We start from the raw sequence: 45,032 nt of genomic DNA, 5'->3' as shown, positions 1-45,032 counted from the left end.
GACGGCCTCCCGCCCACTGAGGGTCCAGGCAGGCCAGCCCGATCTCGTTGAAACGGTGGATCACATCGCGCACGGTGTCCTCATCGGCCTGCACCAGTCGGGCGATGACCGGCACGGTGTTGCCGCCGGCCGAGGCCAGCAGGATCATCGCCCGCCGGTAGCGCACCGTGCTGGTCGTGCCGCGCCGCACGATGCGCTGTAGTTTCTGCCCTTCCGGTTCTGTGAGCCTGCGGACCCTGACCGGTTGCGTCACCTGACCTCCCGAGCGCCGATCGAACGTGATCAGCACCCATCCAACCGGCAGAAGCGTCCTACGCGCCAACACCGTGATCGTTTCCGGTCACAGCACTAGAGGGTCAGGAAAGAATGGCAGTGATGGGCGAGGAACGCCGCCACGCCGGGCGCCGCCGCCAACGTGGCGGGACCGCCGAGGAGAGCTGTGACGGCCAGGCGTCCGGCGATACGCTCTCGGCGGCCGAGCGGCGCCTGCGGGTGCAGCATCCGGCGGACGCGGGTCAGCGCCGTCTCGCCGCCCGCGCCCAGCGCGAAGGCCGGCACCTTGCCCGTAGCCAGACCGACCAGGGCCGCCGCAAGGTGGATGCGCTGGTGGCGGCGGGCCGCGACGTCATCGGCCAGCAGTTCGATCAGGCGCGCGACTTCCACACGAGCCTGGTCGAAGAGGGGCAGGCGGGGAAAGGCGCGTGCCAGGGCCTCGGCGGTGGCGAGGACCAAGTGGTGACGTCCCCGCAGATGCGCCTGTTCGTGGGCGAGCACGGCGGCGACCTGCTCGGGGGCGAGCGAGCGCAGCGCACCGGTCGTGATGACCGTGTGCCCCTTCCGGCCGGGCAGGCAGTATGCCAGGCGCTCGTCGTAATCGACCACGAGTGCGTCGAGGTCGAGGTCGTGTCTGCCCAGGAGGGCAAGGGCCTCGGCGTGCCGGCGCCGCTCATGGCGGGCACGTAGCAGAACCGCCGCGCTCACGTAAGTCACTCGCGTCAGGATGAGGCCGCCGACCACGAGAGCCACACGGGTGCTGGTCGAGTTCAGGCTCGCCTCGTCGCCGAGCAGGGCCGCGCAGGCCTCGAACAGCCCGGCCAGGCCATGTCCCACCACGGAGGCGGGCACGGCGGCGGCGAATGCCGCCAAGAGCGCCGAGGCGATCACCGACGCGCCCGCCGCCTGCCACATGGCGATGGCCAGCCGTGGCGCTCGGTCAGCCCAGGCGGCTCGCCTCAGTAGCCTCGGCAGCGCCAGGGCTGTGAGGACGCCGTACAGGGCGAGGACGACCGCCATGGTCATGAGCGGCGTTCCCCTGGTGGGTAGACCTGCAGGGCCGCTTCCAGCGCACTGGCCTCCTCGGGACCGAGCCGCTCGAGGAAGTGCACCAGCGTGGCCGCCCTGTTACCGCTCTTGGCCAGGGACTCACGCATCACCTCGGCGGTGTAGGCCTCCTTCGACGACACAGCCTCGTAGATGTACGCTCGCCCGACGGGCTGCCGCTTGAGCAGGCCCTTGGTGTGCAGCTTGTCCATCACGGTCATGACCGTCGTGTAGGCGATCGCGCGGTCCTTCTGGAGATGCTCCAGGACGTCCCGCACCGAGGCCGGCTGCCTGATCGCCCACATGCGGTCCATGATCGTGGTCTCCAGTCCTCCCAGGCCACGCATCATTTGACAGTCTCCTCCGGCGCCGATCCACTTATCCTACCGGGGATCGTAGATGCGGACCAAGAACGCCTTTTTCAGGACAGTGAGTCCAGGCGGTCACCTGCCACGATCGCGCGCTTGACGCGGATGAGATCTTTGGGCGCGTTCACCGCGACCGCACCCACCAGGGTGCCGTCCTTGGCGAAGGCGACGGCAAAGTGTCCTTCTCCGGGGTCTCCGGCCACGACACGGGTCTCGTCGGCCAGGTGCGGCAGGCCGGCGGTCTGGATGCGAGCGCCGTGCACGTGGGTGGCGAAGGAGGGCAGGTCGGCGAACGGTTTGGCGTTCTCCGGACCGGCCAGCAGGTTGAGTGCCGCGACGGCGCCCTGGTCGTTGGCGTTCGACCAGTGCTCGACACGTACGAGGGCGCCGTCGTATCGGCTGTGCGGCCAGCGTACGACGTCGCCGGCGGCGACGACGTCCTCCCTGCCCACGGCGAACAGGCGCTCGTCGCAGACCACCCCGTCGCTGAGCGTCAGCCCGCTGCCCTCCAGCCAGTCGGTGTTCGGCACGACGCCCATGCCCGCGACGACCAGGCCGGCGGGCAGCGTCCGGCCGTCGCTCACGCGTACGCCCGTCACCCTGCCGTTCGCGTCGACGTCGAATCCGGTCGCACGGGCTTGGCTGACGAGTTCCACGCCATGGTCGCGGTGATGGCCGGCGAGCCAGCGGGCCGTCTCGGTGCCCAGGGCGTTCCGCATCGGGTGCGGGGACGCGTCCACGAGCGTGACGCCGAGTCCGAGAGAGCGGGCGGTCGAGGCGACCTCGCCTCCGATGAAGCCGCCGCCGATGACCACCACGTTGTCGTGTCCCGCGGCCAGTTCACCGCGCAGCGCCAGGGAGTCCTCGATGGTGCGTAGCGTGTGAACGCCTTCGGGGGTGTCGGGCAGGTGTCGTGGGCGGGCTCCGGTGGCGATGACCAGCCCGTCATAGTGGATCTCTGAGCCGTCGTCCAGGATGAGCCGCCGGTCCGCGGTGTCCAGGCGTACGGCCTGGCGGCCTTTCAGCCAGTGGTCGCCGAGTTCTTCGGCGCCAGGGAGGGTGACCTCGTCGTCGCCCTTCAGCATGCTCTTGGACAGGGGCGGACGGTTGTAGGGCAGGTACTTCTCCGCTCCGACGAGGGTGATCGTGCCGTCGAATTCGGCCCGTCGCAGGGCCTGGAATGCGCGCAGGCCAGCCAGTGACGCGCCGACGATGGCGATGGTGCCGAGCTTTCTCATGAGCCAGACCATACCCTCTAGGGGTATTGGAATCAGAGTGACTTACCTCTCATATACCTATAGGGGGTTACGGTTGCGATCGCGGCTTTGCTGGCATATGTTCCAGATGCCCTTATACCTCCAAGGGGTATCGATTGAGGGGAGTCATGATGAGTAGCGAGACCTACACCGTGAGCGGGATGACCTGCGGCCACTGCGTGGGCACGGTGAAGACCGAAGTGGGCAAGATCTCCGGTGTCACGGCCGTTGACGTCGACCTGGCCACCGGCAAGGTCACCGTGACGGCGAACGAGCCCGTCGAGGAGGCTCGTGTGCGTGATGCCGTGGAAGAGGCGGGCTACGAATTGACCTCCGCCTGACCGAAGCCGCGCAAGAGTTCCTGTCGCTCTCCTGGTGAACGCCTGGGAACCGGGTGCCGTACACCATCATGTGGCGGCACCCGGTCGGCTTGTCGCCGGTTCTACGAGCTGCGTTAGTACGCTGACAAGCGTGTGACGTGCCGATAGCCAAGGGAGGGCGGTGGAATTATTCGGCGATTCCGTGTAGCTCGCGCTGTCCTGCTCGTGGCCCTCGCCCTAGGCGTGTGCGGCATGCATACCTTGGGGCATCTGGATGGCCGACACGGTGGGTTCGCCGCCGGGAGCGAGCAGCAGCAGCGCGCCCGCCGCGCCCAGCGCCAGCGCCCAGCCCTCGGCGACCTTCAACGACGCGGACGTCATGTTCGCGCAGATGATGATCCCGCACCACGAGCAGGCGGTCGAGATGGCCGACCTCGCGGCGACGCGCGCGAGCGATCCCGAGGTCAAGGAGCTCGCCACGAAGATCAAGGCGGCTCAGGACCCCGAGATCCAGACCATGAAGGGCTGGCTGACCGGACACCGGCGCCACCGCCTTCGCGACGGCGGCCGCCGCGCTCCTGGCGGTCGTCGCCAACCGGTCCACCTCGCCCTCCCCCAAAGTCGACCACACGGCTGACAACTGAGATGGTCCTCAGTGCGGTACGACGCCCTCGGCCAGCACTCGCCGGTAGTTCGTCACCCGATCTTCGACCGTGTCCAGGCAGCAACTGGAGCACTTCACCTGCTCGGCGGAGGTGTAGTAGAGGCAGCAGGTGTTACGCAGGTAGAACAGGCCCTCACGGTCGTCCTCCCGGAGCCGGATGACGGTGCCCAGGCGGTCGAGGTCGCCGGTGGCGGCGGTCAGGAAGGCATGGTAGGCGTTCTCCAACTGGTCGACGTCGCCGCCGCGGCGGCTGGCGATGCAGAATGCCGCCGCGCAGCCATGAGCCACGCCGCCGTTGAGCTGCCGCAACCCCGCGCGGGTACGTATCCGCATCGCCCGTGCGAGCGGCAGCAGATGATCATCCAGCACCCACGAGACCAGCGTCTCCACCGGTGCCTCGGTCACAGTGGGTTCACGCAGGCCGACGGCCTCGAAGCCGTGGTGTGGAGAGAGCCGGATGGCGACGTTCCGCGGGCGCATGTCGATCACCTTGCCGTCTATGGCCCAGGCGAGCAGGGCGGAGGCGGTTACGGTGCCCGCGTACACCGCCATCACCGTCAGCGCGGTCGCGTGGTCGGAGACCTGGCCGCTCGCGTGCCGCTCGGCGTCGAGCACCCGGCCCAGCTCGTCGGACGAGGGATCCAGCAGCCGGTCACACCCGATCCAGTCCTGACCGGGCGCGAGCCCGCGCTCCAGCCGGAACCGGTCGCCGAAGGATTCCAGGCGTGCGAAGACGTCCGTCAACTCTGTTCGTCCTTTCATGCGGTACGAGCCGCGTCGATCAGTTGTGCCGTGTAGACGTGGGCGGGCGCGTCGGCCAGGTCCGCGGAGAGTCCCTGCTCGACGACCGTGCCGTCGCGCAGCACCACGATCCGGTCGCATGACTGCACCGCCTCGCCCAGGTCGTGGGTGACGAACAGCACGGCCAGCGCGCGATCGGTGGCCAGGGCGCGCAGCGTGGTGGCGATGCCGGCGCGGGTGGAGACGTCCAGCATCGAGGTGGCCTCGTCGGCGACCAGGAGGAGGGGGTCGGCCGCGAGCGCCCTGGCGATGGACACGCGCTGCCGCTGCCCGCCGGACAACTGGCCGGGGAAGCGCCGCAGGAACTCGTCCGTCGTCGGCAGCCCGGCGGCGCCCACCGCGGCACGCATCCGGTCGGCTCGCTGGTCTCGCGGTGTGCCGGTCGTGGTGAGGGGTTCGGTGACCAGGGCGGCGACGCGCATTCCTGGGTGAAGCGCATCGTAGGGATCCTGGTGCACGAACCCGATCTGTTGCTGGAGGCGGCGCAGCGCCCGGCCGCGCCGCGCGGTCAACTCCTCGCCCGCGATCTCGACCCGGCCGCCAGACGGGCGGAGCAGGCCCAAGATGACCCTGGCCAGGGTGCTCTTGCCGGAACCGCTCTCGCCCACGAGGCCGACGATCTCTCCTGCGTGGATGTCGAGATCCACGCCGCGCAATGCGTCCACGGTCCTGGAACGCGCCCGGTAGCGGTGCTGAACACCGGTGACACGGACGACTGGCGTTCCGGGGGAGTGGACGCTTCGTGGCACCACCGGGTAGGTCGGCTTGGCGCGGTGGTGGCAGGCCACCTGTGCGGTGCCGTGCGTGCGCAAGAGTGGTTCCTCCGCCGAGCACATGCTGGTGGCCAGGGGACAGCGTGGGGCGAACCGGCATCCGTCCGGCAGCAGTTCCAGGGCGGGCGCGGAGCCGGGGATGCTGCCCCATGGCACCTGCCGGTCCGCGACAGGGGTGGCGGTGAGCAGGCCGGCCGTGTAGGGGTGGGTGTGTTCGGCGGTGAGCGTTCGCGCCGGGCGTACTTCGGCGAGGCGGCCCGCGTACATGACCGCGACCCGGTCCGCGTACGGCATCAGCCCGGCGAGGTCGTGTGAGACGACCAGCATGGTGGTGCCGAGTCCGGCGAGCAGGCCGAGGACCTGACGCTGGGTGAGTACGTCCAGCCCGGTGGTGGGCTCGTCGGCGATCAGCAGTCGCGGCTCGCCCGCCAGCGCCAGGGCGATCGCGACCCGCTGACGCTGCCCACCGGACAACTCATGCGGGTAACACCGCAGCATGGCCGACTGGAGCCCGACGCGTTCGAGCAGCTCGCCGGGGTCCGCGCCACCGCCGTGCAGGGTGAGCATCTCGGTGATCTGGCCGCCGATCCGGTGCACCGGGCTGAGGCCGCTCATCGCGCCCTGCGGCACGATGGCGACCTGGCGGCCGCGCACGTTCTTCCAGTCGGTACGGCCGGCCAGCTCGTCCTCGCCGAGCCTGGCGGACCCGGTCACGGTCGCGGTGGCCGGGAGCAGGCCGAGCAGGGCGCGGGCGAGCGAGGTCTTGCCGCAGCCGCTCTCGCCCACGAGCGCCACGACCTCGCCTTCCGCGACGTCGAGGGTGATGCGGTCCACCGCCGTCAGCCCGCCGTAGGCGATCGTGAGGTCGCGCAGTGACAGTGTCATCGGGTGGCCTCCCTGAGCGCGGGGTTGAGGCGTTCCTCGACGGCGATGCCGATGAGGGCCAAGGCGAGCACGGTGAGCGTGATGGCCGCGCCGGGCGGGAGCGCCCACCAAAGCCACGCGTCCGACAGGAACACGCCGTTGGTCTGCACCCAGAACAGCGTGGTGCCCCAGCTTGGCGCCGTCGGGTCGCCCAGGCCGAGGAAGGACAGGGTCGCGTCGTAGATGACGGCACGCATGGCCGTACGGACGAAGACCGGGATGAGCAGCGGGCCGATCAGGTACGAGCCGTGTCGCAGGAGCAGCCACCAGCGCGGCGCGCCCATCGCGCGCGCCACCTCCAGATGGCCGCGCGACCAGGCGGTCAGGACGGCGGCCCGCAGCACCCGGGCCGGGACCGGCCACAGGATCAGGGCCAAAATCGTCACCCGGATCCCGAACGACTGCCCGAGGAAGGCCGCCGCCAGGATGTAGAGGATCAGCTCGGGCAGCACCAGCATGACGTCGGTGCCGCGCATCAGCATGGCCGACAGCCAGCGCGGCCCGATCCCGGCCGCCCCACCGACCAGCGCCGCGAGCACGGTGGTGGCCACGGCGACGATGAACGCCAGGCCGAGCGAGGTACCGGCACCGACGATGAGCTGGTCCAGCAGGTCCCTGCCGAGATCGTCGGCGCCGAGCGGAAGCCCATCGCCCGGAGAGGCGTAGGGCTCCGCCACCCGGGCGCGGCCCGCGTCGTCGGGCAGTGCCGTGCCGTACAGGGCGACGCCGACGACCACGGTGAGGATCCCGGCACCAATGAGCCCCTGGGTGCCTAGGAGGTCACGGCGGGGCGCGCGCAGGAACATCATCGGCCGCCTCCGGTTCTGGCGCGGGGATCGAGCAGCGGATAGGTGGCGTCGGCCAGCGCGTTCATCAGCACGACCATCAGCGTCAGCACCAGGAACGCGCCCTGCATCAGCGGATAGTCGCGGGCCGTGATCGCGTCGAAGGTCAGGCGGCCGAGCCCCGGATAGGCGAAGACGGTCTCGACCACGATCGAACCGGCGGCGAGGAAGCCGATCTCCATCATGAGGATCGTGTGCACCGGCAGCAGCGCCGGCCGTAGCGCGTGCCGCCGGACGAGCCGCCCATACGGGACGCCCCGGGCGTGCGCGTGCTGGATCGGCTCGCTGGTCAGCACGGTCAGCAGCGACGAGCGGGTGTAGAGGAACAGGTACCCCATTCCCGTCAGCGTCAGGGTGCTCACCGGCAGGGTCAGGTGTACCAGCACCCCGGTGACCGTCACGCCCTCGACACCGGATACGCCGAACGTCGGCAGCACCTGGAGTTGCACGCCGAACAGCACGATGAGCAGCATCCCGAGCCAGAACTGCGGGAACGAGTCGAGCACGATGGCCGTGCCGAGCAGTCCTGAGCCCTTGCCCTTGCGTCTGCGGAGCGCGCCCACCACACCGAACGTCACCCCGACCAGCGCGGTGGCCACGATGCTGGTGCCGACGAGCAGCAACGTCCACGGCAGTGCCTCGCCGAGCGCCTCGGTGACCGGGCGGCCGTCGGACAGGGATGTGCCGAGGTTCAGGGTGAACACGCCGCCGAGGTAGTCGAGGAATTGTTCGGGCAGTGGCTTGCCGAAGCCGTACTGGGTGGCGATCTGGGCTCGTTCGTCCGTGGTGAGCCTGGCCAGCGCCTCCGGGCTGCCGAACAACTTCAGGGGGCCGCCGGGCAGCGCGCGGGGGAGTGCGAAGTTCAGCGTGAGCGCCACCGCGAGGACGGCGGCGTACTCGGCCAGGCGGCCCGCCGCGTATCGCCAGGTCATTGGAGCTTGAAGTCGGCGAGCGAGAACTTGTTGAGCACGGCCGAGCCGTCCTGCCAGGTCCAGCCGCTGTAGACGTCCTTGCGGAAGGCGTAGGCGCCGTTGCGGTAGTAGAGCGTCAGGAACGGCAGCTGCTCCGCGATCTGGGCTTGGAGCTGCTTGGCCGCCGCCGTCTTGGCCTCCATGGTGGGGGCCGAGATGAGGGTCTTGACGGTGGCGTCGACATGGTCGTTCTTGAAGCCGACGATGTTCAGCGAGCCGTCGTCCGGGTCGGAGGCCACGAGCTGGGCGATGGTGCCGCTGCTCAGCATGACGGGGGCCGACCAGCCCCACATGGACATGTCGTAGTTGCGGCCCTTGCGCACGTCGTAGTCGGGCCACACCTTCGCGTCCAGCGAGTCGGAGTCGAGCGAGGCGATCTTCACGGCCACGCCGACCGTCTTGAGCATGTCCCGGATGAGCTCGGCGCTGCGCAGCCGGTCGGTGGACGTGCTCTGCACCAGCAGCTCGTACGACATCGGCTTGCCGTCGAGCACCCGGATCCCGTCGGCCCCGGGCTTGGCGCCGAGGGCGTCGAGTTCGCGCTTGGCCGCTTCGACGTCGTGGACGGGGGCCAACGGGCCGGGCTTGATGGGGGAGCCGGCATGGATGAAGCCGGGGTTGCCGGGTGTGCCCTGGCCGAGCAGCGCGGTCTTCACCAGGTCGGTCACGTCGATCGCCTTGGCCAGGGCGCGCCGGACCTCGGGCTTGTCGAACGGGGCGCGGGTCGTGTTGAAGGCCAGCAGCGTGGAGGCGAACTCGGTGCCCTTGACAACGCCGATGTTCGGTTGCCTTTCGAGCGCCTGGAGCTGCTGCGGGGGCACGGTGCGGGCGGACAGGTGGATCTCGCCCGTGCGCAGGGCGGCGAACTGGGTGGACTCCTCGGGGATGACCACGACCTTCACGGTGTCGACCTTCGGCTTGCCCAGGGCGTAGGAGGCGTTGGCGGTCAGCGTGTAGCCGCGCGCATTGTCGTACCGGGTGAGCTTGTACGGTCCTGAGCCGATCGCCTTGTCCGTCCCCGCCTCGCTGACCTTCTCCACCGACGACCACAAATGTTTGGGCAGGATCGCCATGTCGGCCAGGATGCGCCGGGGGAACTCGGGGTCGGGCACCTTGAGCGTGAGGGTCACGGTGTCGCCGCTCGCGGTGACGCTCTCCACCGGGCGGACGTCGATGGAGGAGTCGCCCTCCATGTTCTTCTTGTAGAACTCGACGCTGAACACCACGTCGCCGGCGGTCAGCGGTTTGCCGTCATGCCAGGTGACACCCGTCCTGAGAGGCAAGGTGAAGACCTTGTTGTCCGTGGTCTTGATCTGTTTGGCCAGCAACGGCGTGACCGAGTCGCCCTGGACGATCACCAGCGTGTCGAAGATCAGCTTCACCAGGTTGTTGCCCGGGTAGCCGGTCTGGTTGGTGAACGGGGTCAGCGTGCCCTCATCGGAGGAGATCGCGATCGTGACGCTCTTCGCGGCGGTCTTCCCAGCCTGCGGAGGTTCTGTACCTGTTCCACATGCGGTCAGAGCTAACCAGAGCGCGACCGCCGCCGCGAAGAACTTCCTCGATTGCCGGATCACGGAACCTCCCGGGGGTATAAGAGGTCGAGACCACTGCCACGCGGGCGAGCGGTGTTTCATGCGACTCTATAGAGGTTTTCCGTAGATACAAGAGCTCAATATGTAAACTCCGAAATTCCGCCTCCTCGTATGCAGGGAGCCGGTGAGCTGCTGATATGTGGTGGACGAGTCCTGGACCGGCGGTTCGGCGGAAGCGTCCCGGCGTGTCCGTAACCGTGACGAAGTCCGAACCACTAAGAGCAGTCGTAGATCAAGTGATCCGTTACGTCTGCGGGGTGACGCGGTCGATCAAAGCCGTCGCCGTTCTGCGCATGCGGTCGCGCAGGTCGGTGGCGTGCGGGCCGCGGGTGAGCAGGAGTTGGTGCGCGGCGCCCACCAAGGCAAGAGCGAGCGCCTCGGCGTCCGCGTCGGCCACGATGCGGCCGTGTTCTTGTTCCGCCCGTAGGTAGGCGGCGAAGGCGCGCTCGCCGGCGTCCATTTCCAGGGTGCCGTCGGCGAGCGCTTCGCCCAGATGGCTGATGATGCTCGGTCTGGCCATGGCGAGTCCGGCGAGTGCGAGCAGGTTGCCCGCGAACAGTACCTCGATGCCGTCCATGAGGTTATCGACCACATCGCCGGTGCCCGCCCGCCCCGGCAGGCGCGCCATCCCCGTTCCGGCGCGGCCGGCCCGGTCGAGGAGCAGCGCGGCCAGGAAGGTGTCCAGATCGGCGAAGTGGTTGTAGAGCAGGCCGGTCGCGCAGCCGGCCTCCTTGGTGATGGCGCGCCCGGTCAGGCCGGCGGGGCCCTTCTCCTGGAGCACGCGTTCGGCCGCGTTGAAGAGCTGTTGCCGTAGGTCCGGGATCGCAACGCCGCGCGGTGACATGAGCAGCAAATCTACCTGATTGCCAAGAATGAGCATGTGCTCATACAGTATGAGCAGATGCTCATTCTCGGCCGGAGGAGGCTTATGGAGACGCGGCAGTTCGTCTGGACCCCCCGGGCATGTGTGGGCCCTTGGGGTTCTGTGCCTGGCCCAGTGCTGGACACCATGGACGTCACCATCGTCAACGTCGTCGTCATCATCGCTCTCACCGTGCTCAGAAAGGAAAGATCATGACCAGAAGAGCCGTCATCGTGGGCGCCGGGATCGCCGGACTGGCCGCCGCGCTGAAACTGCATCAGCAGGGCTGGGAGCCGGTGGTGATCGAGCGGGCTCCGGCCCGCCGCAGCGGCGGATACGTCGTCGTGTTCCACGGGCGCGGCTACGGCGCCGCCGAACGCATGGGCATCCTGCCCGCCTTGCGCGAGCGCCACGTCGGCGCCGTGGACATGGTCTACCGGAAGGCCGACGGCCGGCGCCGCTTCTCGGTGTCGGGTGACGCGATCGGCGCCCTGCTCGGAGAGCGCGGGCTGACGCTGATGCGCGGCGACATCGAGGGAGCGCTCTACGAGGCGGTGGCGGGCAAGGTGCCGATCCGGTTCGGCGCCACGCTCACCGCCGTGACGCAGGACGAGGAAGGGGTACGTGCCGCGCTCGATGACGGCACCGTACTGGAGGCGGAACTGCTGGTCGGAGCGGACGGGCTGCACTCGAAGGTCCGCGAGCTGGTCTTCGGCCCCGAGGAGCGCTACCGCCGCGACCTCGGCCACGTGGTCGCCGCGACGACGCTGGACCACCTGCCCGAGGGCGCGGGCGAACGTGCCTTCACCACCGTCACGCGCGTGGGCGGCATCTTCATGATCGCCAATCTGGGGCCGGACCGGACCGCGGCCTTCTTCACCTACGGCACCCCGGACCCGGCCGCCGAACTGGCCAAGGGCCCGTGGCGGGCGCTGGCGGACGCCTACCGGGACATCACCTGGGCCGCTCCCGGCCTGATCGCGAGCATGCCGGCCGACAATGTGTACTTCGACAGCGTCAGCCAGATCGTCGCCGACCGGTGGAGCGACGGGCGGGTGGTGCTTCTGGGCGATGCGGCCTGGTGCGTCACGCTCTTCGCCGGTTACGGATCTTCGCTGGCGGTCGGCGGCGCCGAGGCCCTAGGCAACGCTTTGAACCGCCATCCCGACGACATTCCGGCGGCGCTGCGTGAATGGGAGGCCGAATTACGTCCGGAGGTCGGGAAACGACAGGCCATGGGCCGCCGTAACACCGGCTCCCACGCCCCGGCCGGCCGGCTGGACCTGCTGAAACGCGATCTGCCGCTCCGCCTGGCCGCCTTCCCGCCCGTCACCCGCTGGCTCCGCAGACATCTCCGCCTTCACTAGCATCTCCATTTCCCACTATATTGCGTAGTAGGTTGAGCCGATCGGCGGGTATGGAGGGGCTTCATCTTGGCTCTGTGCGTGATCAGACCAGACGATGAATCGTAGTAGCTTCTCGCTGATCTTCCTGTTGTCCGCGGCGATCGCCGTCGTGCTGGCCACGGGTGTGGTGGTTCTCACCACGATGGAACCCCTTCCCGAGATCACCAGGCCGGTTGAGCGTCCATCCAACATGGGCAGGCGCATTCCCGCCACGCCGCCGGCGGCCGAACCGGTCGCGCCGCTGAAGCGGCGTCGCGAGGCCCACCTTCTGGTTCTCGGTGACCGCACGCTGTCCGAGAAGGTGGTGGCGAGCGTTCGCGGACGGACGGGAGTATCGGCGGTGGAGTCGGTCGATGCCGCCCGGCTGACGATCGCGGGCAGACAGGTGTCCACCATGGGCGTGAACCCGTCGTCATTCCGCTCCTACACGCCCGGTCCCACGGCCCGCTCGGATCCCTTGTGGCAGAGCATCGCAGCAGGTGACGCCGCCGTCTCCTTCGGCCTGGGAACGGACGGCGGGCTGGCGCCGGGCAGTTCGGTGAACGCGGGAAGCCGGCGGTTGCGGGTCGGTGCCATGGCCACCATGGGGCTGGGGATCATCGACGCGGTCGTGTCCAGGCCCACCGCACGGCACTTGGGGCTGCCGCAGGGCAACGCCCTGCTGGTGAGCGCGCCACGGGCCGATTCCGCCAAGCTCAAGAACACCCTGTCACGTACGCTGCCCAAAGGGCTCCAAGTCGTCGTCCTCAAGCCCGTGTTCACACCTGCCCGGACCGGAAGAACACCCAGTTCGCTGCCCGGCGACAGGATCCGTACCGCCCTGGCCGCCGCAGCGAGCAAGCTCGGCGCCCCCTACGTCTGGGGCGCCGAGGGACCCGACGCGTTCGACTGCTCCGGGCTGATCCAATGGGCCTTCGGACGCGCGGGCATTCGCCTGCCCAGGGTGACACACCAGCAGTTCGCCAGCGGCCCGCAGGTCCCGTTCGCGGAGATGCAGCCGGGCGACCTCATCTTCTGGCGACTGGACCCGACGAACCCCGGCTACATCTCCCACGCGGCGATCTACTGGGGTGACGGGAAGATGATCCAGGCACCCAGAACGGGCGACGTCGTCAAGATCGTGCCCGTGCACACACGCAATCTCGCCGGAGTCGTCAGGGTCTCTCCCAGTTGAGAACTCAGCTTCCGCTACACAGGAGGGTGAGCTAATCGGCCACGGCACGACGTGCCGTGGCCGACGTCTCGGCGTGGGGAGCTTGCGGCCCGTGACTGGGGAACGACTAGGGGAATCCCTGTGTCGCGCCCCAGGGCAGGGTCCGTAACGTCCGCCCGCCAGGGCACTTCGACGGACGCGCGTGAGGCGGCCCTCGTCGCGATGGCGGTCCGCATTCTGGCCGAGCCGTCGGCCATCGGGGACGAGGACGTGGCACAACTGCGTGCGCATGGCTGGAGCATGGCGGGCCTTTTCGTGTGATGGGCGGGCTGTGGCCGATTCGCGGGTTTCTGCTTTTGGGCTGCTCACGCCGGGCGGTGTGACCGGTAGGCGGGCTATGGCGGAGCTGGAGTAACGCCGGTTCCGCCGCGGTGTCGGCGATCACCGCGGCGATGACAGCGAGATCCGGTCAAGCTCGGCACCGCGAGATGGGTCGTACAGTCGCGGGAGTTGAGGTGCATCGGGACGGACCACCCTTCCTCTACGCTCCGGGATCCACATCTGCCAGGCGGCGCCGGGTGAGGACGACAGGTATGGCGGCCACGATCACGTGTGCCGGGACATCGCTAAGAGCGGCCTGTCGGGGGGACACGGCGGAGCAGGGCCACCGCGAGGATGGCCGCGACCGCGGCGATCACCGTGGACGTTGCGGCGGCCACGTTGAGCCCGCTGGTGAACGCTTCGCGCGCCGGGGCGAGTAGCGCGGAGCTCAGGTCGGCCGGCAGGCCCTGCGCCGCCGAGACGGCACCGTCGAGGCTTTCGCGGGCGGTTGCGGCAGCCTCAGGCGTCAGGGTTGAGGGGAGCGCTTCGGCGGCTTCGGCGCGATAGACGGCGGCACCGATGCTGCCGATGATCGCGATGCCGAGCGAAATGCCCAAGTCGCTGCAGGTGGTGGCCAGGCCGGATGCGGCACCCGCCTTCTGCGGTGGCACCGAGCCGACGACCAGGTTGGTGGTCAGCGCCATGGACGGCGCGACGGCGGGATAGAGCACCATGAAGCCCGCGACCAGCAACGGCAGCCCGCCGGTACTGCCGACCTGGGTGAGCATCAGATAGCCGATCACCTGAACGGCCAGGCCGGCCGCGATCAGGTATCCGGGTCGGATGCGCCGTACCAGGGCGGGCGAGAGCGTGGAGACGACCACCAGCAGTGCCGCACCGGGCAGTACCCACAATCCGGCCTGGAGCGGTGAGAGCCCCTCGACCAGCTGCAGGTACTGGGTGAACAGCAAATACACCCCGCCGAGCGCGGTCGCGGCGAGCAGGAAGACGGCCAGCGCCCCGCTGACCGTACGGTTGGCGAACAGGCGCACGTCCAGCAGCGGCTCCGGCAGCCGCAACTGGCGGACGACGAACCAGGCACCGAACGCCAGCCCGATCACGATGCCCGCCACCGCGACCGCCAGCGAGTCGTCCTTGGCCAGTTCTTTGACGCCGTAGACGATGGGCAGCAGCGTGGCCAGAGTCAGCGCCACACTGACCACGTCCGGCCGACCGGCCGCCGGATTGCGGTGGTCGGGCAGCACCAACAGAGCGCCGATCGCCACCACTGCCATGACCGGCACCGCGACCAGGAAGGCCGCCTGCCAGGAGAACGCTTCCAGCAGCGCCCCGCCGAGCACCGGGCCCAGTCCTGTGCCCACCGAGATCCCGGCCGCCCACGCGCCGACGGCGATGCCCCGCTGCTTGGCGTCGGCGAACGTGGCGAAGATCAGGCCCAAGGTGGCGGGCATCTGTGTGGCCGCAGCGATGCCCAGGATGGCTCGCCAGAGGATCATCAAGCCAGGGTCGGAGGTGTTGGCGGCGACCAGCGAGACGACGGCGAATACGGCCGCGCCCGCTATCAGCAGCCGGCGATGGCCGATCCTGTCGCCCAGGGTTCCCATGGTGACCAGCAGCCCGGCCATCAGGAAGCCGTAAATGTCGATGATCCACAATGTTTCCGTACTGCTCGGCTGAAGATCCGCGGCCAGGTGCGGGATGGCCAGGAACAAGATCGTGAGCATCATGAACAGCAACATGGCGGGCAGGACCAGCACCACCAGCCCAAGCCACTCCTTGAGACCGGCGCGCGGGCCGGAGTTGAGATTCGTCGATGACATGGAGATGTCCCTTTCTTCTGGGGTGAAGTTCACGCGATCTCGATCAGTGCGGTGAGCTTCGTCAGCAGTTCGCCGCGTATTGCCGCGTCGTGGACCAGACCGTCGGGCCCGACCAGATGGCGGGGCAGCGGGATCCGGCCGCAGGCTTCCTCGACAATCCGAGCCCCGGCGTAGCCGAGCACCCGGCGCAGCGAGTCGTGTGCCGGCAGCGCCCCCGTGGAGGCAATGGAGACGTTGATCCACGCACACGGCTTGTCGCTGATCTCTACTCCGCCCACCGTCCAGTCGAGCAGGTTCTTGAACGGGCCCGGCAGCCCGCCGGCGTACTCCGGCGTGCAGAACAGCAGCGCGTCCGCCTGCTCGATATGCAGCCTCAGGTCGATGACGGTGGGCGGAAGTGGGTGGTGATCGTCGTCGGGGTTGAAGTGGGGCAGCGTCGCGAGTCCCTGGAAGAGGGAGGTCGTCACGCCCTTGGGGGCGATGACCGTCGTGGTCCTGAGCATGGCCTCGTTGACGGAACCCCCTCGGACGCTGCCGCAGATCAGGAGGATCCGCACGGTCAGCCGGCCCAGCGCTTGAGGAGTCTTCCTGCGTCCAGCGCGAACGAGGCAGGGAGAGCGGGGGTCGCGTCGTCGCCGAAGATAGACATATCGCGTCCTGTTCAAGAGGTGACTGAGAGCTGCTGAAGCCGAGCATCCGAGGTTCCGTTGATAGGTTCGCTACGGCTTTGCTACACATGGCGCATTTCTGGCTGGATGGCCGACAACCTGCGGAAAGGAGACGGGCGTGCGGTTCACGGTCCTGGGGCCGGTCGATCTTCCAAAGGCGGCTCCTCGGCACCGCGCGGTGCTGGCGTACCTGCTCCTCCACGCCGGAACCGTCATCAGCGCCGAACGACTGATCGGCGCGATGTGGGGCGCCGCCCCGCCGGACAGCGCCCGCACGCAGATTCACGCCGCGATCGCGGCGATCCGCCGAGTGCTGCGCTCCTCCGGAGCGGAACATCTGCTGGAGACCCGAAGCGCCGGATACGTGATCCGTCCGGAGCCCGGGCAACTGGATCTGGAGGCGTTCACCGGCCAGGTGACGGCTGCCCAGGCACAGGCCGCAACCGCTCCCGAGCTTGCCGCCCAGCACATCCGCGCGGCCCTGGCGATGTGGCGAGGTCAACCGCTAGGCGGAGTGAACGCCGCCTACGTCGCCGAGGCGCGGCAACGACTGGAGGAGCGGCGGCTGTCGGCCGTGGAACGCCTGGCCGAGCTCGAACTGTCGCTGGGCCGGCACCACGAAATCGTCCACGAACTGGCCGCCCACGCTTCCGCGCACCCCCTGCGAGAGGGCCTTGCGCGCCACCTCATGCTCGCCTTGCACCGTGCGGGACGCCAGGCCGACGCGCTGGCGGTCGCCAGATCCCTGCGTGAGCGGCTGGTCGAGGAGAAGGGGCTGGACCCGAGCCGGGCCTTCCTCACCCTCGAACAGGCCATTCTCCGCGATGACCCGAGCCTGCAGACCGAAGTCGACGTCAGGCACGACCGCCCACAGCCGGCCAGTTTCCTGCCCTACGACACTCCGGACTTCGCAGGACGCGATCTCGAGCTCGACCGGCTTGCCTCCTCACTCTCCGCCGACGGTGGCCTCGTAACGATCTCAGCAATCGACGGCATGGCCGGAATCGGCAAGACGACACTTGCCATCCACGCCGCCCATCGGCTCGCCGATCACTACCCTGACGGGCAGCTCTTCATCGACCTGCATGCCCACACTGCGGGCCGGGCGCCGATCAAGGCCGAAGCCGCACTTGAAGGTCTGCTTCGGCAGCTCGGCGTGCCCGCCGAGCGCATTCCCGCCTCTCTCGGCGAGCGGGCCGCGCTGTGGCGGACCGAACTCGCCGACCGGCGGGTGCTGGTCGTGCTGGACAACGCCGCCGACACCGAGCACGTACGGCCGTTGCTGCCCGGGGTGTCCGGCAGCCTCATCCTGATCACCAGCCGCCGCCGGCTGACCGATCTGGACGGGGCCCATGCCCTGTCTCTTGAGTTGCTGCCCGCCGTCGACGCCGTGAACCTGTTCGGCACGATCGTCGGTCAGCGGACTGAGGCAGAACCCGACGCGGTCCTGGAGGTCCTGCAGCTTTGCGGATTCCTGCCGCTGGCCGTACGCATCGCCGCCGCCCGCCTGCACCATCGCCCACAATGGACCGTTGGATACTTGGCGGGCCGGCTCCGCGACCACAGTCGCAGGCTGGCTGAACTGTCCACCTCCGAACGAGGTGTAGCGGCCGCCTTCACCCTGTCCCACCAGCAACTCGACCCTCACCAGCAGCGTCTGTTCCGCCTTCTCGGTCTGCATCCCGGAACTGATATCGACGCCCACGCCGCCGCCGCTCTCGCAGACCTGCCACTGGACCGGGTCGAGGCCATCCTGGAGGACCTCCTCGACGCCCACATGTTGCTGCAGCACGAGCCGGGCCGCTACACCTTCCACGACCTGCTCCGCGATCACGCTCGAACCACCGCCGACGCCGAAGACCCGGCCGATGCCCTGGCCCGGCTGTTCGGCCACTACGCGTACACCGCGAGCACCGCCCTCGATCGTCTCTTCCCGAACGAGCGGCAAACGCGGCCGCGCACCCCTCAGCCCGACAGTCCTGCCGTGCATTTCCGCGACGCGGCCGACGCCAGGGCGTGGCTGGAGACCGAGCGCGCGAACCTCATCGCCACCAGCGCGCACACCGACCCTGGCTGGCCCTCCCGCGCGAACGAGCTGGCCACCAACGTCTACCTTCACCTTTACCGCAACGTGCAGGCCCGTCACGAAGACGCCATCACCCTGTACACCCAGGCTCTCCAGGCCAGCCGGCGCACCGATGACAAGGCCAGCGAAGGCCGCATGCTCATCCTTCTGGGCTGGATCCACTGGCAGCACGGTGAGTACCAGATGGTTCGCGAGCATGGCCGGCTCGCCCTGCAGGCTTATCAGGAGATCGGCCACCGTCGCGGGGAAGCCGGGGCGTTGAACCTCCTGGGCCGCCTCTCCTGGCGTCAGGCCGACTACCCCCAGGCACGTCAGCACTACGACCTAGCCCTGGACCTGTGCCGGGAGATCGCCGAGCGGCGCGGTGAAGCCGCGTGCCTGACCAATCTCGGGTCCCTCTACAGCCGTCTGCACGAGCACGAACGGGCCAGCGACCACCTTCACCGGGCTCTGGACCTCTACCGCGAACTCGGTATCGGGAGCGGTGAAGGTGCCGTGCTTGCCGGTCTCGGCGAACTCTCCACCAGGCACGCCGACCATCCAGGAGCCTGCGCCTACTACCGCAAGGCTCTGGATGTCTACCGTGAGCTGGGTTTCCGGGCCTTCGAGCCCTCCGCCCTGAACGGTCTGGGGCATGCCGTTCGAGCCATGGGCGAACCCGCTCGGGCCATTCCCCATCATGACGCCGCCCTCGCCCTCGCCACCGAGTTGGGTGATCGGTTCGAGCAGGCCGAGGCCCATAACGGTCTGGCTCGCGCTCAGTACACGCTCGGCCGCCTGGGTCCAGCCCGCGATCACGGCAAGCGGAGCTTGGCCCTCTACTCCGGACTTGATGTGCCTGAGGCCGACACGTTGCGTACCTACCTGGACACCTTGATCTTCGCTTGATCCTCGCTGAGGTCTGCCGTGACGTTGGCCGTCTAAATGATCTACCGCGTTACATGACCCGCGCCGACGAGCAATCAGCGAGCAATTAACCATGAAGTCGGCGAAAACCGAGGAGCCCCAGGTCGAATGCGGTATTGGTGAGTAGGGGGGTGGGACTTGAACCCACGACCCACGGATGGGACGGCAGTCCGTTCGCCTCGTCCTTCGGGTTGACGCCCCACCATTGAGCGGTCTCCCGGCCCTGAGCGGTTCGCACGCGGACGAGCCGAATTAGCCGTTCACCGTGTCCGTGTCAGGTCGGAGAGGAGGGCAGGTATGAGGCGTTCCTCCATGACCGCTCGCCCGGCCGCGCCCATCCTGTCGGCAAGAGCCGGATCCCACAGACTGACCGCCGGGCTGCCGGTGAGCGGAGTGGATTCACCCAACTCCAGCCCGGCGGAGTAGTCGGCCGCCCCCATCCGCCACGGGGTCGCGCCGTGCCGCAGCCGGGCGGAGGCGAGGATGCGCAGCCCGGTCCAGTCGAAGTCGGCGCGCCAGCGCGGCCGGGGGCAACCCGCGAGCAGCTTGTGGCACGCCGCCGAGGGAATCCCCTCGGTGCAGACCAGAGCGGCCGACGCCATGCCGAGTTCGGCGGCGGCGGCGCGCAGGACCGCGGGGTTCTCGCAGACGAAGATCTCCTCGACATCAGGCACGATCTCGTACTCCATCTGCTGCTGGAGGGTGAGCCGGAACGGGATGCCGTGCGCGGCGGCGTCGTCGAGCCAGCGCGACACAACGGTGCCGCCGCGGGTCCTGAGATTCAACACGAGCACCTGACTGGCCAGGTCGTCGAGGATCACCCCGGCCGACTCCCACAGCTCGCGCGGCGCGCGCTCATGGTCGCGCCCGCTTCGCTCCTCGTTGGCTCCTTCGTCGCTCTCTCGTCGCGAGCTCCTGCGCTCCGGCTCCCCGGGCGTGCGCAGGGCGAGCGCGCGCAGCACCAGAGTGGCCAGCGGGCTGCCGCGGCCGAGTGCCTTGGTGTCTCCCGTGGCGGCCTCGGCCAGCACCGGCAGCGGGACGAAGGACGCGGGAAGCAGGTCGAGCACGGCGCACGCCTGGCGGATCAGGTGGCCGTCGCCGCGCCGGATCAGGCGGGTGAGGGTGCCGTCGGCGCTCATCGCGGCCAGCCAGCCGGAGAACCAGGGAGTCCCCGCATGCCGTGAGGAGGCGGCCAGCAGGTCCTCCCTGGCCGCCTCCTCGGAGGCGCGTTCCGCCGCTCTGTCCCTGATCCGGCCGCCCAGCGCCTGGAGCAGTCCGCCGGGGATCGCGGCGTCGAGCTCGGCCAGCGACACGGTGAGCCGTTTGACGCCTTCCGGGCGGTAGATCCCGGTGATACCGATGATGGCGCGCCGCTCGTCGTCGGTGGGCGCGTTCAGCCCGATGGAGCCTTCCAGCACTCCTCCGGTGCGTTCCATACGACGGCGGGCGGCCGCCAGGAGGCGGCCGGGGAGATCAGCCAACGGGCACCCGCCGCACTCCGGGGGAGCCGAGCGAGACGGTCAGCTCACCGGCGTCGTCGGCCAGCAGCTCGGCGCCGTCCCACACCAGCAGCAGAGCGCTGACCGTATGTTCGACGGGGGAGTGGGCCAGGTCGTAGTGGGCCGCGGCGGGTACGGCCGCGTGCGTGGCCCACAGGTCGTAGCCCGTCATGAACAGGTCGAGATCGAACTGGGCGGCCAGGCCCATCAACTCGCTGCGACCGGTGTCGTCCACCCCGGCGAACGCCTCGTCCAGCGCGAGCAGCCGGGGAGCGTCGGGCCTGGCCGAGTTGAGCATGGCGTGGGCGGCGGCGAACAGGGGCAGGTGCAGTGAGACCGACTGCTCGCCTCCGGACAGGCGGCTGTGCTTGGCGCGGGTGAGCCGCTCTTCCGCGCCGCCGGGCCGTACGAGCTGGAAGGTGAACTGCCGCCAGCGGCGGTAGTCGAGAACCTTGGTGAGCAACTCGCGGTAGGGCAGCTCGCGCTCGCGCGCCCTGGCGTTCTTGATCTGGGTGGCGAAGTGGGCGCGCATCCGGCTCAGCTCGTCGGGACCGAGCCTGGCCGCGTCGGTGTCGAGCAGCCCGCAGACCGCCCGCTGCTCCTCCTCCAGGTTGTCGGCGAGCTGCCAGCTCACCCCGACCGTGGTGCCGGAGGACATCCTGCGCGAACGCATCTCGGTGTTCATCCGCCTGATCAGGTCTCGGGCATCGACCGTGCGGTCGTGAATCTGCTGAGCCAGACGGGTGAGCAGCGCGTCCTCCAGAATGCGTTGCTCGGACTCGCTGAGCAACTGCTGCTGGTCGCGGCGGGCCTCGGTCATCTTCGCGGCGAAGGCGCCCACCGGCAGCAGGCCGTCCTCGTCGGCGACCCTGACCACGATCACCCCGTCGGCTCCGTCCCACTCCGGGCGGTAGTCCTGTCCGGCGGCGGTGAGCTGCGCCTGCAGGTCGTCCAGAGCCTTGGTCAGGCGGGTGGTCGACTGCTTGAGCGAGATCTCCGTCGGTGTCATGTCGCGCGTCACGGACAGGATCGCCTCGTGCACGGCGCGCACGGCGTCGGGGAGCTGTTCTCCTCCCCGAGGCTGCACCCCGCCACCCCCGTGCTCGCCCAGCCAGTCGGCCTCCTGCGCGGGCCAGGTCAGGCCCGGCGGGCACTTGAGCACGTCGAGCAGCTCACGCTGGGCGAAGGGTGCGAGCCCTCTGGCCGTCTGGCGTTCTTCACCCACCGCCACCTGCAGGGACTCCTGTGCCGCCGTCAGCCGGGCGCGGGCCGTGGCGGTCTCGGTGAGCGCCGTCCGCTCGGCGTTCCTGGCCGACTCGACCGCCCTGGACGCGGCGACGATGCCGCCTTCCGCCGTCTCGATCTCGGCCAGCACCTGGCTCGCCTCCGCGCCCATGGTCTGCTGGAGGACTTCAAGCTTGGCGGCCTCCTCGGTGTGCCGCAGGCGCGCCGTCACCGCGCTCTGCTCAGCGGCCGCCTCGTCGTCGGCCGCCGACTCCAGCCGCTCGGTGGCATCCCCAACGGCCTGACGCTGCCGCGCCTCCTCGCGCCACCGACCGGACAGCGCGGCCGCCGTGCTTTCGAAGCGCCGCAGGGCCTGCGCCACCTCCTCGACCTGCTCGGGGTCGAGCGCGTGTTCGGCTCCGGTCCTGCGCAGGGCCCGCTCGGTCGCGCCGCACGCGGCCACGGCCGCGTCGTAGCCGCTCTGCGCCTCGTCTGCGCTGTCCCTGGTGGCTCGCAGGCGACCGGCCGCACCCTGGTGCTTGTGCAAGGCGGCCGCGATCGGCCCGGTCCTGGGCAGCGCGGCGCGCGCCGCGTCGATGGTTTCCAGCGCCGACTCCGCGCCTGCCCGCTGCCGGTCAAGACCGGCGATGGAGGCGCCCAGCTCAGCCAGCTTGGCATCACATTCCGCAAGACGTACGGCACGGCGGCGCGCCCGGGCGGTGGCTCCGACATACTCGGCGTGCTCCTTGTGATGGGCGCCGACCTGGACACCCTGCGCGAACCGCCCGTCGGGAGTGATCGCCGGACTCTGCCCGCCGAGCGAGACGGAACGCAGGATCGCGGTGATCCGCTCAGGGGAGACCGGCGTGCCCTCCTCGGGAACCAGCAACTCGGCAAGGCTGGGCGTGACCGGGTCGCCGGGCTCCAGGTAGCCCTCGGAATCCCCGGCCGCCACGCTCACGGGCGCCGGCGTCACCCACGCGTCGAGCAGGTTGGCCGCCTCCAGCGCCGCCTCGACCGCCGCCGCCTGCTCGGGCGGCACCTGATCGGCGAACCTGACCAGACGCCACAGCGGTGCACCTGCCCTGGCCTCGCGCGGAGCCGTACGAGCCGCGAAGGGCGGCGGCGCGTCATCGTGCTCCGCCGCGATCCGCGCCCGCTCGGCGCCCACCCGGGCACGCTCGGCCTCAGCCGCGGACCGCTCCGCACGCAGCCGCGCGAGGGTGTCACGCAGATCCTGCGCGGCAGCCGCCGTCAGCCCCGCGAACACCGTGTCGAGGCCGGGCGCATCCGGCTCACCCACCTGCTCAAGCGCCGCCTCCAGGGGTGCGACGTCGAAGCGGTGGTGCTCGGCCCAGGAGACGAGCTGCTCCCTGGCGTGATCGCGCGCCTCGGCCACCGCCTGCGCCGCCTCGGCCTCGGCGGCCTCCGCCCTGGCGAGCGCGGTCATGGCCTGATCGAGCGCCACCTTGGCCAGGTCGCGTGCCTGCTCGGCCTTCTGCACCGTGGCGAGCGCCTCGCGGACTGCCCGCAGATCGCCTGTCCTGGCGGCCACCCTGCCGCCCACCCGATCGGCGAAGCCGCCGTGCTCGGCGTCGCCGGGGCTCCAGGCGATCCCGGCGGCGGCTGCCTCGGCCGCCAGGCCGGCCGAGGTGCGGGAGACCGCCGCCGCCAGCTCGGTCAGCTCGCGCTGGGCCGAGGACAGCTGGACGCGGGCCTTCTGCGTGGTGGCGGCCCGGCGTTCCAGCTCGGTGACGGCGGTGGCGGCCGTCTCCGCGCAGGTCCTGACCAGCCGCTCGAGGTCGGCGAGCTGCTCGACGGCCTGGTAGGCGGCGCTGCTCTTGAGCTGTTCCAGCCGGGCGCGCAGGCCGGCCAGCGCCTCATCGGCCGCCACCATGGCCGCCCCGGCCTCCGCCTGCTCCCGCTCGGCCGCGGTCAGCGCGCGCGTGGCGGTCTCGAGCGCTCCCCGGTGAGTCGCGACGTCGTCGCGGCGGCGGGTCAGCGCGTCGGCCGCCCAGCGCGAGTGCGTGCGCAGGTAGGTGGTGTAGCTGGACAGGAACGCCTGCGTCGCCTCGTCGGCGGCGACCAACCCCTCCAGGGTCCGCGCCACGCTCTCCATGTCGTCGAACGAGCGGGACGCCTCGGCGATCAGTTCGTCGTCGATGGGACGCAACCCGTCGGTGAGGGTGTCGGACAGCTTGCCCGGGTCGAGGTTCTTGGCCAGTTGCGGGCGGCGCAGCGTAAGGATCAGCGTGATCAGCTGCTCGTAGCGCTCTCTGCCCAGGCCGAACAGCCGCTGATCGATCGCGTGCCGGTAGTCGGTCGGTGAGGCGGTGAGCGCGTGCTCGCCCAGCTCCTCGACGAGCTGCTTCCTGGTCATCGGCCGGTCGTCGGGTGTGAGCAGCGAGAAGTCCTCGCCAACGCGGCCCTCGGCGACGAAGTGCCAGCGCACCGGGGCGTCGCGGTGGCGCTGGGCGTGCAGGCCGATGCCCACGGTGACGGCCTGGCCGGTGTCGCGGTGGCGCAGCTCGAGCCAGACGTAGCCGAGCGCGGTGTCCTGCCCGCGGAAGAGCAGGTTGGACTTCATCGTCCGGTCCTCCGAGGCGAACGGGTTGAGCCGTTTGGGGTCGATCCGCCCGTCGAGCACGAACGGGAAGAGCACCTCCAGCGCCTTGGTCTTGCCCGAGCCGTTGGGACCGCGCAGGATCAGCCAGCCGTTCGCGAAGGTGAACTCCTCATCCCGGTAGTCCCACAGGTTGATGATCCCGGCCCGGGTGGGGACGTAGCGCGTCATGGTGTTTCCTTGGCGGGTCGTGTCTTGATCTCGGCGGTCGTGGCCCGGTAGCGAGCCAGCAAGGGGAGCGCGAGCACGCCGCCCTCGACGCGGGCGACGAGCCCGAGCGCCGACAGCAGGCGTAGAGCCTCACGCAGCAGCCGGTCGGGGTCGCCGCGCCAGGCGACGGCGAAGGCGGAGCCATAGGTGCTCATGAGCTCCCTCATCGCGCCCTTCAGCCACGCGTCGGTGAGGAACGGGTAGAGCGCGCTCTCGGCGGGCTCGGGCTCGGGCTCGGTGCCGGGCTCCTCTACGGTGAGCTCGGCCACCACGCCTCGGAGTGGCAGACCCGCGTCGATCCTCGCGGCACCGGCCTGGGTGCGCTCGGCCGCGGTCGGCGCGGGCATCGTCGGCAGTTTTCCCTTCGCGACCTGCGCGGCGATGCGTGTGGACAGGAGCAGCGCGGCCTGGGAGGGGGTCCCGCCGCTGGGGAAGCGGATGTCGGACAGGCGGCCCGAGGTGTCGATCAGGGCCAAGCCCTCCGCGCGGCGCTCCACCGCCTGCCCGGTCAGCCGCTCGAGGTCCTCGGCCAGGCCGGGATGGCGCAGTTGGCCGCGCAGCGACTCGCTCACGTCGGCGTAGTAGACGACAGGGCGCTCGAGCACCAGCCGCCTGGCTCTGCGTGCGGCGGCCTCGCGGACGCGGTGCACGCCCTGCACGAGGCCGCGATCGGTCTCCAGCAGCCCGGTCACCGAGCCCAGATGCTGCAGCACCCGGCTCGGCCGGTAGATCGCGAAGACGATCTCACGGTCGATGTCGTAGAGCGCCTCGGCCCTGTCGGGACTGCTGGCCCAGTCGGCGGCGGAGCCGTCGGCCAGCGCCAGCGCGCCGCGCTCGGTCAGCCAGGTCACCGCGTCGACGAAGGCGTCTCTGTCGGGTTTGCGCTCGGTGTCGAGGCCCAGGCCGTCGATCCTGGTCGCGTCGGCGGCGACGGCCTCGGCCAGCTCGCTGAGCGCGATCTGGGTGCCTGATCGGCCCAGAGCCGCCAGCGTGAGCACCAGGTAGGCGTATCTGCGCCGGTCGAAGGGCCGGTCGGTCCTGGTCACGGCCGGACGGGTGAGATCGAGGTCGTCCTGCACCCGCAGTAGCCGCGCGGTGTTGGCCGTGGTCACCAGGCGGTAGCCGAGCAACTCGTGCAGGTCGGGGCGCAGCTGGGCGGCCCACCGGCGGACCAGCGGCAGCGCCGCCCTGTTCGGATGGACCTCGGTGATCAGCGGATGGGCCAGCAGCAGCCGGACCGCCCGCTGGTAGTCGGCCAGCTCGAGCGGGCTCACGTGCTCAGCGACACTCACCTCGACACCTCCAGCCGCATGCCGTTCAGGTGCAGGCGCCCGCGTACGGTCCGCACGGTGGTGGAGCCGTCGCAGGGGTGCAGCGTCAGCCGTACGCCATGGGCGGAGCCGCCCGCGGTGACCCGGCTGCTGGTCGCAACCCGGGCGCTGAGTGCATGATCGAGCAGGCCCAGCAGGGTGACGGTCTCGGGCTCGTCGAGCACCCGCTCGTAGACGCCGTCTCCGGCCAGTGAGGCGGCCGCGTCGCGCCGCTGCCTGGCCAGCTTGAGCTGCTCGGCGCGCAGCCACTGCCGCTGGGCGTCGTTGCGCTCGATCCTGGCGGTGGCCCCGGACATGCGTGGCTCCCTGCCCGCCTCGACCAGCCCTCTGGCCAGGCGCACAGGCTCCGCGTCCCACCAGGACCGCCGCGCCGGGATCAGCTCGGGATCCTCGTGCGTGACCGACAGGTGCCGCGGGCCGCCCAGATCGAAGACGGCCTGGAACAGGCCGTGCGCCGCGTCGTCGTCGGGGCACGAGGTGAACCACTGCGCCAGGTGCCGCAGCTGGCTCTCCCTGCTCACTCCGCCTCTGCGAGCCTCGGTCACCCGGCGCAGCAGCGCGAGCACGTTGGCGATCGCGGTGACGGTCGCGCTCTGCAGCCGCTCGGCCTCGCTGTGCGCGCCGTCGCCGAACCAGTGGGTCAGGCCGGCCCAGCGCTGCCGCCAGTCGTCCTCCCGCTCGCCGGGCGCGCGGAAGAGCCGGTCGTCGGCCGCGGCCGCGTGCGCGATCAGCCGGTCCACTCCGGTATCCGCCACCTCATGAACGGCTCGCGCCAGGCGGGGCGTGAACCTGGCCAGCTCGGCGGTGAACTCGCGCATATGGGTGAGCAACGAGTCCTTGTGCGACAGGAACACCTCGGGCCTGGTGTCGTTCGTGCGGGCCAGGTCGCCCAGCATCAGGTAGAAGCGGGCGGCCCGCTGCGCCATGTCGCCGAGGACCTGGTCCAGGCGGCTGAGCTTGCGGTAGACCTCGTCGCCGTCGCCGCTCCTGTTGGCCTCGGCCAGTGCCTCCAGGTCGGCCAGGATGTCGGGGAAGATCAGCCTGGACAGCTGGGCGTCCTCCAGTCTGGCCCCGAGCACCTCCTCCACCGCGCGATAAGCGCGATAGCCCGCCTGGGTGAACTGGTAGATGTAGTGCCTGTTACGGTATTCGGCCAGGTTGGCCGCCCTGGTGCCGTCGTAGCTGCGGTCAAGCAGCTGCCAGTCGTTCAGCGAGTCGAGCAGCGACTGCACATCGCCCACCTCTGGGGCGCCGAGCTCGTCAAGCAGATCGCGCACGCCGGAGGCGTGCAGCAGCACCTGGTAGTTGGCCCGCCCGCGGTCGAAGGCACGCAGCACCCACAGGTATTCCAGGCGCTTCTCCGCCGCGGCGAAGTGGAACAGCCGCATCCGGTCATCGAGCGTGAACGCGTCGATCCCGAACGCGCCAGGTGCGTCTTCGAGGTTCACAGATCTCATCCGGCTCTCAGAGGTTCTCGAGTCTCATCCAGCATGGCGTACACGACCGACAACTCCGCACACCGCTTCAGCGAGACACGGCGCTCAGGTCGCGCAGTGCGCCCAGGACGTGCAGGGCCGCGCCGCGGCTCAGCTCGTCGTGGTGGCGTTCGTTGCGACGCGTACGCAGGCAGCCGTAGCAGGAGGTCTCGGCGCCGCAGTCGCACGAGGCGACCCGCCGCAGCGCCGCCTCGACGACCACATTGAGCGCGCCGGCCACGCGCAGCGCCGCGCCGGCCCCGCCGGGCACCGTGTCGAAGACGACCAGCCCGATGCGCCCGTCGGAGCCGGGGTTGACCGCACCGTCGAGGTCGTTCCTGCTGATCTCCATCCCGTCGGCCGCCCCTTCGAGCAGGGCGTACAGGCAGGAACGCCAGTGGGCGGCGGAGACCAGCCCCGGTCGCGGACTCGGCGGCATTGAGCTCAGCGCGTCGAAGCGCAGCTCGGCCAGATCGGTCTCGAAGCTGTGAGCCAGGGATCGCCAGCGCAGCGGACCCGTGCACTCGCCCTGACGCAGCGGGTTGACGTGCGACTTGGCCGCCTTGCCCCGGTTCGGCGTGCCCCAGCCGCACCAGTCGCAGATCAGGAAGCCGCTTCCGGCCGGTCCTTCCGACAGCATGACCAGCCGTCCGCGCGACCCCGACCGGCACCACACCGACGCCCCGCTGGTCGAGCTCCACCGGCTCTCGGCCAACTCCTCGCCGAGGGAGACGATGTGAGTGGAGCCGTGCCAGGCGCTCCTCGGCGGCGCCTTCCCCGGTTTCGCGGTCCGGTGATCGGCGACGAAGCCGAACTCGGGCACGTAGTACTGGCGCGGAGCGCCCTCGCCAACGCTGCCGCACGCCGGGCAGGCCGTCTCCAGCGTCTCGTCGCCCTCGCGGTAGTGCTGGCAGGTACGGCAGACCGCGTAGGTGCGGCTGATCAGCTCCCGCCCCGGCAGCCGGTAGACTCCTGCGGAGCGCCAGAGCACGCCGCCCGCCACCACCTCGGAACCCGGGGCGTACTCGTAGATCGCTGTGGACAGGTCCCTGCTCAGCTCCAGCCTGGCGCCCACCTGGCTGTCGCAGTGCGCGGTACGCAGCTCGACGCTATCGACGGGAAAGCCGTATTTGGGCAGCACGTTCCTGTTGGCGAGGTAGCCGATCAGGGATCGGCGGGTCAGCGTGTTGACCGTTCGCTCGTAGCGGGCGGCCAGATCACTGCGGCGCTTGTCGAAGGCTTCCCTCCTGCGTTCCTCGAAGGCATCGATGTCCGCCGCGAGCTCCAGCCGTACCTGCTCGAGCAGGTCTGCGAGGTCGCGCACCCACGCGCCCGAGCCGACCCCGATCTGCGCCTGCACCGGCGCGGGCAGCACCCGGCGCAGCGAGCGGAGCACCCCGTCGGGCACCGGCGTGAGAAAGTCCTTGACCTGCGCGCTCGCGCCGGACAGGAAGAAGTCACCCGCCGTCTTCCACACCACGCCCGAGGTCTCCTTGGCGTGCCTGAAGAAGGCGGCCAGCGCCACGGAGTGCGCGTGCCGCCGGTCGATACGCTCGTTGCCGAGCGGCACGTACGGCGCGCGCACCCGCCCGGCGATCATCGCCTCCGGCTCCTGGTAGCGGGACAGATCGTGCGAGCGCCGCTGGGCGTAGGTCAGCACCAGCGCCGCCGAGTCGGTGCGCCGCCCTGCTCGCCCGGCCCGCTGGATGTAGTTGGCGGTGGCCGGCGGCATGTTGCGCAGCATGACCGCCTGCAGCTCGCCCACGTCGACGCCCAGCTCGAAGGTGGTCGAGCAGGACAGCACGTTGACTTCGCCGCGCAGGAACCGCTGCTGGATGTCGGCGGCCTCCAGTCCGGTCCACTGGGCGGTGTGCTCCCTGGCCAGCAGCGGTACCGGTGCCATGGACCGATACAGCACCCGATGGTGATCGTCGAGATCGGGTTCCGCCGGCGCCAGAGTGCCCGCGCAGCCGAGCGTCGGACAGACCCCGCGCACGGTGGCGGCGCTGATCCTGCGGCACAGGCCACACTGGTGGATCGCCCCGGCCGCCGATAGCTTCAGCCAGGTGTGATCGAGCTGGAAGACCTGGCCGAGCCTGGGCAGAGCCGCCGAGCTCAGCCAGCCGTCGCGCAGTGAGGTGAGCAGCCTCCAGCATCCGTCGAGGATCTCCCGCGCGTCCACCTCGGACCCGAGCGCGGCGAGCACCCTGCGCAGGTAGTCGAGCCGGCGGTTGACACCTCGCGTCGGCAGCCAGCTGAGCACCTTGAGTCTGGCCTCGGCGCCGTCGCCGCGCACGTAGATCGGACCACGGCGGGGATCGAACAGCTCATCGCGCGGATCGACCTCCTCCGGCATGGTCAGTGCGCCCTGCCGGCGCAGCGAGCGGGCCAGCTCGCCCAGCAGTGACCAGCATTCCTCCGGGCTCAGCCCCAGCTCCAGCAGGGGTGCGGGCAGCCGCCAGCCCGGCTCCCTGTCGAGCTCGACCCGCAGCAGCCCGAGCCCCTCCAGTGACTGGCGTTCGTCGATGGCCACCAGTTCGCGCATCACCCACAGGGCCACCGTGCGCCGCCGCTGCTGGCGCGAGGCGCGGCGCTCGAACACGCCCGCGTCCCCGGCCGCCCCGACCACCTCGTCCACCAGGTCGTCGACGGTGGCGTCGTCGTCGCGGCGTACGGCGCGGCCCAGACCGTCGAGGATCAGCTTGCGCTGCTGGATCTGGGCATAACTCGACTCCAGGTAGGGAGCGAAGTAGGCGGCGGCCTGACGGCTGTCGCTGAAGGTCAGCAGCTTGCGCCCGCCGCCCGGCCGGTCCTCCTGCTCCGGCATGGGCGGCAGCGCCTGGTAGAGCGTGGTGGCCAGGACCGCGGCCGCGGCCTCGTTACCGCTCTCGAACAGGCGGATCATCCCGGCGCCGCGCGCCCCGCAGGCCAGGCAGCCGCTGGGCGAGCTGGCCTTCGTCTTCAGCCGGCGTACCGGACGCAGCGCGCCACCGGCGCAGCAGGGGCTCTGCGCGGTCGCGTGGAGGGCGCCGCACCTACCGCACAGAAAGGCGTCCTGCGCCTCGGTCTCCGGCCCTTCCTCCAGGGTCTCGTCGTCCTCGTCGGCCAGCTCGGGTGTGTCGCCGAGCAGCAGCCAGACCCTGGTCTCCATCCCGCTCACCCTGGGGGTGAACCGCCGGCCGGCCGGCTCGACCGCGCCCATCAGGTAGACCGCGCCGCAGCGCTTGCACGAGCCGAACTCGAAGACGGCACTGGAGCAGGTGGGACAGCTCTCATGACGGCCGAGCGCGACGTGCGGGCCGGTCAGGCAGGTGAAGGCGCCCTCGGTGGCCCGGGCGAACAGGTGATAGCGAGCCGACAGCACCGGACTGCCCGCGCCGTCGGTGATCCGCGCGCCCACCGCCACCAGCGCGGCCAGCGCCTCGTCCGGCTCCTCCTGCCCTTCGAAGATCAGCCGGGCCAGTTCGGCGACGGGCTTCGGTCCGGCCGCGAGGCTGCCGCGAAGGGTGGCCATCGCGTGTTCGCGGGCGAGAGCCGCGCCCGCGTGCGACATCCCGGATCGGCGGACCAGCTCGGCCGCCGGATCCTCGCTCACGGCCAGCTTGCGGTAGTCGGCTGCGGTGAGCGGCCCCCAGAACGGCCCGGACGGCATCTCCACCCGGGTGGCGGTCACCAGGTCGGCATCGTCGAACGGCGCGTCGAACAGCCGCGCGGCGAAGTCCAGAACGGCCGAGCCCTCGTCACCGACCGTGGCGCTGGTCGCGATGGCCTGCAGCCTGCGCCCGGGCGCCACCCGGTCACGCAACCGGCGCAGCAGCATCCCGAGCTCCTCGGCCCTGGCGCCGTCGTACACATGCGCCTCGTCCAGCACCACGAACCGCCACCGCACGGCGTGCTCGAAGAGCTCCAGGTCGTCGGGGCGGAGCAGCAGGTACTCCAGCATCGCGTAGTTGGTGAGCAGCAGATGCGGGGGAGCGGCCCGCATCTCCTCACGGCTGAGCAACTCGTTGGGCAGCCGGGGACGGCCGGGGTTGAGCTCCTCGAACAGAGCGGCACCCTGCTGGGCCCGCTCAGGGGTGTCGCCCGTGTAGCGGCCGAAAGTGATCTGCGGCGCGGCGGCGAGCAGCTCCCGCAGCCGTTTGAGCTGGTCGTTGGCGAGCGCGTTCATCGGGTAGAGCATCAGCGCCCGCACCCCGGGCGGCGGGTCGCCCTCGGCGGTCAGCGCGGACAGGATCGGCAGCAGGAAGCTCTCCGTCTTGCCCGAGCCGGTGCCGGTTGCCACCACCAGGTTCCGGCCCGTCGCCGCCTTGCGCAGCGCCTGCTCCTGATGCAGATAGAGCGGCCGGTCCAGCGGGAGCGACCTGCTGCCGAGTGTGGCGAAGGCGGGATCGAGCACCCGCTGGCCGATCAGCTCGCGCAAGGTCGCGCCCGTCCGGTAGGGCGGGGTGGCCTCGAGCAGGGGCCCTTTGGTCAGCAGCGGACTGGCCTCGATCTGCTCCGCGAGCGCCTCGGCGATCGCAGGCTCGCGCACGGGCAGCAGCGAGCGCAGGTAGCGCCGGTAGGTGCCGACGATGAGCGCGCTGGTTTCGAGGGGGTCCATGGGTCAATCGTTGCAGAGCCACGGATCTGGTGTGCCTCGTAGCGGGGGAGACATTGTGGCCAGAGTAATGTTTCCTACCCGTAGAGTGATATCGCCATGCGTCCGCACGGTGTCCCGCAGGCGCACGAGCGGATAGTCGCCGCGGGCGTGCGCGGTCAACTCCTGTACGACGCCGGCGCCCGCGATCACCGCGATGTACGGGTTCGCCAGGCCGGGCACGTCCAGCCGCAGCCACCGATGCTCCGTCGTCAGGCGGGGTGGCGCCGTGTGCCACTGCCGATCCACGCGCACCCGCATGTGCGGTGGGCGCACGGTGAGCGTAAGCAGGCGCCCGAATGCCACGCAGGTGAGCGGGCGCGTCGTCTGCGCGGCGGTGAAGGTGAGCGCCTGCGGAGTCGCGGTAAGCCCGGGACCGGTGTGGAAGGAGACGTCCGCCGGAGCCAGCCCGTCTCCTTCGAACAGCCGGACCGGCGGGTCGTAGCGGACCCGCAGTCCCTCGACGATGGTGACCGTGTGCCGTTGGGGCCGGCCACCCGCACCCGAGACCGTCACGGTGAAAGTCCCGAGCAAGGGCCTGGGCAATAGAGCCCACGGGTCGGCGGGATCGGCTCGCTGTGCCGTACCGCCCGCCTGTTCTACCGTGACCCGCCAGTCTCCCCGTGGCAGCCACAGGGCAGGCGGAGCAGCCATTACGGCGGAGCCGTCCGGTGCGCTGACGCCGCCGATGGCCTCCCCCGGCACCAGCCGTGGCCCGGCCTTGCCCCGCACCGGCCTCCTGCGGCCGTCGGCCCCGGACGAGGCCGCAGCCAGCCAGTTTCCACCCTCCAGCGAGACCAGCGCCAGCCGCCAGTGTTCCCAGCCAAAGGGCAGCAGGCCTTCGGCGATCGTGCGCAGCGGGCCATCGGAGGTCAGCACGCCGTCGCGGCGATGAGCGACCCAGACCGGACCGGGTGGCAGGTCCCCGGTCAGCTCGCGGCCGTCCTCGGCGAAGACGAGCAGGTCCTCTCCCTCCGGCCCGGAGATACCCCCGCCGAACGGGTCAAGGAGACGCCGGGGCGGCTCGGGCACCGGTCGTCCGGCATGCAGCATGATCGACTGGGTGGCGGTGGCCTCACGCGGCAGCCCGAAGACCTCCAGCGCGGCCAGAAACGCCTTGCCCCAGCCGGCCGTGTTGCCCCGGCGTCTGGTGGCCACCCTCCAGCGAGGCCAGAACGCCTCGCCGGCCGCCGCCATGTGAGTGAGCGAGATCGCCACGCAGGCGGGCCAGCGGACGGCGACCTCTTCATGGCCGTAGACGTGGCCGAGCGCTTCGGCCGCTGCTGTGGACATCTCCCCGGGAACGTCGGCTTCCGACACCAGTGACACCTGGCGCAGCTGCGCGGCCCACTGCCGTTCGAGCAGGTCGAGAAGGGAGATGAACGGCATCACCGGCGTGCCGGCACCCAGGGGGTCCGGTAAGCGCGCTCCAAACCTCGATCTCCGCTCTTGGAGAAGCACGGCGGACGGCGATCGCGGGTGCGTGAAAGATGGACGATCTCGCTCGGTCTCAGCTCACGGGCCTGAGCCCGGCGGCGCAGGATGAGCAACGCGCTGGACAGCTTGCCGAGGTCGACGATCTTCTCCAAGTACGGCATGCGGGCGCGCCGCCTGTCCTCGATCCCCGCGGGGGTGAGCCGGCCCATTCCGATGGGGTCCACGAACCCCTGTTCGTCCAGCGCGGCCTCGGCCGCCTCCGTGACTCGGGATTCCATCTGGGTGGAGGGCATAACCGCTCATCGTAGACGCGTTAGTGGCCGGACTCGGCAGCCCTGGAGCCCAGGACGACATGCTCGATCACGTCCCGGCAGGCGGGTCCGAGGCGGTCGGACCAGAAAGCGATGAGGCCGAGGGCATGGGCTTCACGGCAGACTCACGATCGATCGAGAGATCGACGTCGATGTACTTGCGGGCCACCTTGTAGATCTTCTCGTCCGTAGTGACCAGGGTGCGGTCCAGCGCTTCGGCCAGGGCGACGTAGGTGGCGTCGTAACCGTTGAAGTCGGCTCGCAGGTCCCAGGCGCGACCGGCGGTCAGGTCGTCCGCGTGACGGGTGAAGGGCAGGCCTGCCTTGACGATCCGGGCGCCCTCGGCGCGTGCCTCGCTGATCCTCCCGCCGAGGAGGAGACTGCGCATGGCGTTGCGGAACTCGTAGTCGAGCAGGTGAGGGATGTGGAGCCGGTTCTCGGCGACGCTCGTGAGTAGTTCGTCTGCGGGGGCGTCTCCGGCCAGGGCCTCGACGAGGGCCGAACTGTCGATGACGATCACGTCTCGCGGATCTTCCGTATCTCGGCTACGACGTCGTTGTGGCTCGCTCCGCCGCCGAATGATCGGAGCGCCTCCAGTCGTTCTCTGATCGTGTACGGGGCGGGAGTGGGGGCGACCTCGGTGAGGATGTCGGCCACGTACGCGGACAGCGACATGCGCTTACGTGCGGCCCGCGCTTTCAGTTCGGCGACCACTTCCGCGTCCAGCCCTCTGACCTGCAAGGTGGCGTCCATATGTAAAGCACTCTTGTGAGATATGCGCACAGCTACTATCAGCCATGGTCACGCAGGATCTCCCCGATCAGCGCCCGGGCAGCCTCGACCCGGTGCGTTGGCCGGATCGCTTCCTGGAGCGTGTACGTCATCAAGGTGAGCGCCTGCGCGGCCATGGCCGCAGCCACGTCCTGCCGCCCGTAGCCGAGTGTCGCGTTGAACGCCCCGGCCCGCGCATCCAGGAACCGCCGTCCATCCGCGGCCACCACCTCACACCCCTCGCCTTTGACGAGGAGCAGGGGATCAGGATCGGCATGAAGGGGTGTCCACGGGTGCCACACATGGCTGGCCGCGTTCGCGAGGAACTCCTTGGTGAGGGAAGGTCTGTCCATGTGCTCCTCTTTCCGCTGGACTGTCACCCCCTGAGCACACCGCGACAGCGGGTGATGACGCTACGCTGAGATGCGATCACTCACGGTTCGTTCATGGCTTCATGTCGATTCCTGGGAAGGATTCAGATGTGAACCCCACCGCAGGAACGCAGCCACACGGCGGGCCCTCATCGGTCGCCTCAGCGCAGGGGCGGTCGTTCGCGGCCGAGCTCACGTACTGGCGGCGACGGCGAGACATGAGCAAGAAGCAGCTCGCCGTCGCGATGGGCTTCGACCCCTCCTACGTCAGCCATGTCGAAGCCGGCCGCCACCCCCGCCAGCGAAGACTTCGCCCGCAAGGCGGAAAGCGTGATCAACGCGTGCGGCGCACTCTGGCAGGCCTGGCGAATCACCGCACCCGCTCGCTCGGCCGCCCCCGCTCGCTCGGCCGCCCCCGCTCGCTCGGCCGCCCCCGCGGAGCATGACAGCGAGGGCGTCGTCGTGGACGACGACCACGCCCAACTGCACTACGACGGGACGGCTCCACCTATCGGGCGCGGCAGCGGCGACGCCTGTTCAACGGCAGCACCGAGCCGATCACCCGCTACCTGATGCGCATCAGCGTGGACCGCTACCCCGGCCAGCCCGAACGGTCCAACGCTCTCTACCGCGCACGCCCCCTCACCTGGGACGAGCTCGACCTGACCGCGACCTGCGACGGCGAGCCGATGACATGGCGCTCCAAGCACGACCGCGACGCGTTCAAGGAAGCCTGGCTGTGCCTGGAGAACGACCGTGCCCGTTTCCCGCTCTACCCGGATCAGCACGCGGTGCTCGACTACGCCTACCAGGTGGACGATGGCCGCTGGGGGCCCTGGTTCCAGCGCGCCAACGCGATCGCCCAGCCCAGCAGCGACCGGGTGCCGTCATCGATCACCGAGGTCAGCCACGGGCAGACGGCGGGCCCGCGCGACGGAAAAAGGATCTAGGCGAGGCCCAGCTGCAAGCTGAGCAGGATACGTCTGGGGATGCGAGAGAGCAGACGCAAAGAAGCGTGTGGCGGAAGCTGACGAACCTTGCCTCCGTCAGGGACATGCTGGGCTTCCACCAGAAGAAGAACGACCAGAAGAAGAACGACACCACCGAGGATAGCGTCGACACCGACGAGCTTCGGCTCTCGAAGTTACAGGAGGACGAACAAAAACGGCTTGCGGACCTCCGTGAGCGTATGAAGGAAGGAACACTGGCCGAGCTCCCGAAGGACGACACGCGGTGGGCGGCTTATAAGGCCGCCGAAGCTCTGGCATTGGAGAGCATAAGCACGGCGAACTTGGAGAGGTAGTTACCGGTGGCGATCGGCCAACCCCCCACCTCGGCGTCGGCACTGACCACATCGGAGCGGTAGATGGCGGTGGCCTGGCTCACATCCCCACTGACCGCTCGGTTACTACTCAGTCCCCGTCGTCCTGCCTGATGATCTTTTGCGGCGGTCCTGCTCCGGATCAACCGCAACTCCAGGCCCGCGGCGGATCTCGTTGAGCGCCTCGATGACCGCCCGCACCCGGTACAGGGTCCGGCTGCCGCGCTGCTCGCGCTCCGGCACCCGGGCCTCGATCGCGCCTCGGTACTGGCTGATCGTCTTGCCGTCCACGCCCAGCAGCCGAGCGATGCCGCCCAGAGTCCGCATCTGATCGGCATCGGCCGGCATCGGGTACGGCGTCGGCTGCGTGAGTGCCCAAGCGCGCCAGGCATCCAGAGCGGCCACGTCGTACAGCTCGGGGTCCGGACCGGTGGTGTGCGGGCTCGGCCGTTGCCCGAGGGGTGGCGGCTGGGGGCCGACAGGCACGTGGCACATCTGGTGAAGGCCGATGGGCCCGCAGCCGGGGATCCGGAAGGGTTGTGAGCACTCCCTCGCGATTCGGTTATTAAGGGGGGAATCGGGCCTCCATAATCGCCTTTCAGTGCTTGATTATGGATCTCGATTACGATTTGTGTGCATGTGCTGCCCGTGCGCATAAAGTGCCGCCACGATAGGAAGCGTGGTTGCGGGACAGGCAGGCGGATCGCGGCCGCGGCCGATCGGCGTCGCGGTGGCTGTCGTGGTGGCTGTGGCGGGCGGCCGATGATGCCGGGCGGGAGTCGCGTGCGGGTGGCGTTCAGGATCCTGGCCGGTGCCGGTGTGGCCGGGGTGATCGCCGCCGTGGTGGTCATGTGGGTCAGCTGGAAGGGTGACGTCGATCCCGCCGGCGCCACCATCGGATTGGCTTCGCTGATCGTGGCGGCGGTGTCGCTGTGGCAGTCCCGCACCGGCCCCCGGCCCTCCCCACCGGCCGTTGACCCGGCCGTTGACCCCGCCGTTGACCCCGCAGAGCAGGGCGAGCGGCGCGGCCAGTCGCAGGTTTCCGATTCGGCCGGTTCCCCTCGCGTTCCCTCACCCGCCGCATCCGCTCCCGCGCACCCCCCGGCGGTACCGGCAGCGACCGACCGGCGGACGTTGCCGGACGCGGCCACCCTCACCGTCCCGGCCGGGCTGCCCGGGTTGCCCCGCCCGCCGGCGGCGGTGTTCCTGGGCCGCCGGCAGGTGCTCACCCGGCTGCGCAAGACACTGACCACCACACCCAAAACGCCGGCCAGGCCGCCGGCGGCAAGGCTGGCGGGATCGGCGGGGGTGGAGCCGGTGGTGATCACGCAGGCGGCCGTGTACGGGCTGGGCGGGATCGGCAAGAGCGAACTGGCGCTGCAGTACGCCGCCCGCCACCGGCGCGCCTACCGGCTGGTGTGGTGGATCGACGCCGACACCCCGGCCCAGATCCAGACATCGCTGGCAGGGCTGACCCGGGCGATCTGCGCGGGCGCCGACTCGGTGGCGGCGTCCGCGGCGACGGCGGAGGAGGCGGCCGACTGGGCGCTGGCGTGGCTGGCCGCCCACCCCGGCTGGCTGCTCGTCTTCGACAATGTCGAAGACGCCGGTGACCTGCACCCCTACCTGGGCCGGCTGACCGGCGGACACGTGCTGATCACCACCCGGCGCGACACCGGCTGGACGGATATGGGCTGCACCCCCATCAGCCTGGAGGTACTGGACCCCGAACCCGCCCGGCAGCTCCTGACCCGGATGATCACCCAGGCGCATCCCACCCGACCGCCCGGCAGAGGCGCCCCCGCGCACAAGTCCGGACCGGCCGAGCCGGCCGACCTGGCCGGGCTGGCTGAGGATCTGGGATATCTGCCGCTGGCGCTGACGCAAGCCGCCGCGTTCATCGCCCGCACGCCCGGGATGAACGTCACCACCTACCGCACACTGCTGCGCGACAATCCCGGCAAGGCTCACGCGGCCGCGCCGCCCGGCGGCGACGGCGAACGCGTCCTCGCCCAGGTCTGGACGATCACCCGCACCCGGATCGCCGCCCAGAACCCGCTGGCCCCCCACCTGCTGGCGCTGCTGGCCCGCTACGCCCCCGACCAGCTGCCCATCACCGTCCTGCACCACCTGCCCGACGCCCTGCCCGACGTCGATGAACTCCAGATCGGCCAGGCGCTGGGGCTGCTGGCCTCCTACAGCATGATCACCATCAGCCCTGATAACACCGGCCGCGGCCCCGGTTGCGACACCGTCAGCGTCCACCGCCTGGTCCAAGCCGTCACCGTAAACGACCTCCCCGAACACGAGCGCCAGACCGTCCACGCCCGAGCCGCCGACCTGCTGACCGCCGAACTGCCCGCGGACCCGAACGTGATCGACAACTGGCCGGTCTACCGGCGACTGCTGGCCCACGCCCGCGCGGCCCTGCCCCCGCGATCGCCGGCGATGTCCCAGGTGATCGACTACCTGGACGCCAGCGGGGACTACGCCACCGCCAAAACCTTGCAACACCAGCGCTACCAGGCTCAGCTCAACCACCACGGACCCGAACACCCCGAAACGCTGACCGACCGGGCCAACCTGGCCTACTACACCGGGAGAGTGGGGGATGTGGCCGGGGCGCGCGACCAGTTCGCCGCGCTGCTGCCCCTCCGGGAACGCGTCTCGGGGGCCGAACACCCTGAAACGCTGGCCGCCCGGGCCAACCTCGCCTACTGGTCGGGGGAGGCGGGGGATCCGGCCGGGGCGCGCGACCAGTTCGCCGCGCTGCTGCCCCTCCGGGAACGCGTCTCGGGGGCCGAACATCCCCACACGCTGACCGACCGGGCCAACCTCGCCTACTGGTCGGGGCAGGCGGGGGACGCGGCCGGGGCGCGCGACCAGTGCGCCGCACTGCTGCCTATCACCGAACGCGTCCTGGGCGCCGAACACCCCGACACGCTGACCGCCCGGGCCAACCTCGCCTACTGGTCGGGGGAGGCTGGGGACGCGGCCGGGGCGCGCGATCAGTTCGCCGCGCTGCTGCCCCTTCGCGAACGCGTTTCGGGCGCCGAACACCCCGAAACGCTGACCGCCCGGGCCAGCCTCGCCTCCTGGTCGGGGGAGGCTGGGGATGCGGCCGGGGCGCGCGACCAGTTCGCCGCGCTGCTGCCCCTTCGCGAACGCGTCTCGGGCGCCGAACACCCCGACACGCTGACCGCCCGGGCCGACCTCGCCTACTGGGCCCGGCGTTGCCGGGAAACGGGAGCCGACGGCCGGTCCCGAGACGACGCGTGAGTGTTCACCGAAATTCGGTCATTCGGGCACTATTCTGGCCATCATAATCCCAGTTACGCAGGAGAGATCATCTGAGCCGTCGCCGAACAGGCTCACCCGCTCGCATCGCACCGACCAACCAGCGAATACGACACAGTCGAATACGTCACGTTGCCAGTCACAGGCGCGCGGAGGCGCTGGTGAGCAGGGAGTGTTGAGCGACATGTTGAGCGACACGGAATGTCAGTGGCAAACGACAACGGATGACAGTCGGCGCGACACCGATGTCAGCAAGATCTCTCACCCTTCGTAGCCGGACCTTGCGTGCTGACTGGTTCGGGCCCGGGACGGCCGTGTAGGGAGCAGCCCGAGTTCGGCTTCGATCCGATCGCATGTCTCCCGCATCCGGTACCAGTTGCCGCGCATCTCGGGAAGCCGCCCGTCCTGCCGGACGAGGGTGGCCACCAGGTGCACGTGGTCACGGGCGTGCCGGAGCGCGACCCATCGGCACGCTTCGATGTCTCCGAGCGGGGCGATGCCAGCAGCGTCGATGAGCCGGGCGGCGATCCATGCCCAGGTGGTGTCAGTAAGGGGCCGGTCGTGGGGGGCGGTCAGGGCGGTGCAGTGCCAGACGTACCGACCGAGCGGCCGGGCGTAGCACTCGGCCGGGCGGTTGAGGTGCGCGGCCAGGTCGTCGAGCGTCGCGTCGGTACGTGCTGGGTCGGCTCGAACGGGTCCCCGGTGGCGATCAGGCGCGGGTCGCTTTGCTGCTCGTAGTGGCTCTTGCCGGGGCCGTACAGTTCGCGCAGCAGGTCGCGGGTGCGGGACCGTCTACAGCGAAATGTTCTTGGTGGCGGTGACGGCCAGCCGCGAGAACAGGGTTCCGGAGAAACCGAAGAGGAGAGCGAGGGCATAGGCAAACGGGCCGGGCGGCGTGCCCCACGAGTTCTGCTGAAAAACGCTGCCCAGCAGGTTGAGACCCGGGTCGGAGAGCATCCTGACGAGCAGGAGACCGCCGACGGCCGCGAGGGATCCGCCGATCGGCGCCAGCACCAGGACACCCCACGACCGGTCGCGTTTGTCAGCAGAGCGCATGACAGCGGTGGCGGGGGAGAGAAAACCACCGAGCGCCCCGAACAGCATGATCGGCCGAACATCGAAGGAGATGCCAATCAGCAGGATCGCGCCCAGCCCCACCGCGGTCAGCCATAGGGCGACGCGGTGCTGTTCGTATTCGCGCTCCAACTCAGCGAGCCGACGCTGATCGAGTTGCTCGTGCGCCGCGATGAGCACAGCGCGGAGATCGGCGATCGTCTGAGCCTCGTCCAGAGCGGCCCTCACCTGCTGGTCGGTCGTGTCCATGGGCTCCGCGACCCGCAGCCGCAGCGCCTGTGCCTGCGCGGCCACGCCTTCGTCGCTCTCGAACCCGAGCAGCAGGCGCTCGGCGTGATAGAGCACACTCCAGGCCGCCGCCAGCTTTGACAACGGCACCGCGATCACGCCGGCCCGCGGCAGCAGGCGCCAGACCACCGTCCCGGGCCGTTCCAGGTCCTCCAGCCGCGCGGTAACCGCCTCGACAACCTTCACGCACTCCGGTCGATCGTCCGCGGCCTTGATGATCGTGGCGTGCGCCTTGCGGTCGCGGATGCGACCTAACAGGAGGCGGTACCCCGGCGCCGCGATCAACCCCCGGTTGGTGACATAGACCAGGACGAGGTAGCAGCCGCAGATCGCCGCCAACGACCACGGTTCACTACCGGTTATCGCGGCCCACATCACGCCTCGCGTTCCTTCGGCTCATCGGCCGCAGCCCAGCGGGAGAACAGTTCCATCCCCAACGCGTACCCCTCGTCGATCATCTGCTGGCGCCTGCGACTATTCGCGTAGAGCGTGGTGATGAACGATGCCCGCATGGCAGGTCTGATGTGGGTGCTCCCTGGCACACTCGGGCCGCGGCCGTCGATACCGATTTCGGCGTCGATCGCCGGGATGATGTTGCGTGAGAGGACACCGAGAACGTCGCCCGAGCCCCGCGCGACATGCCGGTTCACGTATGCGATGGCACGCGCCTTGTCGACCAGGCAACCCTGGCACACGGCGAGGGTCCTCATCAGTCGGTGGACTTCCGGGAGCTTCGTAGGAAGGCTCCCCGGCTCCACCCGGCTCGCGAGATGTCCACGACGACGATCTCATCAAGGTCCAGGTCCAGCAGCGGGTAGACGGGAACGTTGTCCACCGAGCCGCTATCCCGGCCGATCACGCGGCCGTAGAGGGAACCACCGACAAGGCCGAGTGGCAGCGCCACCGCGCCGGCCACCGCCCGCATCGGGGCACTATCCGCGCCAGCCTCGATCCTGACGTAGTCGGGAACGAACGCGGTCCGCGGACCGGCCGGCACGAATATGCCGGTGTCGACCCATTCCAAATACCGGACTCCGACCCGGCGCGGCCCCGACGGGCTGTCCCATCCCGTGATGCTCGCGTAGTGGAAGACCAGCGAAACCCTACCGACCGAGACGAACGTCGTCGCGGCGCCGGGACGCGGAATCCTGCCGTCAATCAACTCGCCAAGCCGGGCCTCCGCGTGTGATCGGAAGGCGGTGACGTTCAGCCGCTCCAGCCACCGAGCGGCGAACGGCCCAGCCTGGAACAGCAGGAAAAGAATGAGGAAAGGCGCCCCCCAGGAAATGTCCCAAAGCGCGGCTAACGCGGCAGCGACGGCTCCGGCCAGCGCCGCCGCGTAACCTACTGGGAAGATCGGCGTTCGCCAGGCGGTGTAAAGGATGTCCGGCTCGATCCCGACCTCGACGTCCGCGATCATCCGCGCCCGCGAATTGCCGGGCCGGTCGCGGGCACCGTGGACATTGGCCAGCAGCCACGGCAGCAGAAGCACGAGCGAGATCGCACGGGCGGCGATCCCCACGGGCCGGATACGGTACATCGAGCGGAACATGGCCCGTTCCAACCAGTAACGACACATCTCCTCGGCGGACAAATACCGGAGCAGCACTGCATTTAGGGGCCCCCACAGATGCACCGCTCACCGCCACAGGCCGCAATCCGTGGCGCTCCATCGCCAGGAGGAACCCGGCGTGGTACGCGCCGCGGAAGCCGCCGCCGGAGAAGGCCAGACCGAAGCGGCGTGGCACTGCGCGCCTCCCTCCTGCCGACGGCACGGCCGGTGATGTCACCGTGATGGACGGTAGTAGACCGGAGTGCCGCTCGGCCAGCTCCGCCGGACGTCGCCTGGCCGCGCCGACCACCAGCCGGGCTGGGATGGTGATCTTCTGCGGCGGTCCTGATCCGGGTCGGCCGCAACCCCGGGGCCGCGACGGATCTCGTTCAGCGATCAGGCCAGTGGCGGCGATGGCTCGCGCAACAAGATCACCGGCGGGACGCGGTGGTGGAGCTCTACAACCCCCTGTCAGGAGGTCCTCACTCTGGGCGGGCATCAGGAGCATCTCGCCCTTCGCCGAGCGTGCGACATACTCGCGACATACCGCCCCTAAATACGATTGTCCGCGTCAACCATTCGCGAGTACCCAGGAGACCCCGCATGCATGAGAGTGTCGCGTCGCTCCCTCTGGTTGGCGGGCAGGTCGATTCTCGCTGCCCGGGGTCCTGAAGTAGCTGTGATGCGAACCTTCCTGGCCCTCCTGCTCGTGACCACGCTGACCGCCTGCGCCGCCGATTCCCCTCCCGCAGCCCGCTCCGCCGGGGCGAGCGTCCGCCCGACCACCCCCGCCGCCGTCGTCCCTGACCGGCTACGTCCCATCACCGGGGCTCAAGTCTGCGCGGCCATCCCCGAGGCGCTCCGAGAGTCCCTGCTTCCCGGCGACCTGCTCAGCGACGAGATCTCCTGGAGCAACACTGTCGCGACCGCTACGTCGGTCTGGGCGGAGTGCGAGTGGTACTTCGGGGCCCCTCTCTCGCTGGAGGTAACCGTCGAGGCATACGGCACGGCTGGCCAGACCGCAACCGACCACGCCAAGCTGACATTCGAGAAGAGCAAGGCGGAGCACGCGAAACTGCACGAACGGCCGGGTAGCGATTCCTGGACATACAGCCCTGTCGCGGCAGCGAACCACGGTGATGCCGCGTTCAGCCTGACCGGCAGCAGATCCGGCAAGCGCCGCTCGCGCTACGCCTACCTGCTCATCCGGCAGGGGCCCTGGCTGATCTCGATGACCTACCAAGGCGAAGGGCGCGGCGGTGATGTGCCCGAGGCCGAGCTTCGCCGCGACGCGGACCAGATCGCCGAGGTCTTCACCGCGGAAATGGCCGAAGACTCCGGTGCCGTTGCCCCCGATGACCGCGGCCTGTGCGGGGCCGTCTCCGCCGCCGACGTCGCCTCGGTTTTCTTTCCCTCCGTCACGGTAGTGGGGGGCGGCGGCGACGCCGACGACACCGACTGCACGTGGCTGATCCGCGAGCAGATCGGGCAGATGGACGAGGGCGGGCTGGTGAACGGCCCTTGCGGCCGGGGACCGATGCAGATGGAGAACGTCGTCCCCCGTTGCGGGGAGTTGCGCATTCGCGTCAACGACTTGCGGCGTGACGACCGCCGGAAACTCAGAAGCGGGTTCGACGCCATGACCGGACGCTACGCCAAGAGCGCGCCCGTCAAGCGCCTCACCGGCATCGGGGACCGGGCGTTCGCCTTCGCCGACCAGGTTCACGTCCTGGCCGGCGGCTACCTCATCCAGCTCACCTACAACGGCACGAACACCGGTGGAGGCGTCCGCGATGCCCCCGGCTTTCAGGAGCCCAACCTCGACGAAGCCGCCCTCCGTAAGTCTCTCATCCGGATTGCCGAGATCTACGTGCCGGGCTTGTCCGCCCAGAATTGAAGCTGAGCTGCGCTCGCTGGGCGCGCTGTGTCCGCAGCGGCCGGTGTGCTGCTGCGGCCGAGCGCGGTCATTAGTGTCGGCGAGTCAGCCTGCTGAGGGGGAAGTCTCTCCCTCTGGGGCGAAGGCGGCGCCGGTACACGGAGTGAGGATCTGGTGGACAGCCGTTGACGGTAGGGAGGCCGATTACTACCTGGCGCTGCTAGAAGCCAACGTGCTGCATCCGGGACGTCGGCGACCTTATCTACTGGCCTCTGGAAGAACTACGGGACGCTACTCCCGAGGAGATCGTCGAGGCATCCCTCAGCTACCGCCCCATCCCGTTGTGAAAGCCACCAGCCTTGGGGGACCACGCCAGACATGCCTGAAGCGGCTAGTGCTGTGACCGGAAACGATCACGGTGTTGGCGCGTAGGACGCTTCTGCCGGTTGGATGGGTGCTGATCACGTTCGATCGGCGCTCGGGAGGTCAGGTGACGCAACCGGTCAGGGTCCGCAGGCTCACAGAACCGGAAGGGCAGAAACTACAGCGCATCGTGCGGCGCGGCACGACCAGCACGGTGCGCTACCGGCGGGCGATGATCCTGCTGGCCTCGGCCGGCGGCAACACCGTGCCGGTCATCGCCCGACTGGTGCAGGCCG

At 69.8% G+C, this 45,032-nt stretch carries 38 protein-coding genes and 3 pseudogenes; 11 read left to right on the top strand and 30 right to left on the bottom strand.

Going from position 1 to position 45,032, the window contains the following annotated elements; translation table 11 throughout:
• The 4 genes from C4V41_RS58890 to C4V41_RS58870 all read right to left on the bottom strand — a co-directional run.
• Positions 1-253, bottom strand: a 253-nt coding sequence (locus C4V41_RS58890) for a helix-turn-helix domain-containing protein (RefSeq protein WP_200825013.1), incomplete at its 3' end; no start/stop codon positions are given.
• Between the two features lie 95 nt (positions 254-348).
• A complete protein-coding gene (locus tag C4V41_RS58885) occupies positions 349-1,299 on the bottom strand; it encodes a M56 family metallopeptidase (RefSeq protein WP_146104254.1) in 951 nt (316 codons plus the stop codon).
• Positions 1,296-1,670: a BlaI/MecI/CopY family transcriptional regulator gene (locus C4V41_RS58875; RefSeq protein ID WP_103964751.1), complete on the bottom strand. Its 375-nt coding sequence runs from the start codon at positions 1,668-1,670 to the stop codon at positions 1,296-1,298. Before C4V41_RS58875 ends, C4V41_RS58885 begins: the two co-directional genes overlap by 4 nt.
• A gap of 71 nt (positions 1,671-1,741) precedes the next feature.
• Entirely contained in the window at positions 1,742-2,926 is a 1,185-nt protein-coding gene (locus tag C4V41_RS58870; RefSeq protein ID WP_103964760.1) for an NAD(P)/FAD-dependent oxidoreductase, read from the bottom strand.
• Between the two features lie 149 nt (positions 2,927-3,075).
• On the opposite strand from C4V41_RS58870, the gene C4V41_RS58865 reads away from it, so the two are divergent.
• Positions 3,076-3,285, top strand: a complete 210-nt coding sequence (locus tag C4V41_RS58865) for a heavy-metal-associated domain-containing protein (RefSeq protein ID WP_103964759.1) — start codon at positions 3,076-3,078, stop codon at positions 3,283-3,285.
• A 216-nt stretch (positions 3,286-3,501) separates the two neighbouring features.
• Here C4V41_RS58865 and C4V41_RS65095 read toward each other — a convergent pair whose 3' ends face one another.
• Complete coding sequence (locus C4V41_RS65095) at positions 3,502-3,645, bottom strand: hypothetical protein (protein ID WP_235031078.1); 144 nt, start codon at positions 3,643-3,645, stop codon at positions 3,502-3,504.
• Between C4V41_RS65095 and C4V41_RS66010 the strand changes: the two genes are divergently transcribed.
• Positions 3,644-3,901, top strand: coding sequence for a DUF305 domain-containing protein (locus C4V41_RS66010; protein ID WP_327537529.1), 258 nt, complete (start codon positions 3,644-3,646; stop codon positions 3,899-3,901). The two genes, C4V41_RS65095 and C4V41_RS66010, sit on opposite strands and share 2 nt — an antisense overlap.
• Positions 3,902-3,916: 15 nt before the next feature.
• On the opposite strand, the gene C4V41_RS58855 is transcribed toward C4V41_RS66010, so the two are convergent.
• The 6 genes from C4V41_RS58855 to C4V41_RS58830 all read right to left on the bottom strand — a co-directional run bounded on the left by C4V41_RS58855 (position 3,917) and on the right by C4V41_RS58830 (position 10,678).
• The gene (locus C4V41_RS58855) at positions 3,917-4,672 is read right to left on the bottom strand and encodes a (2Fe-2S)-binding protein (protein WP_103964749.1); all 756 of its coding nucleotides are present in this window, start codon (positions 4,670-4,672) and stop codon (positions 3,917-3,919) included.
• 14 nt (positions 4,673-4,686) lie between these two features.
• The gene (locus C4V41_RS58850) at positions 4,687-6,387 is read right to left on the bottom strand and encodes an ABC transporter ATP-binding protein (RefSeq protein ID WP_103964748.1); all 1,701 of its coding nucleotides are present in this window, start codon (positions 6,385-6,387) and stop codon (positions 4,687-4,689) included.
• On the bottom strand, positions 6,384-7,235 hold the full coding sequence (locus C4V41_RS58845; protein ID WP_103964747.1) for an ABC transporter permease: 852 nt from the start codon (positions 7,233-7,235) through the stop codon (positions 6,384-6,386). The genes C4V41_RS58850 and C4V41_RS58845 overlap by 4 nt, the downstream gene beginning before the upstream one ends.
• Complete coding sequence (locus C4V41_RS58840; RefSeq protein ID WP_103964746.1) at positions 7,232-8,203, bottom strand: ABC transporter permease; 972 nt, start codon at positions 8,201-8,203, stop codon at positions 7,232-7,234. Before C4V41_RS58840 ends, C4V41_RS58845 begins: the two co-directional genes overlap by 4 nt.
• Positions 8,200-9,816, bottom strand: coding sequence for an ABC transporter substrate-binding protein (locus C4V41_RS58835; RefSeq protein WP_160150781.1), 1,617 nt, complete (start codon positions 9,814-9,816; stop codon positions 8,200-8,202). The genes C4V41_RS58840 and C4V41_RS58835 overlap by 4 nt, the downstream gene beginning before the upstream one ends.
• 262 nt (positions 9,817-10,078) lie before the next feature.
• Positions 10,079-10,678, bottom strand: a complete 600-nt coding sequence (locus C4V41_RS58830; protein WP_103964758.1) for a TetR/AcrR family transcriptional regulator — start codon at positions 10,676-10,678, stop codon at positions 10,079-10,081.
• Positions 10,679-10,908: 230 nt separating this feature from the next.
• Between C4V41_RS58830 and C4V41_RS58820 the strand changes: the two genes are divergently transcribed.
• Together C4V41_RS58820 and C4V41_RS58815 are read left to right on the top strand one after the other, a co-directional pair.
• Entirely contained in the window at positions 10,909-12,063 is a 1,155-nt protein-coding gene (locus C4V41_RS58820) for an FAD-dependent monooxygenase (protein ID WP_103964743.1), read from the top strand.
• A 94-nt stretch (positions 12,064-12,157) separates the two neighbouring features.
• Positions 12,158-13,276, top strand: coding sequence for a C40 family peptidase (locus C4V41_RS58815; protein ID WP_103964742.1), 1,119 nt, complete (start codon positions 12,158-12,160; stop codon positions 13,274-13,276).
• A 605-nt stretch (positions 13,277-13,881) separates the two neighbouring features.
• Here the strand turns inward: C4V41_RS58815 and C4V41_RS58805 are convergent.
• Positions 13,882-15,417: an MFS transporter gene (locus C4V41_RS58805; protein ID WP_103964757.1), complete on the bottom strand. Its 1,536-nt coding sequence runs from the start codon at positions 15,415-15,417 to the stop codon at positions 13,882-13,884.
• Between the two features lie 29 nt (positions 15,418-15,446).
• Positions 15,447-15,974 (bottom strand): NADPH-dependent FMN reductase, encoded by a 528-nt coding sequence (locus tag C4V41_RS58800; RefSeq protein ID WP_268808967.1) that lies wholly within the window; start codon positions 15,972-15,974, stop codon positions 15,447-15,449.
• A gap of 229 nt (positions 15,975-16,203) precedes the next feature.
• Between C4V41_RS58800 and C4V41_RS58795 the strand changes: the two genes are divergently transcribed.
• On the top strand, positions 16,204-19,059 hold the full coding sequence (locus tag C4V41_RS58795; RefSeq protein WP_103964741.1) for an AfsR/SARP family transcriptional regulator: 2,856 nt from the start codon (positions 16,204-16,206) through the stop codon (positions 19,057-19,059).
• A gap of 143 nt (positions 19,060-19,202) precedes the next feature.
• On the opposite strand, the pseudogene C4V41_RS62615 reads toward C4V41_RS58795, so the two are convergent.
• The 11 genes and pseudogenes from C4V41_RS62615 to C4V41_RS58745 all read right to left on the bottom strand — a co-directional run bounded on the left by C4V41_RS62615 (position 19,203) and on the right by C4V41_RS58745 (position 34,947).
• Positions 19,203-19,280 (bottom strand): annotated as a pseudogene (locus tag C4V41_RS62615).
• A 57-nt stretch (positions 19,281-19,337) separates the two neighbouring features.
• Positions 19,338-20,558 carry a TIGR02679 family protein gene (locus C4V41_RS58790; protein ID WP_200825012.1) on the bottom strand — a complete coding sequence of 407 codons (1,221 nt, stop codon included), beginning with the start codon at positions 20,556-20,558 and terminating at the stop codon, positions 19,338-19,340.
• On the bottom strand, positions 20,551-24,594 hold the full coding sequence (locus tag C4V41_RS58785) for a TIGR02680 family protein (RefSeq protein ID WP_103964740.1): 4,044 nt from the start codon (positions 24,592-24,594) through the stop codon (positions 20,551-20,553). The genes C4V41_RS58790 and C4V41_RS58785 overlap by 8 nt, the downstream gene beginning before the upstream one ends.
• Positions 24,591-25,925 carry a TIGR02678 family protein gene (locus C4V41_RS58780; protein WP_103964739.1) on the bottom strand — a complete coding sequence of 445 codons (1,335 nt, stop codon included), beginning with the start codon at positions 25,923-25,925 and terminating at the stop codon, positions 24,591-24,593. The genes C4V41_RS58785 and C4V41_RS58780 overlap by 4 nt, the downstream gene beginning before the upstream one ends.
• The gene (locus tag C4V41_RS58775) at positions 25,922-27,412 is read right to left on the bottom strand and encodes a TIGR02677 family protein (protein ID WP_200825011.1); all 1,491 of its coding nucleotides are present in this window, start codon (positions 27,410-27,412) and stop codon (positions 25,922-25,924) included. The genes C4V41_RS58780 and C4V41_RS58775 overlap by 4 nt, the downstream gene beginning before the upstream one ends.
• A gap of 76 nt (positions 27,413-27,488) precedes the next feature.
• Positions 27,489-32,039 carry a DEAD/DEAH box helicase gene (locus C4V41_RS58770; RefSeq protein ID WP_103964738.1) on the bottom strand — a complete coding sequence of 1,517 codons (4,551 nt, stop codon included), beginning with the start codon at positions 32,037-32,039 and terminating at the stop codon, positions 27,489-27,491.
• 3 nt (positions 32,040-32,042) lie between these two features.
• On the bottom strand, positions 32,043-33,464 hold the full coding sequence (locus C4V41_RS58765; RefSeq protein ID WP_103964737.1) for a hypothetical protein: 1,422 nt from the start codon (positions 33,462-33,464) through the stop codon (positions 32,043-32,045).
• On the bottom strand, positions 33,464-33,790 hold the full coding sequence (locus C4V41_RS58760) for a hypothetical protein (RefSeq protein WP_146104253.1): 327 nt from the start codon (positions 33,788-33,790) through the stop codon (positions 33,464-33,466). Before C4V41_RS58760 ends, C4V41_RS58765 begins: the two co-directional genes overlap by 1 nt.
• Positions 33,791-33,872: 82 nt before the next feature.
• Positions 33,873-34,343, bottom strand: a complete 471-nt coding sequence (locus C4V41_RS58755; RefSeq protein ID WP_160150780.1) for a type II toxin-antitoxin system VapC family toxin — start codon at positions 34,341-34,343, stop codon at positions 33,873-33,875.
• Complete coding sequence (locus tag C4V41_RS58750; RefSeq protein ID WP_103964734.1) at positions 34,340-34,576, bottom strand: FitA-like ribbon-helix-helix domain-containing protein; 237 nt, start codon at positions 34,574-34,576, stop codon at positions 34,340-34,342. The genes C4V41_RS58755 and C4V41_RS58750 overlap by 4 nt, the downstream gene beginning before the upstream one ends.
• Before the next feature lie 38 nt (positions 34,577-34,614).
• Complete coding sequence (locus tag C4V41_RS58745; RefSeq protein ID WP_103964733.1) at positions 34,615-34,947, bottom strand: aminotransferase class III-fold pyridoxal phosphate-dependent enzyme; 333 nt, start codon at positions 34,945-34,947, stop codon at positions 34,615-34,617.
• A 101-nt stretch (positions 34,948-35,048) separates the two neighbouring features.
• Between C4V41_RS58745 and C4V41_RS66385 the strand changes: the two genes are divergently transcribed.
• The 3 genes from C4V41_RS66385 to C4V41_RS58735 all read left to right on the top strand — a co-directional run bounded on the left by C4V41_RS66385 (position 35,049) and on the right by C4V41_RS58735 (position 36,268).
• Positions 35,049-35,411: a helix-turn-helix domain-containing protein gene (locus tag C4V41_RS66385; RefSeq protein WP_103964732.1), complete on the top strand. Its 363-nt coding sequence runs from the start codon at positions 35,049-35,051 to the stop codon at positions 35,409-35,411.
• Positions 35,412-35,537: 126 nt separating this feature from the next.
• Positions 35,538-35,915, top strand: coding sequence for a hypothetical protein (locus tag C4V41_RS61495; protein WP_146104252.1), 378 nt, complete (start codon positions 35,538-35,540; stop codon positions 35,913-35,915).
• 65 nt (positions 35,916-35,980) lie between these two features.
• Positions 35,981-36,268, top strand: a complete 288-nt coding sequence (locus C4V41_RS58735) for a hypothetical protein (protein ID WP_103964731.1) — start codon at positions 35,981-35,983, stop codon at positions 36,266-36,268.
• A 105-nt stretch (positions 36,269-36,373) separates the two neighbouring features.
• On the opposite strand, the gene C4V41_RS58730 is transcribed toward C4V41_RS58735, so the two are convergent.
• The gene (locus tag C4V41_RS58730; RefSeq protein ID WP_146104251.1) at positions 36,374-36,772 is read right to left on the bottom strand and encodes a hypothetical protein; all 399 of its coding nucleotides are present in this window, start codon (positions 36,770-36,772) and stop codon (positions 36,374-36,376) included.
• Between the two features lie 303 nt (positions 36,773-37,075).
• On the opposite strand from C4V41_RS58730, the gene C4V41_RS58725 reads away from it, so the two are divergent.
• Entirely contained in the window at positions 37,076-39,565 is a 2,490-nt protein-coding gene (locus tag C4V41_RS58725) for a tetratricopeptide repeat protein (protein ID WP_200825010.1), read from the top strand.
• A 279-nt stretch (positions 39,566-39,844) separates the two neighbouring features.
• On the opposite strand, the gene C4V41_RS66380 is transcribed toward C4V41_RS58725, so the two are convergent.
• The 5 genes and pseudogenes from C4V41_RS66380 to C4V41_RS66375 form a co-directional block, all read right to left on the bottom strand.
• Entirely contained in the window at positions 39,845-40,234 is a 390-nt protein-coding gene (locus tag C4V41_RS66380; protein ID WP_407670180.1) for a relaxase/mobilization nuclease domain-containing protein, read from the bottom strand.
• Between the two features lie 141 nt (positions 40,235-40,375).
• Complete coding sequence (locus C4V41_RS58720; RefSeq protein WP_103964728.1) at positions 40,376-41,323, bottom strand: hypothetical protein; 948 nt, start codon at positions 41,321-41,323, stop codon at positions 40,376-40,378.
• Positions 41,320-41,655, bottom strand: a complete 336-nt coding sequence (locus C4V41_RS58715; RefSeq protein ID WP_103964727.1) for a hypothetical protein — start codon at positions 41,653-41,655, stop codon at positions 41,320-41,322. The genes C4V41_RS58720 and C4V41_RS58715 overlap by 4 nt, the downstream gene beginning before the upstream one ends.
• Complete coding sequence (locus C4V41_RS62600; protein ID WP_160150778.1) at positions 41,655-42,497, bottom strand: hypothetical protein; 843 nt, start codon at positions 42,495-42,497, stop codon at positions 41,655-41,657. The genes C4V41_RS58715 and C4V41_RS62600 overlap by 1 nt, the downstream gene beginning before the upstream one ends.
• 79 nt (positions 42,498-42,576) lie before the next feature.
• Positions 42,577-42,996 (bottom strand): annotated as a pseudogene (locus C4V41_RS66375) (patatin-like phospholipase family protein); the annotation flags it as partial.
• Between the two features lie 183 nt (positions 42,997-43,179).
• Between C4V41_RS66375 and C4V41_RS58705 the strand changes: the two are divergent.
• Together C4V41_RS58705 and C4V41_RS66005 are read left to right on the top strand one after the other, a co-directional pair.
• Positions 43,180-44,394, top strand: a complete 1,215-nt coding sequence (locus C4V41_RS58705) for a hypothetical protein (RefSeq protein WP_103964726.1) — start codon at positions 43,180-43,182, stop codon at positions 44,392-44,394.
• 469 nt (positions 44,395-44,863) lie between these two features.
• Positions 44,864-45,032 (top strand): annotated as a pseudogene (locus C4V41_RS66005) (IS630 family transposase); the annotation flags it as partial.

This window comes from Nonomuraea solani (genome assembly GCF_900108335.1).
GTDB lineage: Bacteria > Actinomycetota > Actinomycetes > Streptosporangiales > Streptosporangiaceae > Nonomuraea > Nonomuraea solani.
Note: the sequence above shows the minus strand (reverse complement) of the source record. Positions and strands in the feature narration are given on the sequence as shown.

What these genes read in the sequence shown, in the direction of transcription:
- C4V41_RS58805 (WP_103964757.1), bottom strand. Translation starts at nt 15,417, where the DNA reads ATGTCATCGACGAATCTCAACTCCGGCCCGCGCGCCGGTCTCAAGGAG.
- C4V41_RS58765 (WP_103964737.1), bottom strand. Translation starts at nt 33,464, where the DNA reads ATGCCGTTCATCTCCCTTCTCGACCTGCTCGAACGGCAGTGGGCCGCG.
- C4V41_RS58715 (WP_103964727.1), bottom strand. Translation starts at nt 41,655, where the DNA reads ATGAGGACCCTCGCCGTGTGCCAGGGTTGCCTGGTCGACAAGGCGCGT.
- C4V41_RS58845 (WP_103964747.1), bottom strand. Translation starts at nt 7,235, where the DNA reads ATGATGTTCCTGCGCGCGCCCCGCCGTGACCTCCTAGGCACCCAGGGG.
- C4V41_RS58885 (WP_146104254.1), bottom strand. Translation starts at nt 1,299, where the DNA reads ATGACCATGGCGGTCGTCCTCGCCCTGTACGGCGTCCTCACAGCCCTG.
- C4V41_RS66010 (WP_327537529.1), top strand. Translation starts at nt 3,644, where the DNA reads ATGTTCGCGCAGATGATGATCCCGCACCACGAGCAGGCGGTCGAGATG.
- C4V41_RS62600 (WP_160150778.1), bottom strand. Translation starts at nt 42,497, where the DNA reads ATGTTCCGCTCGATGTACCGTATCCGGCCCGTGGGGATCGCCGCCCGT.
- C4V41_RS58750 (WP_103964734.1), bottom strand. Translation starts at nt 34,576, where the DNA reads ATGGACGCCACCTTGCAGGTCAGAGGGCTGGACGCGGAAGTGGTCGCC.
- C4V41_RS58785 (WP_103964740.1), bottom strand. Translation starts at nt 24,594, where the DNA reads ATGACGCGCTACGTCCCCACCCGGGCCGGGATCATCAACCTGTGGGAC.
- C4V41_RS58770 (WP_103964738.1), bottom strand. Translation starts at nt 32,039, where the DNA reads ATGGACCCCCTCGAAACCAGCGCGCTCATCGTCGGCACCTACCGGCGC.
- C4V41_RS58870 (WP_103964760.1), bottom strand. Translation starts at nt 2,926, where the DNA reads ATGAGAAAGCTCGGCACCATCGCCATCGTCGGCGCGTCACTGGCTGGC.
- C4V41_RS58865 (WP_103964759.1), top strand. Translation starts at nt 3,076, where the DNA reads ATGAGTAGCGAGACCTACACCGTGAGCGGGATGACCTGCGGCCACTGC.
- C4V41_RS61495 (WP_146104252.1), top strand. Translation starts at nt 35,538, where the DNA reads ATGCGCATCAGCGTGGACCGCTACCCCGGCCAGCCCGAACGGTCCAAC.
- C4V41_RS58850 (WP_103964748.1), bottom strand. Translation starts at nt 6,387, where the DNA reads ATGACACTGTCACTGCGCGACCTCACGATCGCCTACGGCGGGCTGACG.
- C4V41_RS58815 (WP_103964742.1), top strand. Translation starts at nt 12,158, where the DNA reads ATGAATCGTAGTAGCTTCTCGCTGATCTTCCTGTTGTCCGCGGCGATC.
- C4V41_RS58745 (WP_103964733.1), bottom strand. Translation starts at nt 34,947, where the DNA reads ATGGACAGACCTTCCCTCACCAAGGAGTTCCTCGCGAACGCGGCCAGC.
- C4V41_RS58840 (WP_103964746.1), bottom strand. Translation starts at nt 8,203, where the DNA reads ATGACCTGGCGATACGCGGCGGGCCGCCTGGCCGAGTACGCCGCCGTC.
- C4V41_RS58705 (WP_103964726.1), top strand. Translation starts at nt 43,180, where the DNA reads ATGCGAACCTTCCTGGCCCTCCTGCTCGTGACCACGCTGACCGCCTGC.
- C4V41_RS58830 (WP_103964758.1), bottom strand. Translation starts at nt 10,678, where the DNA reads ATGTCACCGCGCGGCGTTGCGATCCCGGACCTACGGCAACAGCTCTTC.
- C4V41_RS58820 (WP_103964743.1), top strand. Translation starts at nt 10,909, where the DNA reads ATGACCAGAAGAGCCGTCATCGTGGGCGCCGGGATCGCCGGACTGGCC.
- C4V41_RS65095 (WP_235031078.1), bottom strand. Translation starts at nt 3,645, where the DNA reads ATGACGTCCGCGTCGTTGAAGGTCGCCGAGGGCTGGGCGCTGGCGCTG.
- C4V41_RS58875 (WP_103964751.1), bottom strand. Translation starts at nt 1,670, where the DNA reads ATGATGCGTGGCCTGGGAGGACTGGAGACCACGATCATGGACCGCATG.
- C4V41_RS58760 (WP_146104253.1), bottom strand. Translation starts at nt 33,790, where the DNA reads ATGGAATCCCGAGTCACGGAGGCGGCCGAGGCCGCGCTGGACGAACAG.
- C4V41_RS66385 (WP_103964732.1), top strand. Translation starts at nt 35,049, where the DNA reads ATGTCGATTCCTGGGAAGGATTCAGATGTGAACCCCACCGCAGGAACG.